58 protein-coding genes (2 of these 58 running past the window's edge) are annotated in these 54,845 nt (G+C 60.9%); 25 read left to right on the top strand and 33 right to left on the bottom strand.

All coding sequences use genetic code 11. The features are described 5' to 3' along the window. From AB4O35_RS04320 to AB4O35_RS04290, 7 genes are all read left to right on the top strand, one after another. Window positions 1-168, top strand: partial view of a LysR family transcriptional regulator gene (locus AB4O35_RS04320; protein ID WP_065874388.1) — the 3' portion only. The gene continues 696 nt to the left of window position 1, outside the view; only the last 168 of its 864 coding nucleotides appear in the window; the start codon falls outside the window, past its left edge; its stop codon occupies window positions 166-168. Between the two features lie 239 nt (window positions 169-407). Next, complete coding sequence (locus AB4O35_RS04315; protein ID WP_065874387.1) at window positions 408-1,472, top strand: putative 2-aminoethylphosphonate ABC transporter ATP-binding protein; 1,065 nt, start codon at window positions 408-410, stop codon at window positions 1,470-1,472. Window position 1,473: 1 nt separating this feature from the next. After that, window positions 1,474-3,186 (top strand): putative 2-aminoethylphosphonate ABC transporter permease subunit, encoded by a 1,713-nt coding sequence (locus AB4O35_RS04310; protein ID WP_065874386.1) that lies wholly within the window; start codon window positions 1,474-1,476, stop codon window positions 3,184-3,186. A gap of 22 nt (window positions 3,187-3,208) precedes the next feature. Beyond that, the gene (locus tag AB4O35_RS04305) at window positions 3,209-4,231 is read left to right on the top strand and encodes a putative 2-aminoethylphosphonate ABC transporter substrate-binding protein (RefSeq protein ID WP_049711073.1); all 1,023 of its coding nucleotides are present in this window, start codon (window positions 3,209-3,211) and stop codon (window positions 4,229-4,231) included. 125 nt (window positions 4,232-4,356) lie between these two features. Continuing rightward, complete coding sequence (locus AB4O35_RS04300; RefSeq protein WP_065874385.1) at window positions 4,357-5,490, top strand: TIGR03364 family FAD-dependent oxidoreductase; 1,134 nt, start codon at window positions 4,357-4,359, stop codon at window positions 5,488-5,490. After that, window positions 5,490-6,056 carry a phosphonate degradation HD-domain oxygenase gene (locus AB4O35_RS04295; RefSeq protein ID WP_065874384.1) on the top strand — a complete coding sequence of 189 codons (567 nt, stop codon included), beginning with the start codon at window positions 5,490-5,492 and terminating at the stop codon, window positions 6,054-6,056. Before AB4O35_RS04300 ends, AB4O35_RS04295 begins: the two co-directional genes overlap by 1 nt. Window positions 6,057-6,138: 82 nt before the next feature. Next, a complete protein-coding gene (locus AB4O35_RS04290) occupies window positions 6,139-6,729 on the top strand; it encodes a hypothetical protein (RefSeq protein ID WP_065874383.1) in 591 nt (196 codons plus the stop codon). Here the strand turns inward: AB4O35_RS04290 and AB4O35_RS04285 are convergent. Together AB4O35_RS04285 and AB4O35_RS04280 are read right to left on the bottom strand one after the other, a co-directional pair. Next, window positions 6,693-8,051: a DUF3482 domain-containing protein gene (locus tag AB4O35_RS04285; protein ID WP_065874382.1), complete on the bottom strand. Its 1,359-nt coding sequence runs from the start codon at window positions 8,049-8,051 to the stop codon at window positions 6,693-6,695. The genes AB4O35_RS04290 and AB4O35_RS04285 overlap by 37 nt on opposite strands. Beyond that, the gene (locus AB4O35_RS04280; protein ID WP_065891349.1) at window positions 8,044-9,423 is read right to left on the bottom strand and encodes a DUF2868 domain-containing protein; all 1,380 of its coding nucleotides are present in this window, start codon (window positions 9,421-9,423) and stop codon (window positions 8,044-8,046) included. The genes AB4O35_RS04285 and AB4O35_RS04280 overlap by 8 nt, the downstream gene beginning before the upstream one ends. A 69-nt stretch (window positions 9,424-9,492) precedes the next feature. On the opposite strand from AB4O35_RS04280, the gene AB4O35_RS04275 reads away from it, so the two are divergent. Next, window positions 9,493-10,005 carry a dihydrofolate reductase gene (locus tag AB4O35_RS04275; RefSeq protein ID WP_065871976.1) on the top strand — a complete coding sequence of 171 codons (513 nt, stop codon included), beginning with the start codon at window positions 9,493-9,495 and terminating at the stop codon, window positions 10,003-10,005. An 84-nt stretch (window positions 10,006-10,089) separates the two neighbouring features. On the opposite strand, the gene AB4O35_RS04270 is transcribed toward AB4O35_RS04275, so the two are convergent. Beyond that, entirely contained in the window at window positions 10,090-11,481 is a 1,392-nt protein-coding gene (locus AB4O35_RS04270) for an L-cystine transporter (RefSeq protein ID WP_065946123.1), read from the bottom strand. A gap of 242 nt (window positions 11,482-11,723) precedes the next feature. On the opposite strand from AB4O35_RS04270, the gene AB4O35_RS04265 reads away from it, so the two are divergent. Beyond that, on the top strand, window positions 11,724-12,782 hold the full coding sequence (locus AB4O35_RS04265) for an HAD family hydrolase (protein ID WP_065871974.1): 1,059 nt from the start codon (window positions 11,724-11,726) through the stop codon (window positions 12,780-12,782). A gap of 189 nt (window positions 12,783-12,971) precedes the next feature. Here AB4O35_RS04265 and ilvD read toward each other — a convergent pair whose 3' ends face one another. The 3 genes from ilvD to AB4O35_RS04250 all read right to left on the bottom strand — a co-directional run bounded on the left by ilvD (window position 12,972) and on the right by AB4O35_RS04250 (window position 17,628). Further along, window positions 12,972-14,813 (bottom strand): dihydroxy-acid dehydratase, encoded by a 1,842-nt coding sequence (ilvD, locus tag AB4O35_RS04260; protein ID WP_065871973.1) that lies wholly within the window; start codon window positions 14,811-14,813, stop codon window positions 12,972-12,974. A 210-nt stretch (window positions 14,814-15,023) separates the two neighbouring features. Next, window positions 15,024-16,184, bottom strand: a complete 1,161-nt coding sequence (locus AB4O35_RS04255) for an MFS transporter (protein WP_065891350.1) — start codon at window positions 16,182-16,184, stop codon at window positions 15,024-15,026. A 247-nt stretch (window positions 16,185-16,431) separates the two neighbouring features. Then, window positions 16,432-17,628 (bottom strand): class I SAM-dependent rRNA methyltransferase, encoded by a 1,197-nt coding sequence (locus AB4O35_RS04250; RefSeq protein ID WP_049711083.1) that lies wholly within the window; start codon window positions 17,626-17,628, stop codon window positions 16,432-16,434. A gap of 330 nt (window positions 17,629-17,958) precedes the next feature. Between AB4O35_RS04250 and AB4O35_RS04245 the strand changes: the two genes are divergently transcribed. Together AB4O35_RS04245 and mutM are read left to right on the top strand one after the other, a co-directional pair. After that, entirely contained in the window at window positions 17,959-18,771 is an 813-nt protein-coding gene (locus AB4O35_RS04245) for an HDOD domain-containing protein (RefSeq protein WP_175403042.1), read from the top strand. Window positions 18,772-18,792: 21 nt separating this feature from the next. Then, window positions 18,793-19,605: a bifunctional DNA-formamidopyrimidine glycosylase/DNA-(apurinic or apyrimidinic site) lyase gene (gene mutM, locus AB4O35_RS04240; protein ID WP_065946122.1), complete on the top strand. Its 813-nt coding sequence runs from the start codon at window positions 18,793-18,795 to the stop codon at window positions 19,603-19,605. Window positions 19,606-19,726: 121 nt separating this feature from the next. On the opposite strand, the gene AB4O35_RS04235 is transcribed toward mutM, so the two are convergent. From AB4O35_RS04235 to AB4O35_RS04215, 5 genes are all read right to left on the bottom strand, one after another. Continuing rightward, window positions 19,727-19,978, bottom strand: a complete 252-nt coding sequence (locus AB4O35_RS04235) for a YfhL family 4Fe-4S dicluster ferredoxin (RefSeq protein ID WP_003195146.1) — start codon at window positions 19,976-19,978, stop codon at window positions 19,727-19,729. Between the two features lie 102 nt (window positions 19,979-20,080). Continuing rightward, window positions 20,081-20,560, bottom strand: a complete 480-nt coding sequence (gene coaD, locus AB4O35_RS04230) for a pantetheine-phosphate adenylyltransferase (protein ID WP_049711086.1) — start codon at window positions 20,558-20,560, stop codon at window positions 20,081-20,083. 103 nt (window positions 20,561-20,663) lie between these two features. Next, entirely contained in the window at window positions 20,664-22,259 is a 1,596-nt protein-coding gene (locus tag AB4O35_RS04225) for a GMC family oxidoreductase (protein ID WP_065871969.1), read from the bottom strand. Between the two features lie 146 nt (window positions 22,260-22,405). Next, entirely contained in the window at window positions 22,406-22,951 is a 546-nt protein-coding gene (locus AB4O35_RS04220; protein ID WP_065871968.1) for a twin-arginine translocation pathway signal protein, read from the bottom strand. A 28-nt stretch (window positions 22,952-22,979) separates the two neighbouring features. Then, on the bottom strand, window positions 22,980-24,407 hold the full coding sequence (locus tag AB4O35_RS04215; protein WP_065946121.1) for a coniferyl aldehyde dehydrogenase: 1,428 nt from the start codon (window positions 24,405-24,407) through the stop codon (window positions 22,980-22,982). 146 nt (window positions 24,408-24,553) lie between these two features. Between AB4O35_RS04215 and AB4O35_RS04210 the strand changes: the two genes are divergently transcribed. Continuing rightward, window positions 24,554-25,225, top strand: coding sequence for a TetR/AcrR family transcriptional regulator (locus AB4O35_RS04210; RefSeq protein WP_065871966.1), 672 nt, complete (start codon window positions 24,554-24,556; stop codon window positions 25,223-25,225). 33 nt (window positions 25,226-25,258) lie between these two features. Then, window positions 25,259-26,113, top strand: coding sequence for a sulfurtransferase (locus AB4O35_RS04205; protein ID WP_065946120.1), 855 nt, complete (start codon window positions 25,259-25,261; stop codon window positions 26,111-26,113). 120 nt (window positions 26,114-26,233) lie between these two features. Here AB4O35_RS04205 and AB4O35_RS04200 read toward each other — a convergent pair whose 3' ends face one another. From AB4O35_RS04200 to AB4O35_RS04185, 4 genes are all read right to left on the bottom strand, one after another. Then, window positions 26,234-27,229, bottom strand: a complete 996-nt coding sequence (locus AB4O35_RS04200; protein WP_460149557.1) for a hydrolase — start codon at window positions 27,227-27,229, stop codon at window positions 26,234-26,236. 198 nt (window positions 27,230-27,427) lie between these two features. Beyond that, window positions 27,428-28,045 (bottom strand): 16S rRNA (guanine(966)-N(2))-methyltransferase RsmD, encoded by a 618-nt coding sequence (gene rsmD / locus AB4O35_RS04195; RefSeq protein ID WP_065880192.1) that lies wholly within the window; start codon window positions 28,043-28,045, stop codon window positions 27,428-27,430. Then, on the bottom strand, window positions 28,045-29,535 hold the full coding sequence (locus AB4O35_RS04190; RefSeq protein WP_065880191.1) for a M16 family metallopeptidase: 1,491 nt from the start codon (window positions 29,533-29,535) through the stop codon (window positions 28,045-28,047). Before AB4O35_RS04190 ends, rsmD begins: the two co-directional genes overlap by 1 nt. After that, on the bottom strand, window positions 29,528-30,883 hold the full coding sequence (locus AB4O35_RS04185; protein ID WP_065871961.1) for a M16 family metallopeptidase: 1,356 nt from the start codon (window positions 30,881-30,883) through the stop codon (window positions 29,528-29,530). Before AB4O35_RS04185 ends, AB4O35_RS04190 begins: the two co-directional genes overlap by 8 nt. 232 nt (window positions 30,884-31,115) lie before the next feature. Between AB4O35_RS04185 and ftsY the strand changes: the two genes are divergently transcribed. The 4 genes from ftsY (at window position 31,116) to rpoH (ending at window position 35,202) form a co-directional block, all read left to right on the top strand. Continuing rightward, window positions 31,116-32,528 carry a signal recognition particle-docking protein FtsY gene (ftsY, locus tag AB4O35_RS04180; RefSeq protein WP_065871960.1) on the top strand — a complete coding sequence of 471 codons (1,413 nt, stop codon included), beginning with the start codon at window positions 31,116-31,118 and terminating at the stop codon, window positions 32,526-32,528. Continuing rightward, window positions 32,525-33,196, top strand: coding sequence for a cell division ATP-binding protein FtsE (gene ftsE, locus AB4O35_RS04175; RefSeq protein WP_003213784.1), 672 nt, complete (start codon window positions 32,525-32,527; stop codon window positions 33,194-33,196). Before ftsY ends, ftsE begins: the two co-directional genes overlap by 4 nt. Beyond that, window positions 33,193-34,218, top strand: coding sequence for a permease-like cell division protein FtsX (ftsX, locus tag AB4O35_RS04170; RefSeq protein ID WP_065871959.1), 1,026 nt, complete (start codon window positions 33,193-33,195; stop codon window positions 34,216-34,218). Before ftsE ends, ftsX begins: the two co-directional genes overlap by 4 nt. A gap of 129 nt (window positions 34,219-34,347) precedes the next feature. Next, window positions 34,348-35,202, top strand: coding sequence for an RNA polymerase sigma factor RpoH (gene rpoH / locus AB4O35_RS04165; protein WP_003176698.1), 855 nt, complete (start codon window positions 34,348-34,350; stop codon window positions 35,200-35,202). Between the two features lie 192 nt (window positions 35,203-35,394). On the opposite strand, the gene mtgA is transcribed toward rpoH, so the two are convergent. Next, window positions 35,395-36,117: a monofunctional biosynthetic peptidoglycan transglycosylase gene (mtgA, locus tag AB4O35_RS04160; protein ID WP_065946118.1), complete on the bottom strand. Its 723-nt coding sequence runs from the start codon at window positions 36,115-36,117 to the stop codon at window positions 35,395-35,397. Between the two features lie 74 nt (window positions 36,118-36,191). On the opposite strand from mtgA, the gene AB4O35_RS04155 reads away from it, so the two are divergent. The 4 genes from AB4O35_RS04155 (at window position 36,192) to trmB (ending at window position 38,424) form a co-directional block, all read left to right on the top strand. Next, complete coding sequence (locus AB4O35_RS04155) at window positions 36,192-36,569, top strand: DUF423 domain-containing protein (RefSeq protein ID WP_065871957.1); 378 nt, start codon at window positions 36,192-36,194, stop codon at window positions 36,567-36,569. 71 nt (window positions 36,570-36,640) lie between these two features. Next, window positions 36,641-36,841: a sulfur carrier protein ThiS gene (gene thiS, locus AB4O35_RS04150; protein WP_175403039.1), complete on the top strand. Its 201-nt coding sequence runs from the start codon at window positions 36,641-36,643 to the stop codon at window positions 36,839-36,841. A 53-nt stretch (window positions 36,842-36,894) separates the two neighbouring features. Then, the gene (locus tag AB4O35_RS04145; protein WP_065871955.1) at window positions 36,895-37,689 is read left to right on the top strand and encodes a thiazole synthase; all 795 of its coding nucleotides are present in this window, start codon (window positions 36,895-36,897) and stop codon (window positions 37,687-37,689) included. A 9-nt stretch (window positions 37,690-37,698) separates the two neighbouring features. Further along, entirely contained in the window at window positions 37,699-38,424 is a 726-nt protein-coding gene (gene trmB, locus AB4O35_RS04140) for a tRNA (guanosine(46)-N7)-methyltransferase TrmB (protein ID WP_065891351.1), read from the top strand. 144 nt (window positions 38,425-38,568) lie between these two features. Here trmB and AB4O35_RS04135 read toward each other — a convergent pair whose 3' ends face one another. From AB4O35_RS04135 to AB4O35_RS04095, 9 genes are all read right to left on the bottom strand, one after another. Continuing rightward, window positions 38,569-38,892 (bottom strand): DUF3392 domain-containing protein, encoded by a 324-nt coding sequence (locus AB4O35_RS04135; RefSeq protein WP_010207241.1) that lies wholly within the window; start codon window positions 38,890-38,892, stop codon window positions 38,569-38,571. Between the two features lie 17 nt (window positions 38,893-38,909). Next, on the bottom strand, window positions 38,910-40,112 hold the full coding sequence (hemW, locus tag AB4O35_RS04130; RefSeq protein WP_065871953.1) for a radical SAM family heme chaperone HemW: 1,203 nt from the start codon (window positions 40,110-40,112) through the stop codon (window positions 38,910-38,912). Continuing rightward, window positions 40,109-40,705 (bottom strand): RdgB/HAM1 family non-canonical purine NTP pyrophosphatase, encoded by a 597-nt coding sequence (rdgB, locus tag AB4O35_RS04125; RefSeq protein WP_065871952.1) that lies wholly within the window; start codon window positions 40,703-40,705, stop codon window positions 40,109-40,111. The genes hemW and rdgB overlap by 4 nt, the downstream gene beginning before the upstream one ends. Continuing rightward, complete coding sequence (locus AB4O35_RS04120) at window positions 40,702-41,136, bottom strand: DUF4426 domain-containing protein (protein WP_065871951.1); 435 nt, start codon at window positions 41,134-41,136, stop codon at window positions 40,702-40,704. Before AB4O35_RS04120 ends, rdgB begins: the two co-directional genes overlap by 4 nt. Window positions 41,137-41,158: 22 nt before the next feature. Then, complete coding sequence (metW, locus tag AB4O35_RS04115) at window positions 41,159-41,779, bottom strand: methionine biosynthesis protein MetW (protein WP_057006516.1); 621 nt, start codon at window positions 41,777-41,779, stop codon at window positions 41,159-41,161. A gap of 7 nt (window positions 41,780-41,786) precedes the next feature. Beyond that, window positions 41,787-42,926, bottom strand: a complete 1,140-nt coding sequence (gene metX / locus AB4O35_RS04110; RefSeq protein ID WP_065871950.1) for a homoserine O-succinyltransferase MetX — start codon at window positions 42,924-42,926, stop codon at window positions 41,787-41,789. A 207-nt stretch (window positions 42,927-43,133) separates the two neighbouring features. Continuing rightward, entirely contained in the window at window positions 43,134-43,724 is a 591-nt protein-coding gene (locus tag AB4O35_RS04105; protein WP_065871949.1) for a YggT family protein, read from the bottom strand. A gap of 9 nt (window positions 43,725-43,733) precedes the next feature. Continuing rightward, window positions 43,734-44,552 carry a pyrroline-5-carboxylate reductase gene (proC, locus tag AB4O35_RS04100; RefSeq protein WP_065871948.1) on the bottom strand — a complete coding sequence of 273 codons (819 nt, stop codon included), beginning with the start codon at window positions 44,550-44,552 and terminating at the stop codon, window positions 43,734-43,736. Window positions 44,553-44,586: 34 nt separating this feature from the next. Further along, a complete protein-coding gene (locus tag AB4O35_RS04095; RefSeq protein WP_065871947.1) occupies window positions 44,587-45,273 on the bottom strand; it encodes a YggS family pyridoxal phosphate-dependent enzyme in 687 nt (228 codons plus the stop codon). Window positions 45,274-45,330: 57 nt separating this feature from the next. Between AB4O35_RS04095 and AB4O35_RS04090 the strand changes: the two genes are divergently transcribed. Further along, the gene (locus tag AB4O35_RS04090; RefSeq protein ID WP_065871946.1) at window positions 45,331-46,365 is read left to right on the top strand and encodes a type IV pilus twitching motility protein PilT; all 1,035 of its coding nucleotides are present in this window, start codon (window positions 45,331-45,333) and stop codon (window positions 46,363-46,365) included. Window positions 46,366-46,510: 145 nt separating this feature from the next. On the opposite strand, the gene AB4O35_RS04085 is transcribed toward AB4O35_RS04090, so the two are convergent. Continuing rightward, window positions 46,511-47,149, bottom strand: a complete 639-nt coding sequence (locus AB4O35_RS04085) for a C40 family peptidase (protein WP_065871945.1) — start codon at window positions 47,147-47,149, stop codon at window positions 46,511-46,513. Between the two features lie 250 nt (window positions 47,150-47,399). Between AB4O35_RS04085 and AB4O35_RS04080 the strand changes: the two genes are divergently transcribed. After that, window positions 47,400-47,828, top strand: a complete 429-nt coding sequence (locus tag AB4O35_RS04080) for an NINE protein (protein ID WP_065871944.1) — start codon at window positions 47,400-47,402, stop codon at window positions 47,826-47,828. 166 nt (window positions 47,829-47,994) lie between these two features. On the opposite strand, the gene AB4O35_RS04075 is transcribed toward AB4O35_RS04080, so the two are convergent. The 7 genes from AB4O35_RS04075 to gshB form a co-directional block, all read right to left on the bottom strand. Continuing rightward, window positions 47,995-49,266: a dihydroorotase gene (locus AB4O35_RS04075; protein ID WP_065871943.1), complete on the bottom strand. Its 1,272-nt coding sequence runs from the start codon at window positions 49,264-49,266 to the stop codon at window positions 47,995-47,997. Continuing rightward, window positions 49,263-50,267, bottom strand: coding sequence for an aspartate carbamoyltransferase catalytic subunit (locus AB4O35_RS04070; RefSeq protein WP_025857712.1), 1,005 nt, complete (start codon window positions 50,265-50,267; stop codon window positions 49,263-49,265). Before AB4O35_RS04070 ends, AB4O35_RS04075 begins: the two co-directional genes overlap by 4 nt. Window positions 50,268-50,291: 24 nt before the next feature. Then, window positions 50,292-50,798, bottom strand: coding sequence for a bifunctional pyr operon transcriptional regulator/uracil phosphoribosyltransferase PyrR (pyrR, locus tag AB4O35_RS04065; RefSeq protein ID WP_065871942.1), 507 nt, complete (start codon window positions 50,796-50,798; stop codon window positions 50,292-50,294). Between the two features lie 73 nt (window positions 50,799-50,871). Beyond that, window positions 50,872-51,309, bottom strand: coding sequence for a Holliday junction resolvase RuvX (ruvX, locus tag AB4O35_RS04060; protein ID WP_003176676.1), 438 nt, complete (start codon window positions 51,307-51,309; stop codon window positions 50,872-50,874). After that, entirely contained in the window at window positions 51,309-51,878 is a 570-nt protein-coding gene (locus AB4O35_RS04055; RefSeq protein ID WP_065871941.1) for a YqgE/AlgH family protein, read from the bottom strand. Before AB4O35_RS04055 ends, ruvX begins: the two co-directional genes overlap by 1 nt. A 67-nt stretch (window positions 51,879-51,945) precedes the next feature. Next, a complete protein-coding gene (locus AB4O35_RS04050) occupies window positions 51,946-52,851 on the bottom strand; it encodes an energy transducer TonB (RefSeq protein WP_065871940.1) in 906 nt (301 codons plus the stop codon). A 77-nt stretch (window positions 52,852-52,928) separates the two neighbouring features. Beyond that, a complete protein-coding gene (gene gshB / locus AB4O35_RS04045; protein WP_065871939.1) occupies window positions 52,929-53,882 on the bottom strand; it encodes a glutathione synthase in 954 nt (317 codons plus the stop codon). A gap of 239 nt (window positions 53,883-54,121) precedes the next feature. Between gshB and pilG the strand changes: the two genes are divergently transcribed. Continuing rightward, on the top strand, window positions 54,122-54,529 hold the full coding sequence (gene pilG / locus AB4O35_RS04040) for a twitching motility response regulator PilG (RefSeq protein WP_049711119.1): 408 nt from the start codon (window positions 54,122-54,124) through the stop codon (window positions 54,527-54,529). 46 nt (window positions 54,530-54,575) lie between these two features. Then, window positions 54,576-54,845: the 5' portion of a twitching motility response regulator PilH gene (gene pilH / locus AB4O35_RS04035; protein WP_014720320.1), read on the top strand. It continues 96 nt past the right edge of the window; 270 of the gene's 366 nt are visible here — the first part of the coding sequence; it begins with the start codon at window positions 54,576-54,578; its stop codon lies beyond the right edge, outside the window.

Here is a 54,845-nt window from a genome sequence, read left to right as displayed (position 1 = left end):
ATCAGCATCATTGCCCGCCAGGAAGTGCCGCATGATCCGCAGTTGCGGGTGTTGACCATCGAGAATGCGCCGCAGATCCCGGAGTATTTGTACTGCCTCAAGGAGCGCAAAGGCGCGCGGTTGCCGGCGGCGTTTCTGGGGTTGGCACAAGAGATGTCACCGATTTAAGGTTGTTTGGTGGCCTTTGAATCGCCATCGCAGGCAAGCCAGCTCCCACCGTTGAATGTGTTCACAGATCAACACTGTGGGAGCCGGGCTTGCCCGCGATGAGGCCTGCCCAGGCAGTCCATCTCCATTCGTCCTACCCAAATCCACGAATACCACTATCACTGCCTTTTGCCTTCCTGCCACACCAGCGACGCATTGCCTGCCTAGCATGGCCTTCATCAGTTTGATGAGGTGCCTCCATGAACACAGCCCTGACCCAACCCGGCGCGCCAATGAAGGTGCGCGGTATCCAGAAACGCTTCGGCGCTTTTACCGCGCTGGATAACGTCTCCCTGGACGTCGCCGCTGGCGAGCTGGTGTGCCTGCTGGGCCCGTCCGGCTGCGGCAAGACCACCTTGTTACGTTGCATCGCTGGCCTGGAGCGCCAGGACAGCGGCGAACTTTACCTGGGCAGCCGCGATGTTTCCCTGCTGCCACCCCAGGCGCGGGACTACGGCATTCTGTTCCAGTCCTACGCGCTGTTTCCCAACCTGACTGTCGAAGCGAATATCGGCTACGGCCTCGCCGGCAGCGGCCGCGATGAAGTGCGCAAGCGCGTCGGGCAGATGCTCGAACTGGTCGGCCTGGTCGGCAGTGAAAAGAAATACCCGGGCCAACTCTCCGGCGGCCAGCAGCAACGCGTTGCGCTCGCCCGGGCATTGGCGCCGGCGCCCTCATTGCTGTTGCTGGACGAACCGATGTCGGCCCTCGACGCCCGCGTGCGCGAACATCTGTGCACCGAGCTGCGCCAACTGCAACGCCGCCTGGGCATCACCACGCTGATGGTCACCCACAACCAGGACGAAGCCATGCTGATGGCCGACCGCATCGCGGTGATGAACAACGGCAAGGTCGAGCAATACGCCACGCCCCAGGAGATCTATGACCGCCCGGCCACCCCGTTCGTGGCGGAGTTTGTCGGCCAGGGCAACTGGCTGCCGTTCAGTCGCAACAGTGCCAGCCACGCGCAGGTCGGCGGGATGAACATGCGCTTGGCCGACGATGCTGGCATCGCCAAGTCCGGCCGTCTGTTTTGCCGCCCGGAAGCGATCAGCGTGAACCCGCCGGTGCACGAAGAAAACCTGTTCCCGGCCAAGGTCCGCGAGATCACCTTTCTCGGCAACCGCTGCCGCATGAGCTTTGAGCTGGAGCAATTGCCCGGCCATCCGCTGCTGGCCGAAGTGGCTCCGGAAGCCATGCCACGCCTGGGCGCTCAGCATATCTGGGTCGCCTTGCCGCCGCGCAGCCTGCAGGTGTTTGCCTGAGATGGCTGCTGTCATGACATTGCCTGAGCCGCGTCAGGTCTCCCGCGCCGAGCTGGGTGATCGTGTTTTTGTGGTCGGCGGCAAATTGCTTTGGCTGTGCCTGTTGGGTGTTGCCGTACTGCTGCCATTGCTGGCGATCTTCTGGCGCGGTTTCAGCAGCGAAGCCGGGCAGGGCGGCGGCCTGGTGGCGGCGCGGGAACTGCTCACCAGTGACAACTTCCACTGGCTGCTGGGCAATAGCTTGAAAGTTTCCCTCAGCGTCGGGGCCATCGTCGTACCGCTGGCCTACCTGTTTGCCTACGCATTGCAGCGTACGTTGATTCCCGGCAAGGCGATCTGGCGCGGCATGTCGCTGCTGCCACTGATGGCGCCGTCGATGTTGCCGGGCATTGCGCTGGTGTATCTGTTCGGCAACCAGGGCATGTTGCGCGGGCTGCTCTCGGACAATATCTACGGCTTCTGGGGCATTGTGCTGGGCGAGGTGATCTACACCTTCCCACATGCCTTGATGATTCTGCTGTCGGCGCTGTCCCTGGCGGATGCGCGGCTGTTTGATGCGGCCTCGAGCATGGGGGCCAGCCCGGCCCGGGCGTTCCGCAGCATTACCTGGCCGGCCACACGCCAGGCGGTGTTCGCTGCGTTCTGTCTGGTGTTCACCTTGACCATCACCGACTTCGGCGTGCCCGTCGTGGTCGGCGGCGATTATCAGGTGCTGGCCCTGGAAGCCTACAAGGCTGTGGTTGGCCAACAACAGTTCGGCCGCGGTGCGCTGATCGGCATGGTGTTGCTGCTGCCAGCACTGTTCAGCTTTGGTGTGGATGCCTGGCTACGCCGTCGCCACGGCGATTCCATGAGCGGTCGTGCTCAAGTCTTCCAACCGTTGCCATCGCGCCCAAGAGATGGCTGCTACCTGGCCATCGTGCTGCTGATCTGCGCCGTGTTGCTGCTGGTATTCGGCATGGCAGTGTATTCCTCGCTGGTGAAGTTCTGGCCGTACAACCTGTCGCTGTCGCTCAATCACTACCAGTTCGAAGATACCGCCGGCGGCGGCTGGCTGGCCTATCGCAACAGCCTGACCATGGCGCTGTGCACCGCGTTGATCGGCAGCGTGCTGATCTTCACGGGCGCGTATTTGATGGAAAAGACCAAGGGCCAGAAGGGCCTGAACCTGGCGCTGCGCATGCTCAGCTTTGTGCCGATGGCGGTGCCTGGGCTGGTGCTGGGCCTTGGCTACGTGTTCTTTTTCAACCTTAACGGCAACCCGCTGCATGTGTTCTACGGGACCATGACCCTGCTGGTGGTGTGCACCATTGCTCACTATTTGACCACCGCGCAAATGACCGCGACCACGGCGTTGCGCCAGCTCGACGCCGAATTCGAAGCCGCTGCGTTGTCGCTCAAGGCGCCGTTGTACCGCCATTACTTGAACGTCACGGTGCCGATCTGCCTGCCGGCGCTGCTGGACATCGTGCGCTACCTGTTTGTGTCGGCGATGACCACCGTGTCCGCCGCGATCTTCCTCTACAGCCCCGACACCATCCTTGCCGCCGTTGCCGTGTTGAACATGGACGACGCCGGCAACGTGGGCGGTGCGGCGGCCATGTCGACCCTGATCCTGTTCACGTCGGCCGGCGTCTCGCTGCTGCTGGCGTGGGCCTCACGTGGCGCGTTGCGCCGGTCCCAAGCCTGGCGCCAGACCGCGCCCGGCCAATAAACATCCCTGAAGGAGGTGCTCCATGTTCAAGCCCCTGGCGCTGGTCGCTGCCGTACTGACCGCATTCAGTCTGAATGCCTTCGCCAAAACCGAGCTGACGGTGTACACGGCCCTCGAAGCCGAGCAGTTGAAGACCTACAAAAAAGCCTTCGAACAGGCCAACCCGGACATTGAAATCAAGTGGGTGCGTGATTCCACCGGGATCATCACCGCCAAGCTGTTGGCCGAGAAAGACCGCCCGCAAGCCGATGTGGTCTGGGGCCTGGCCGCGTCGAGCCTGGCGATCCTCGATCAGCAGGGCATGCTGGATAACTACGCGCCCAAGGACCTGGACAAGATTGGCAAAAACTACCGCGACGCTGCCAACCCACCAGCCTGGGTCGGCATGGATGTGTGGGCCGCGACCATCTGCTTCAACACCGTCGAAGCCGAGAAACAGGGCCTGACCAAGCCGGTGAGCTGGCAGGACCTGACCAAGCCTGAATACAAGGGCAAGATCGTCATGCCCAACCCGGCCTCGTCCGGCACCGGTTTCCTGGACGTGAGCGCCTGGCTGCAAACCTTCGGCGAGAAACAGGGCTGGCAGTACATGGACGACCTGCACCAGAACATCGGCCAGTACGTTCACTCCGGTTCCAAGCCGTGCAAGTTGGCGGCGTCGGGTGAGTTCCCGATCGGGATTTCTTTCGAATACCCGGCCGTGCAGTTGAAGCGCCAAGGCGCGCCGCTGGACATTATCCTGCCCAAGGAAGGCCTGGGCTGGGACATTGAAGCCACCGCCGTGCTCAAGGGCTCTGCCCATGCCGACGCGGCGAAAAAACTCGCCGACTTCTCGGCCAGCCCTGCTGCCATGGACCTGTACAAGGACAACTTCGCCGTCCTTGCCCAGCCGGGAATTGCCAAGCCGCAGACTGAATTGCCGGCCGATTACGAGCAGCGCCTGATCAAGAACGACTTTGCCTGGGCCTCGAAAAACCGCGACAGCATTTTGGCTGAGTGGCGCAAGCGCTATGACGGCAAGTCGGAGAAGGTGGCGGGTCAGTAATATTTTCGTTTGGGCTGATGGCCTCTTCGCGGGCAAGCCCGCTCCCACATTTGAAGGTGTTCGCAAGTCAACGTGTGGGAGCTGGCTTGCCTGCGATAGCGGTCTCGAATTCAGGACATCATTCAATGACACACCACAGCGACCTGCTGATTATCGGTGCCGGCATCCTCGGCCTGTCTCACGCCTATGCTGCCGCCAAGCGCGGCCTCAAGGTCAAAGTCTTCGAACGTAGCGCCACACCATTGGGCGCCTCGGTGCGCAACTTCGGCCAAGCCCTGGTCACCGGCCAACCGCCGGGACCGATGCTCGACCTGGCGCGGGAAAGCCGAGACATCTGGGGGCATTGGGCCCAGGTAGCCGGGCTGCAACTCAAGCGCAACGGTTCGTACCTGTTCGCTCGCACCGAAGCCGAGGAGCATCTGCTGGAAGCGTTCTGCGCCGGTCGTGCAAAACAATACGGCTACAACGTCGAACTGCTGCAAGGTTCAGCAATGCGGGATCTGTACGGCGGCCAGTTCCGCCATCACCGCGCCGCGCTGCATGGCAAGGACGATCAGCAACTGTATTCCCGCGAAGCGATCCCGGCGCTGATCAACTACCTGGCGCAGGAACTGAACGTGGATTTTTACTTTTCCACCTTGGTGCGCGACGTCGAACCGGGCCAGTTGCACAGCACGGCGGGCAGCTTTCGTGGCGAGCAGATCATTGTCTGTTCCGGTCACGACTACCAAACCTTGCTGGCCGAAGCGATGGCCGAACTCAACCCGAGTATCTGCCGCCTGCAAATGCTGCGCGCGCGGCCAGCCGTGAATCTGAACCTGCAACACGCGTTGCTCACCGGCCTGAGTTGCGTGCACTACGGCGCATTCGCCGATCTGCCGGAAGCCGCGCCGGTACAGGCGCAGATCCTGCGTGAAGCACCGCACCTGCATGAACACGGGATTCACCTGCTGATCAGCCCGACGCCTCACGGCGAGCTGATCATCGGCGACTCCCATGACTACGGCAGCGATGCTTCGCCGTTCAATGCCGAGCAGGTCGATGACTGGATGATCGAACTGGCTGAGCAGACCCTGGGCTGCAAGATCCAGGTGCTGGAACGCTGGCAGGGTGTGTACGGCTCGCGGGGGCCGGCGCCGTTCTCGTTCCTGCGCGCGGCGCCTGGAGTGAGTGCGGCATTGATGCACACCGGTGTCGGCATGAGCGTGGGGCCGGCGATGGCCGAGCGAAATATCACTGCATTGTGGGGCGCGGCGTGATGAGCCCGGAGCAGGCGATAGCCGAAGTGTTCGGCCTGTACGAGGCGCACGGCACGGCGGATTACATCGGCGAGCCGGTGTCGCAGATCGAACACATGTCCCAGGCCGCGCAACTGGCCATGGCCGAAGGCTTTGATGACGAAGTGGTACTGGCGGCGTTTTTCCATGACATCGGCCATCTCTGCGGCAGGGGCGACGCGAACATGGGCGGTTATGGCGTGGTCAGCCATGAGCGGCTGGGGGCGGATTATCTGCGCCGTGCAGGGTTCAGCGAACGCATGACCAGGTTGGTGGAGTATCACGTGCAGGCCAAGCGCTACCTGACCTTCAGCCAGCCGGGCTATTACGCCCGCCTGAGCGACGCAAGCCGCCGTACGTTGGCTTACCAGGGCGGGGTGATGAACGCCGAAGAGGCCGTGGCTTTCGAACAGGATCCGCTGTGCGCGGTGAGCTTGCGTATGCGTTATTGGGATGAGCAGGCCAAGAAAATCCATGTGCCGGTGCTCGACCTTGAAGTGCTCAAGGCCAAGGCGCGCAAGTTACTGATGCCGCGTCGCGATTTCTGACAGTGTGCTGTGGTGTTGTTACCTGTGCCGGTCGATGGGGGTGATTTAAGTTCTTGTCTCATCCCTTTATTGAGACAGGCGTATGCGTTATTTAAAAGCGATCGCTCAGGACCGTAGCGGAAACTGCAGGGCCGATACGGTCATATTGCATTTTTATGAGAGCCATGAAGGCGGGCCGGATGAGTTAAGTCACGAGGCCTTGGCCGTTGATATGAACGCCGATGGTGTTATTGATATGCAGTGCGCGGGAGACATCAACCGTGATGGGCGGTGCAACATTCGGGATAAGCAATTACTGAAGGAGTTTGCGAATACGTTCTTGAAGCTTAACTGGTTTAACCAGGGTGAAAGTGCTCAACGGAGTTTGTCTGTGTATGTTGATCATTACGGTAAGACCAGCTCACCGAACGCCGTAAAACTGGAGTTTCACGATGTGCTGGGCGCTATCCGCAAGCAAAGCCTGGCTTACAGTGCAGCCGCTTATGACGCTGATGGGAATGGGGTGCTTGAGTCATTCACCAACAGTGATGTCGATAGAAATGGTGTCGCAGACAAAGCGGACAAAGAGTGGGTTCGGGCGCTTGCCACTTCTTTCCTGGCCATGCTGTGGTACGAGCAATTACCCCTTGGCGCAAATCAGAGCTGCGTGGCCAAGCTTTCTACCAGGTCCTGACGCTCGGCCTGACTGAGTTTGGCGTGGGGGTTAAGAGAAGACCATTGCGGATGCGCGCGAGCCTTGTGCAGCGCGTCAGGCAGCTTGCCTTCGCGCCAGGTTTTGTCCTGGGGCGTGTCGACCTTGATGCTGTGCATAGCCGCATGGCCGCGCAGGTTCAGGGCCTTGAGCAACTGGCGTTGGCGCAGGGCAAGCAAGCGCAGCACGGCGTCGTCGACGGTCAGCTCACGCTGGCCCTTGATCTTGCCCAACAGGCGGCTGCCGTAGCTACGTGCGGTTTGCAGTGCACCACCAGCAATTGCACCGGCCAGTGCGGCGGCGCCCAGCGTTAACCCTCCGACCAGTAAATCCACGCCTGCACCCGCCGCCGCGCCTGCGGCGATCCCGCCGCCGACGCGCACGCCGAGCTGCTTGAGGGTTTCCGGGTTGAACAGGTCATCGCCCCAGCGGCCATCCAGCAGCGGCAAGTCGCTGGCGGCGGCGTCCTGCGGGCGGAAGCCGAACAGCTTGAGCAGCGCTTCCACACACTTCTGCTCACGTTGACGCACGGCTTTGCGCAGGTCGCCGATGGCTTGCGGCTCATCTTCAGTCACCACGCTGCGTCGGCACGCTGCACAGTCGATCAACAGCTCGGCGATCAAGCGGGCAGCACTTTGCTGGCGGGCCTGACGCTGGGCCTCCTGATCAAGAATCAAGCGTTCCAATTGTGGCCGGGCGTTTTCCAGCAGCAGGGCGAGGCTTTCATACAGTCGCCGTTCGCCGTCTTCCGGTGGCGCGACGCTGTCGAAACGCACCAGCGCATGCAGACCGAGGCGGGCCAGGGCTTCACGCCAATCCGGCTCGCGGTGGTCGCTGCTGCTGACAAAGTTGAGCACCGGCAGCAACGGCTTGCCGCAACTGGCCAGTACTTGAAGCTCATCGCGGTACTTGGCCAGCACCGGCTCGCGGGCGTCGATCACATACAGGCCCGCGTCAGACGCCAACAGTTGGCGCAGCACCTTGGCCTCCTGTTCGAAACGCTGGCGGGCTTCGCTGCCCTCCAGGAAGCGCGCCAGCCGGGCCGGGCCGTCGAGGCGTTCGCCGGGGCGATCCAAGCGTTCCAAATAGTCGAGCAGGGCGATGGCATCTTCCAGGCCGGGCGTGTCGTACAGCTCCAGCAAGGCTTCGCCATCCACCGACAAGCGCGCCCCTTCGACATGCCGCGTGGTGCTGGGGCGATGGGAGACTTCGCCGAAGCCGACATCACGGGTCAGCGTACGCAGCAGCGAGGTCTTGCCGACATTGGTGTGGCCCACCACGGCGAGTTTCAGTGGCTTAGTCATGACCGGTCTCCAGCCAGTTCAGCGGCGCGCAGTCGGCGAAGGGCAGTTCAAGTTGTTGCAGTGCGGCGTGCCAATCGCCCAGGCGCTCGGCGTCCAGCGCCTGGCCGGGCGGTGCTTGCAGCAGCCAGACGCGGGTGGCGGTGGCGCTGCGCGCGAGTTCGGCGATCAGCGCGAGGCTGCCACGGTCCGGCGAGCGGCGCGGGTCGCAAGCGATGGCCAGGCGTGCAGGAGGGAAGCGCGTGAGCTGCTCCAGCAGCTTGTTGCGTGATTCGCGGCTGTCGAGAATGCCGGCGTTTTTCACGCTGGCGGGCAGTTTGGGCGGCCAAGTGTGCCGGTCGTCCAGTTCGATGGCGACCAGCAGCGCGCCTTCGCTTTCCAATTCACTGACACCCCCGCTGACGTGGTGCAGTTGTTCCGGCGCTGCGTCGTTGACCCCGAGGCGCTCACTGCTCGGCATGAGGCGTTCGCGCAGCTGGCTGTAGCCGGGCAGGTTGAGGTCCAGGCGCAGGGCGGCGCGCCCGCGTTTCCAGCGCCACAGGCACAGCAGGGCGAGGGCCAAGCGAGGCAGCAGGCCATAGACGAGCAGCACGCCCACCAGCCAGGCGGCCCAGGCTTGGCGGGCGCTTTCGATATTCAGCGCGGAATCGCCGCTGGCGCGGATCATATCGACGGTCGGCACGTTGAAACCCAGCATAGCCGGCAAGGTGCTGAGGGCCTGGGTGACGGCGACGAAGGTGTCGGCGCCAAGAATGGTGGTTTCCCACACGAAGCCGTAACGGCGGGTGGCAAGTAGCGTAAGAAGAATCACCATGGCGCTGAGCAACGCCAACAACCACAGGCTGTTGACCAGCACACCGACCGCCCAGCGATTGAGTTTCTGGCGCTGCAACAGCAGCAACAGCGCTGGTGCCAGCTGTGCAGCCTTGGCGTCACGCGCGAGCTTCTCGCTGAGCCACAGCCACAGGCGCCCAAGACTGGCGCTGTGTTCGCCGGCAAACAGCAGGCCCAGGGCCCAACTGATCAACAGGATGAGGTTCAAACCAAGCAGGCTGCCCAAGGCCCAGAACACATTCACCGGGGTCAGGCCGTTGCCCATTGCCGCAAAGGCCAGGCCGGCGCCACTGATCACGGCGACGATCACCAGCAGCACCAGCGCCAGTCGCGCACCTTGCAGCCAGCGCGTGAGCGCGGCGGTCAGGCCATCACGCTCGGCCAGGTGCAGGGCGCGCTGTTGAATGCGCGTCGGCAAGTCGCCACCGGCCGAGCGGGCCAGGCGGTTGGCTTCCAGGTCTTCCAGCGGGCCGGCGTGTTCTTCACGCAGGCGCACGGTTTCTGTCAGCCAGAGTTTTTGCAGGGGGTTCAGTGCAGTCACGCGCCGTCCTGTTGAGCAAGTGAACGTGGAGCATAACCGCTGGCCTGCGCCTCTGGTATTCTCGTCGCCATGAAAAAAACTCTCCCTTTAAGCCTGATCGCAGCCCTCGGTGAAAACCGCGTGATCGGCGTCGACAACAGCATGCCCTGGCACTTGCCGGGGGATTTCAAATATTTCAAAGCCACTACGCTCGGCAAGCCGATCATCATGGGGCGCAAGACCTGGGATTCTCTGGGCCGACCGCTGCCGGGGCGCTTGAATCTTGTGGTTAGCCGTCAGACCGATCTGGCGCTTGAAGGTGCGGAAGTTTTTCCGTCATTGGAGGCTGCGGTTGAACGCGCTGAGGCGTGGGCGCTGGAGCAGGGCGTGGATGAGCTGATGCTGATCGGTGGGGCGCAGTTGTATGCGCAGGGGCTGGAGCAGGCGGATCGGTTGTATTTGACGCGGGTGGCGTTGAGCCCGGAAGGGGACGCATGGTTTCCGGAGTTTGATGCGGACCAGTGGAAGCTGGTTTCAAATCTGGAGAACCCAGCTGAAGGCGATAAGCCAGCGTACAACTTCGAGGTCTGGGAAAAAATCTAACTTCTTGTAGTGAGCGGGCTTGCCCCGCGCTGGGTGGCGAAGCCGCCCCGCGCGGGGCAAGCCCGCTCACTACAGTTCTTGGCTTCAGGCCTGCGCTAATTCCGCATGCTCATCCGCATTCAACAATTCCTTATCCGTCTGGCCCATGATCTGGCTGGTAATTGCCCCCGCCGTCATCGAACCGTTCACGTTCAACGCCGTGCGGCCCATGTCGATCAGCGGCTCCACGGAAATCAGCAGCGCCACCAGTGACACCGGCAACCCCATGGCCGGCAGTACGATCAGCGCGGCAAATGTCGCCCCGCCGCCCACGCCTGCAACACCTGCCGAACTTAAGGTCACAATCGCCACCAGCGTCGCGATCCACAGCGGGTCCAGCGGGTTGATGCCCACGGTTGGCGCGACCATCACCGCCAACATCGCGGGATAAAGGCCCGCGCAACCGTTCTGGCCAATGGTCGCGCCAAACGAGGCGGCGAAACCGGCGATAGACTGCGGGATACCCAGGCGACGGGTCTGCGCTTCAATGCTCAGCGGGATCGACGCGGCGCTGGAGCGGCTGGTGAAGGCAAACGTCAATACCGGCCACACCTTGCGGAAAAAACGCAGCGGGTTGATCCCGGCTAAAGACAGCAGCAGGCCGTGCACCATAAACATCAGGCCCAGCGCCAAGTACGACACCACCACAAAACTGCCGAGCTTGATGATGTCTTGCAGGTTGGAGCCGGCGACCACTTTGGTCATCAGCGCCAATACGCCGTAGGGCGTCAGCTTCATGACCAGGCGCACCAGGCGCATCACCCAGGCTTGCAGGGTGTCGATGGCGTTGAGTACTTTTTGACCTTTTTCCACGTCATCCTTGAGCAGATGCAGCGCGGCAACGCCCAGGAAGGCCGCGAAAATCACCACGCTGATAATCGACGTCGGCTTGGCGCGCGCGAGGTCGGCGAACGGGTTGGCCGGCACGAACGACAGCAGCAATTGCGGGATATTCAGGTCGGCGACCTTGCCGGCGTAATCGCTCTGGATCACCTGCAGGCGTGCCATTTCCTGGGTGCCGGCCACCAGGCCTTCGGCGGTGAGGCCGAACAGGTTGGTGAGGCCAATACCGATCAGCGCGGCAATCGCGGTGGTGAACAGCAGCGTGCCGATGGTCAGGAAACTGATCTTGCCCAGGGACGAGGCATTGTGCAGACGCGCCACGGCGCTGAGGATCGAGGCGAACACCAGCGGGATCACGATCATTTGCAGCAGTTGCACGTAGCCGTTGCCGACCAGGTCAAACCAGCCGATGGACGCCTTGAGTACCGGATTACCATCGCCGTAGATCGTGTGCAGCACGGTGCCGAACACCACGCCGAGAACCAGGGCGAATAGAACCTTCTTGGCGAGGCTCCAGTGTGTGCGACGGGTTTGTGCCAGGCCCAGCAACAGGGCCACGAACACCAGTAAGTTGAGAATCAGGGGCAGATTCATTAGAGCTCCGTTGAGAAGGCAGCCAATCGCGTGAGCCTGCGATTGCGAACCGGGAAGCCTAACAGCTTGAAATATATTGATTTAATACCGATATGGAATGGTCAGTGTCGTTTTTGGAATAAGCATTTGCCGCTCAGGCGTATGAGTGTGACGGGATCAGGACGCGTACGGTCGTGCCCGAAGTGGGAACTGTCACAGGGATTTGTTAGCGTCGATGTCTTTCACTCAGGGAGACAACGCCTATGAAGTTCGTGCCGAAATTACTCGCCGCCGCATTCTGCCTCGGACTCGTCAGCCAGGCGTTCGCCGCCACCGAGCTGAAGCACTGGCCCGCGCCGGCGGCCAAGCAACTGAATGAAATGATCACTGCCAACGCCAACAAGGGTAATTTCGCGGTGTTCGACATGGACAACACCAGCTACCGCTACGACCTCGAAGAGTCCCTGCTGCCCTACATGGAAAACAAGGGCCTGATCACCCGTGAGAGCCTTGATCCATCGCTCAAACTGATGCCGTTCAAAGACACCGCCGACCATAAGGAAAGCCTGTTCAGTTACTACTATCGCCTTTGCGAAGTGGACGACATGGTCTGCTACCCGTGGGTCGCCCAAGTGTTTTCGGGTTTTACCCTCAAGGAGCTCAAGGTGCAGGTCGATGAGCTGATGGCCTCCGGCAAGCCCGTGCCCGTCAGCTATTTCGAAGGCGACGTGGTGAAAAAATCCGAGGTACAGCCGCCGAAAGTCTTCACCGGCCAGGCCGAGCTGTACAACAAACTGATGGAAAACGGCATCGAGGTGTATGTGATGACCGCGGCTTCGGAAGAGCTGGTGCGCATGGTCGCCGCCGATCCGAAGTACGGCTACAACGTCAAACCCGAGAACGTCATCGGCGTGACCACCTTGCTCAAGGATCGCAAGACCGGCGAGCTGACCACCGCGCGCAAACAGATCAGCGCCGGTAAATATGACGAGAAGGCCAACCTCGGCCTGGAACTGACCCCCTACCTGTGGACCCCGGCCACCTGGATGGCCGGTAAGCACGCGGCGATCCTCACCTATATCGATGAGTGGAAAAAACCGGTGATCGTCGGCGGCGATACCCCGACCAGCGACGGCTACATGCTGTTTCACGATGTGGACGTAGCCAAAGGCGGCATCCACCTGTGGATCAACCGCAAGGACAAGTACATGACGCAGCTTAACGGCATGATCGCCAAGCACGCAGCGGCGCAGGCCAAGGAAGGGCTGCCGGTGACGGCGGACAAGAACTGGGTGATTGTGAAGCCTGAGGATATTCAGTAAGCGTTTTCAGTCGAAGTGCGGTCAGTGTGGGAGCTGGCTTGCCTGCGATGGCATCGCCCGGTGTATCAGGTACACCGCAGTGTCTGCATCGCAGGCAAGCCAGCTCCCACATTTGATCTCCGGTAGATTGGAGATTCGGCCAGGCAAAAAAATGCCCCGCACATGGCGGGGCATTTGTATGCGCGAGGCTTACAGGCCGTCGAGCATCGCTTTGTTACGCACAGCGCCCTTGTCGGCACTGGTCGCCAACAACGCATACGCCTTCAACGCCGTGGTGACTTTGCGCGGACGCTTCTCCACCGGTTTCCAGCCTTTCTTGTCCTGCTCGACCCGGCGTGCCGCCAGTTCTTCATCGCTGATCAACAGGTTGATCGAACGGTTCGGAATGTCGATCAGCACCTTGTCGCCGTCCTGCACCAGGCCGATCGCGCCACCGGCAGCGGCTTCTGGCGAAGCGTGGCCGATGGAAAGGCCCGACGTGCCGCCGGAGAAACGACCGTCGGTCAGCAGCGCGCAGGCTTTGCCCAGGCCTTTGGATTTCAAGTAGGAGGTCGGGTACAGCATCTCCTGCATACCCGGGCCGCCTTTCGGGCCTTCGTAGCGGATGATCACGATGTCGCCTTCCTTCACTTCGTCGGCGAGGATGCCGCGAACCGAGCTGTCCTGGCTTTCGTAGATCTTGGCGCGGCCTTCGAAGACGTGGATGGATTCATCCACACCGGCGGTTTTCACCACGCAGCCATCGAGGGCGATGTTGCCGTACAGCACGGCCAGGCCGCCTTCCTGGGAGTAGGCGTGCTCGACACTGCGGATGCAGCCGTTCTCACGGTCGTCATCCAGGGTGTCCCAACGGGTCGACTGGCTGAACGCGGTTTGCGTCGGGATGCCCGCCGGGCCTGCCTTGAAGAAGTGATGCACCGCTTCATCGTCAGTCTGGGTGATGTCCCACTTGGCGATGCCTTCGGCGAGCGTCTTGCTGTGCACGGTTGGCAGGTCGGTGTGCAGCAGGCCGCCACGGGCCAGGGAGCCAAGGATCGAGAAGATCCCGCCGGCGCGGTGCACGTCTTCCATGTGGTACTTCTGGATGTTCGGCGCGACTTTGCACAGCTGCGGCACGTGACGGGACAGACGGTCGATGTCGCGCAGGTCGAAATCGATCTCGGCTTCCTGGGCCGCGGCCAGCAAATGCAGGATGGTATTGGTGGAACCGCCCATGGCGATGTCCAGGGTCATGGCGTTTTCGAACGCCTTGAAGTTCGCGATATTGCGCGGCAACACCGATTCATCGTTCTCGGTGTAGTAACGCTTGCACAGCTCGACGATGGTGCGGCCGGCCTGCAGGAACAGCTGCTCGCGGTCGCTGTGAGTGGCCAGTGTCGAGCCGTTGCCCGGCAAGGCCAGGCCCAGGGCTTCCACCAAGCAGTTCATCGAGTTGGCGGTGAACATGCCGGAGCACGAACCGCACGTTGGGCAAGCGCTGCGCTCGTATTCCGCAACCTTCTCGTCAGAAGCGCTGGAATCGGCGGCGATCACCATGGCGTCGACCAGGTCGAGGCCGTGGGACGCGAGTTTGGTCTTGCCGGCTTCCATCGGCCCGCCGGAGACGAAGATCACCGGGATGTTCAGGCGCAGGGCGGCCATCAACATGCCAGGGGTGATCTTGTCGCAGTTGGAGATGCACACGATGGCGTCGGCGCAGTGGGCGTTGACCATGTATTCCACGGAGTCGGCGATGATCTCGCGGCTCGGCAGGGAATACAGCATGCCGTCGTGGCCCATGGCGATGCCGTCATCCACGGCGATGGTGTTGAATTCCTTGGCTACGCCGCCAGCGCGCTCGATCTCGCGGGCGACCAGTTGGCCCAAGTCCTTGAGGTGGACGTGGCCGGGTACGAACTGAGTGAACGAGTTGGCAATCGCGATGATCGGCTTCTTGAAGTCGTCATCTTTCATTCCCGTGGCACGCCACAGTGCGCGCGCGCCGGCCATGTTGCGGCCATGGGTGGATGTTTTCGAGCGGTAATCAGGCATTGGAGCACTCCGGGCGGCTAATCGGTATCAAAGGGGAGTGAGCTTCTATTGACGTCTGGAACACCCGAAAAATGGCACTGGTGTCCGGAAGTTGCCGCAAACGTGACGGGATCGCCGTGCGCATTGGCCTTGAGCTCATAAACCCGCCGGGGGATGACTGGCGATGAATAGGCCGATTCTACACCGCTGGCGGCTGGAGGGAATGGCCGTCTACCCGCAGGAGCGCGCATTTGTCATCCAACCCCACAGGCTGAAGACAATGAAGCTCACGCCGATGGTCAACAACAAATGAGTCCCGGTTTGCGCCAGCGCAGCGCTGCTGGCGGCTGCGGTCAGGAACATGATGCTGTTCCCCGCCGATGCCGCCGTCCCTGCGCTGCTGGAAAACAGCAGCATCGCCGCTGAAATCGCCGCGGGCCGAACCAGCGTCACGGCCAGTGCGCTGATCAGCATGGGGATCAACAGGCTCACGGTGTTGATGGCATCAAGGCTGACGATCAGCGTCAGCAGCACCCCCGCGATAAGTAACAATCCGAGACCGATATTGATTTGCCGGGCCAATGGAATGTGTTTTTGCAGATAGGAGGCCGCCACGCCACCGAGCAAATAGGCCACGCCGTACACCATCAGCACCAGCGCGTACTGGTATTCGGAGAGCTTCAACGCATCCATGAAAATCAGCGGTGTCACGCTGATCAGGGCGAAGTAGCAGGCAAACACCAGCGCTGCGATCCACCAGTAGCGCAGGAAGTCGCGATGACGTGCGACGGCTTTCAGCGTGCCGAAGATCGATACAGGCGCGCGGTGCGGGCTGGCGGACTTGGACGGCAGGATGCAGAACGCGTGGATCAACATGCCCAGCGCCATCAGCGCAAAGCCGTAGAAGCTGCCTTGCCAGTCGAAGGTGGTTTGCAGCCATGAGCCGATCAGCGGTGACAGCGCGACAAATGAGCCGCTGAGGGTCATGTAATAGAGTCGTACGCGAGCGCGGTCTTGTTCGTCGAACAGGTCTTCTACCAGTGCGTGGCCGAGTACGAAGAAGCCACAACCCATTGCCTGGACGCTGCGAAACAGCAGGAAGGTCAGGTAGTCCGGCGCCAGCGCGCAACCGATAGCACCCAGGATAGAAAGGGTGATGCAGCCGATCAGGACTTCCTTGCGGCCCCATTTATCCGATAACGGGCCGGCGACCAATTGAGAGATCGAAAAGACCAGTGTGAACAGGCTGATGGACAGTGCGACGTCTGCGGTAGGTGTGTCGAACCTGGCGGCCAGGGCGGGGAATGAGGGCAGCAGGATATTGATCGGGAAGAAGCTGATCAGGGAAATGCAGGTGATCAGGATGAAGCGGGAGCGCATGGAGCCAGACATTGTTTTTGTTTTCCGGAGTAACACCAGAAACCGATACTAGTCTGCGAAAAATGGAATTCAATTAAAACTATTGTGGGAGGCCTCTTGGATCCACGTGGTTTGCGGCGGTAGGAAAAATCCTTCTGGCACAACACAAAAAAATGTGGGAGCTGGCTTGCCTGCGATAGCGGTGTAACAGATTAAAAATCTGTAACTGATACACCGCTATCGCGGGCAAGCCCGCTCCCACCTTTGATCTGCGTGTTACTTAGCTATTGGGCAACAACCGGCACGTAATGCTTTTGATATACCGCGTCTCGACAATCGCCGGGTGCACCGGATGATCCGGACCCTGGCCACCACGCTCTAGCATCTGGATATTGCGATCCAGGTGGCGGGCGCTGGTCAGCAGGATGTTTTGCAGGTCGTCTTCCGGCAGGTGCATGGAGCACGACGCGCTGACCAGGATGCCGTCCTTGCTGAGCAGGCGCATGGCTTGCTCGTTGAGGCGGCGGTAGGCGCCTTCGCCGTTTTTCATGTCTTTTTTGCGTTTGATGAAGGCCGGTGGGTCAGCGACGATCACGTCGAAGCGTTCTTCGCTGGCTTTCAGCTCTTTGAGGGCTTCGAAGACGTCGCCTTCAATGCAGGTCATCTTCTCGGCAACGCCGTTCAGTGCCGCGTTGCGCTCCACGCCGTCGAGGGCGAAGGCGGAGGCGTCGACGCAGAACACTTCACTGGCGCCGAAAGCTGCTGCTTGCACGCCCCAGCCGCCGATGTAGCTGTAAAGGTCGAGTACACGCTTGCCTTTGGCATACGGGGCCAGGCGGGCGCGGTTCATGCGGTGGTCGTAGAACCAGCCGGTTTTCTGGCCCTGGATGACCGGGGCTTCGAATTTCACGCCGTTTTCTTCCAGGGCGACCCATTCAGGTACCAGGCCGAACACGGTTTCGACGTAGCGGTTGAGGCCTTCGGCGTCGCGCGCGGCGGAGTCGTTCTTGAACAGGATGCCGCTCGGCTTGAGCACTTGGGTCAGCGCAGCGATCACGTCTTCCTTATGCGCTTCCATGGTCGCCGAAGCGATCTGCACCACCAGGATGTCGCCGAAACGGTCGACTACCAGGCCCGGCAGCAGGTCGGAATCGCCGTAGACCAGGCGGTAGAACGGCTTGTCGAACAGGCGATCACGCAGTGACAGCGCCACGTTGATCCGGTGCACCAGCAGCGACTTGTCCAAAGGCAGCTTGATGTCGCGCGACAGCAGGCGGGCGCAGATCAGGTTGTTCGGGCTCATGGCCACGATGCCCAGGGTCTTGCCGCCGGCTGCTTCCAGGATAGCCTGGTCGCCTGCCTGGAAGCCGTGAAGTGGGGTGGCCGCCACGTCGATTTCGTTGCTGTAGACCCACAGGTGGCCGTTGCGCAAACGGCGATCAGCGTTGGGTTTGAGGCGCAGGCTTGGCAGGGACATGACGTCGCTCCGGAAAAAAGAGCGGGAGTATACCGTGTTGCACAGGACTCTGTGACGCCGCCGGACATGTGGGCTGTGATGCCCCTGTGGGAGCCGGGCTTGCCCGCGATGCAGGCGACTCGGTATGTCTGTTACTGCGAGGAGATGCTATCGCAGGCAAGCCAGCTCCCACATAACCCGGTTCCCACATTGAATCGGGTTTCAGTTCGGGTTTTTGAGGTGTCGGTCAAGTCTTCATAGGGGTTAGAATCCCCGCCTAGCCCGGAGTATGTACTTATGTCCCAAGAGCTTTCCGCCGAACAGATCCAGCAGACCTTGCAAGGCATCAGCGTGCCGCCTCAACCGCAGATCATGGTGGATTTGCAGATGGAGCAGTACATGCCCGACCCGGACCTGGAGGTGATCGCGCGGTTGATCTCCCAGGACCCGGGCCTGTCCGGTGCGCTGCTGAAGATTGTCAATTCGTCCTATTACGGCCTCAGCAACAAGATCGCCTCGATCCAGCGCGCAGTGAACCTGTTGGGCAGCCGTTCGATCATCAACCTGATCAACGCCTTGTCGATCAAAGGCGAAATGAGCGACGACACCATCGTCACCCTCAACCGCTTCTGGGACACCGCCCAGGATGTGGCCATGACTTGCCTCACTCTGGCCAAGCGCACCGGGTCGCAAGCCGTAGACGAGGCATATGCCTTGGGCCTGTTCCACGATTGCGGCGTGCCGCTGATGCTCAAGCGCTTCCCCAACTATATGACGGTGCTGGAACAGGCATACGCCAACGCCGGCCCCGACTCCCGCGTAGTCGACACCGAGAACAACGCGTTCAACACCAACCATGCGGTGGTGGGCTACTACACTGCCAAGTCCTGGCGCCTGCCGGAACATGTAACCGATGCCATCGCCAACCACCACAATGCCCTGGCGATTTTCAGCGATGAGTCGTCGCGCAATTCCCAACTGAAAAACCTGCTGGCGATCCTGAAAATGGCCGAGCACGTCTGCTCGTCCTACCGCGTGCTGGGCAACCAGGCGGTCGACCATGAGTGGAATACCATCGGCCACCTGGTGCTGGACTACGTGGGGCTGTCGGACTACGACTTCGAGAGCATGAAGTTGTCGATCCGCGAGCTGGGCGCGCACTGACCCTTCCTTCACGAGGTACACATGCCCGAGTTACCAGAAGTCGAAACCACCCGGCGCGGCATTGCACCGCACTTGGAAGGCCAGCGCGTCAGCCGTGTGGTGGTGCGTGAACGGCGCCTGCGCTGGCCGATCCCGGAAGACCTTGATGTGCGCCTGTCCGGGCAGCGCATCGTGCTGGTGGAGCGGCGGGCCAAGTACCTGTTGATCAATGCCGAAGTGGGCACCCTGATCAGCCATCTGGGCATGTCGGGCAACCTGCGCCTGGTGGAAGTCGGCATGCCGGCCGCCAAGCATGAGCATGTGGATATCGAGCTCGACTCCGGCCTGGCCCTGCGTTACACCGACCCGCGGCGTTTCGGCGCGATGCTGTGGAGCCAGGACCCGCACAACCATGAGCTGTTGATTCGCCTGGGGCCAGAGCCGCTGACGGACCTGTTTGATGGCGATCGCTTGTTTCAACTGTCCCGTGGACGGTCGATGGCGGTGAAGCCGTTCATCATGGACAACGCGGTGGTGGTGGGCGTGGGCAATATTTACGCGACGGAAGCGCTGTTTGCAGCGGGGATCGATCCGCGTCGCGAGGCGGGCGGCATTTCGCGAGCGCGTTATTTGAAGCTGGCGATTGAGATCAAGCGCATCCTGGCCGCCGCTATCGAGCGCGGTGGTACGACGCTGCGGGACTTTATCGGCGGTGATGGGCAGCCGGGGTATTTCCAACAGGAGCTGTTCGTTTATGGCCGCGGCGGCGAGGCGTGCAAGGTCTGCGGGACTGAGTTGCGCAATGTGGTGCTGGGGCAGCGGGCGAGTGTGTTTTGCCCTAAGTGTCAGCGCTGAACCTGTGTGATGGCTGAAATCGCCATCTCAGGCCTGTCTGCTCCCACATTTGAATGTGTTCACACATCCAATGTGGGAGCTGGCTTGCCTGCGATGAGGCCCTTCCAGGCCCTGAAAAAGCTCAAGCCTTACCGGTAATCTTCCGGTACTTCTCCATCAACTGCTCTTCCGTCTCCGGATGGGCTTCATCCAGCGGAATGCAATCTACCGGGCACACTTGCTGGCACTGAGGTTCGTCATAGTGGCCGACGCACTGGGTGCACAGGTTAGGGTCGATCACGTAGATCTCTTCGCCTTGGGAAATCGCGGCGTTCGGGCACTCGGGTTCGCAGACGTCGCAGTTGATGCAATCGTCGGTGATGATCAGGGACATGGAAACTCCTGCCAGGGCTGTCAGCCAAGGCATCTGAAAACTAATGCGCGCAATTGTGCCGCATTGGCGCCCGCAGTGCGAGCAGGCGCCGATTCAGCGGTCTTATTTCTTGAAGCGCAGTGTCAGCGCATCGGCCACGGCCGGGTGCACGAACTTGGTGATATCGCCGCCCAAAGCGGCAATTTCACGGACCAACGTCGAGGAAATGAACGAATAACGTTCCGACGGTGTGAGGAACAGGCTTTCCACGTCCGGCGCCAATTGGCGGTTCATGTTAGCCAGCTGGAATTCATATTCGAAGTCCGACACCGCGCGCAGGCCACGCAGGAACACATTGGCGTTCTGCTCTTTGGCGAAGTGCGCCAGCAGTGTGGCAAAGCCCACCACTTCCACGTTGGGCAGGTGTTTGGTGACCTCACGCGCCAGCTCCACGCGCTGTTCCAGGGGAAACAGCGGGTTTTTCTTGGGGCTGGCCGCGACCGCGATGATCACATGGTCGAACAAGCGTGAGGCGCGTTCGACCAGATCGCCATGGCCTTTGGTAATCGGGTCGAAGGTACCTGGGTACAACACTCGGTTCATCGCGTCGTCCTGGCGGAGTCCGTTGGGGAACCGGATGGTATCGCAGCCATCCCGGTCGGCCAAGTCGACTTATGTAGATACATGCCGCTTATCGCGCGTTTTTTCATGCTGTTTTCAGACGTTCGGCCAAAGCCGTCGCCAGTTGCGCGGTCAAACCGTACACCGATAATTGTGGATTGGCCCCAATACTGGTGGGGAATAGCGAGCCATCGTGGATCGACAGGTTGCGCAGTTGGTGATGACGACCGAGGCTGTCGGCCACGGCGTTTTTCGGGTCTTCACCCATGGCACAACCGCCCATCACATGGGCGCTGCCCAGGCAGGTGCGGTGCAGTTCCAGGTTGAGGCCGTCGATCAGGCTGCGCGCTTCGGCCAGGGTTTTCACGTAGCGCGCGTCGTGGTGCAGCGGCTTGACTGACTTGGCGCCCGCCGCGAACTGGATCTCGGCCATGCTGTGGAACGCGCGGCGCAGGCCGTCCCAGGCGTAATCCGAGACCTGATAGTCGAGCACTGGCGTACCGTCGCCGCGCAATTCCACGCTGCCGCCCGGGCTGTCGGGGTGGAAGCCGTCGCGCAGTAACGCCAGCATCGCGTGGGTGTTGGGCAATTGGCTCATATCCAGAGCGTTCTGGGTGCCATAGCCGCCGAGTAGGGTGCTCGCCAACGCGGGGTGTAAGGGTGGCGCCTCTAGCTTGTAGGACATTTTGCCGGTGGTGCCGTCCTGCCATTGGAAATGGTCGGAATAGATCGACTGGGGGGCGCCATAGAACGGGTTGATCACCTCATCGAATAGACCCGCGGAGAAATTCACCAGATGCAGGAAGGTGCGCTTGCCCAACCGCGAATGCGGGTCCGGAGCACTTGAGCGCATCAGCAGTGCCGGGCTGTTGATACCACCGCCCGAGAGTACGTAATGCTTGGCTTTTACCGTGATCTTACGTCCGGTCGGCGCCACGCACAGGTCGTCCAGGGCTACGCATTCCAGGCTGTTGATGGTGTCGCCGTTGTAGACGAGGCGTTCGGCGCGTGCCAGGTAAAGCAGCTCGCCGCCCTTTTCCAGGGTGGAGGGAATAGTGGTCACCAGCATCGACTGCTTGGCGTTGACCGGGCAGCCCATGCCGCAATAGCCCAGGTTGAAGCAGCCACGCACATTGCGCGGGATCACGTGCCAGCTGTAGCCGAGCTTTTCGCAACCTTTGCGGATCACATCATTGTTCGGGTTGGGCGGCAGGGCCCAGGGCGCGATGCCCAGGCGTTGTTCCATCTTTTCAAACCAGGGCGCCATCTCGGCGCTGCTGTGACCCTTCACCGCATATTCGCTGGCCCAATGGGCGAGGGTGGCGTCCGGGGTGCGAAAGCTCGACGTCCAGTTGATCAAGGTGGTGCCACCCACCGCCCGACCCTGCAGGATGGTAATCGCGCCGTCCTTGCTCATGCGGCCGATGCCCTCTTGGTACAGGCTGGTGTAGGCCTCGTCCTCGAGCAGCTTGAAATCGCTGCTGGTCTTGAGCGGGCCTTCTTCGATCAGCAGCACTTTGTAGCCAGCAGCGCTGAGGATTTCGGCGGTGGTGCCGCCACCTGCGCCGCTGCCGATGATCGCCACATCGGCTTCCAGGGTCAGGTCGCTGTCGAGGGCGGCGCCGTTATGGGTTTTCCAGCCACGGGCCATGCCGTCGCGGAACAAATCAGGTACGGGCATAAAAGTGCACTCTTATTTTTGTACGGAGTTGCGGTCAATGTGGGAGCTGGCTTGCCTGCGATGGCGGTCTGTCTGGCAGTGCATTTATGGCTGATCCACCGCTATCGCAGGCAAGCCAGCTCCCACATTTGATTGGGTTATCAAGGCTAAATCTTCGGCGGGCCCGGATAGCCGCAATGCGCCCAGGACGCCGGCTGGAAGTACCAGGCCATGATCACCAGCTTGAGCAGCGAGCCTTGGCCCATGCGCAGCAGGTTCAGGTAGCTGTTTTCCCAGCGGTGCAAAAAGTTGCGGATCTGTTCGCCGCTGGCGTTTTCCCAACTGCCCCAGATCCCGGTCAACGGCCCACGGGTAATGCCCATGCCCAGCACGTCGAACAGTTGCTGGGTGAGCTTGAACATCTCCGGCGACAGGCGCTGCAGGCTGAAGTCGAGCTTCTTAAGCGTGTCTTCAATCCCGCGGGCGACTTCCTGGGCGCTGGCGACGCCTTCGAGCAGCACTGGGATAACCGCGCGCAAGAAGGGCAAGTCACTGCTGCGCAACATGGCAAAGCCGCTGGCCGGCGTGCTGCTGGAGCAACCGCTGAGGCTGGCGCCGAGCCCGGCGGTGGCCAGGAAGGCGCTGGCACACAAGCCGATTTTCAAGACGCCGCGCCGTGAAAGCGCAGGTGAATCAGTCAGGCTAGGGTTCATTGTTATTGTTATCCCGTGGGTGGCGGTATCAGCGAACGAACAGCTTCTGGATCAACTTCTGGATTGATTTGCCGTAGGGCGGGTAGATCAACTTCGCCGCGTTCAGGCGTTGTTTCACCAACACACCCTTGGCTTTGCTGAAGGTAAGAAAACCTTCGTGACCGTGGTAATGCCCCATGCCCGAGGGGCCGATGCCGCCGAACGGCATATCGTCCTGGGCCACGTGCAGCAAGGTGTCGTTCAGGCACACGCCACCGGAATGGGTTTCGTGGAGCACGCGGTTTTGCTCGCCCTTGTTGTAGCCGAAGTAATACAGGGCCAGTGGGCGAGGGCGCTGGTTGATGTAGGCAAAGGCTTGGTCGATGCCGCGATACGGCACGATCGGCAGCACCGGGCCGAAGATTTCGTCCTGCATCACGGTCATATCATCGCTGACATTCAGCAGCAGGCTGTGAGCCATGCGCCGCGCCTGGCCCTGGTCGTACAGCGGGATCAGGGTGGCGCCCTTGTCGGTGGCGTCTTTCACGTAAGCGTTGAGCCGGGCCAGTTGTCGCTCGTTGATGATGGCGGTGTAGTCCGGGTTGTCGGCCAGGGTCGGATATAACCCGCGAATGGCCTGGGTGTAGGCCTCGACGAAACCCTCGACACGATCTTCCGGCACCAGCACGTAGTCGGGCGCCACGCAGGTCTGGCCGGCGTTCAACGCTTTACCGAAGGCAATGCGCTCGGCAGCGTCCTTGAGCGGTACATCAGCGGACACGATGGCTGGCGACTTGCCGCCCAACTCGAGTGTGATCGGCGTGAGGTGTTCGGCCGCTGCACGCATTACATGCTTGCCGATGCTGGTGGCACCGGTAAACAACAGGTGGTCGAAGGGCAGCTTGGAAAACGCCATGCCTACTTCGGCTTCACCCAGCACCACGCACACCAAATCTTCCGGGAAGACCTTTGCCAGCAGCGCCTTGAGCAGTTCGCCGGTCGCGGGGGTAGATTCGCTGAGCTTGAGCATCACCCGGTTGCCCGCCGCCAACGCGCCGACCAGCGGACCGATGGCCAAGTACAGCGGGTAATTCCAGGGCACGATCACGCCGATAACGCCCAAGGGCTGGTAGATAACTTTGGCCGAAGCCGGTTGGAAGGCAATGCCTACAGCTCGCCGGGACGGTTTCATCCAGCCCTTCAGGTGTTTGCTGGCATAGTGAATGCCATGCAGGCTGGGCATCAGTTCGGCGAACAGGGTTTCGTCGGCGCTGCGGTGGCTGAAGTCCTGGCTGATCGCGTTGATCAACGCCTGGCGCTCGGCGCTGAGCAAATCACGCAGCGCCTTCAGCCATTGTTGGCGCTGTGCGGCCGGTGGCATCGGGTTGGCGGCGTAGGCGCAGCGTTGCGCATCGAACAGGGTCTGGAGTTGATCCAGCGCCTGGGAATCTTGCAAGTAGGCAACGTTGGCAGACATGGCGGCGTTCCCGATTGTTATAGGTCTGCCTGGGTTTTTAGAGTCATTACTCTAAATTGTCAAATAACATTGCATCCACATGCAGATTTATCCTGGCAAGGATAGGCCGTAAGATGCCCCATCACGTGTACAGAAGCTGATCCCCTATGGCACCACGAGTAAAGACCAGCGAGCGCATTGTGCAAACCAGCCTGGAGCTTTTTAACCAGCAGGGCGAGCGCAGTGTGAGCACCAACCACATCGCCGCCCATATGGAGATTTCGCCGGGCAACCTGTACTACCACTTCCCCAACAAGCAGGCGATCATCGCCGTACTGTTTCGCGAATACGAAGCCCTGGTGGACAGTTTCTTGCGCCCGCCTCAAGGTCGCGCCATGGCCGTGGCGGATAAGCGCTTCTACCTGCAAGCCGTATTGGCCGGCATGTGGCGTTATCGTTTCCTGCACCGCGACCTCGAACACCTGTTGGAAAGCGATCCAGAACTGGCCACTGGCTATCGGCGTTTTTCCCAGCGCTGCCTGATCCAGGGCGGCGCGATTTACCAGGGGTTTGTCGATGCCGGCATCCTGAATATGGACCCGGTGCAAACCGAGGCGCTGACCCTCAATGCGTGGATTATCCTGACCTCCTGGGTGCGTTTTTTGTGCACGACCAACGAAAATTCCGCCCACTTGAGCGCCGAGGCCATCAAGCGCGGGGTGTATCAGGTGTTGGTGTTGGAGGCTGGGTTTGTCACGCCCCAGGCGAAAGAGGCCGTGGACGCCTTATTCAAAGAGTTTTACGTGCCGTTGAATCAGGCATTGGAAGAAGTGAAGTAGGACCTTTCTCGAATCTATTCATAGGAGGCCGTCATGCCGCTTGCCCAACTGATCAGCCCCCAGCAACTGGCCGAGCGCCAGAAGGCTGGCGGGTTGGTGATCCTGGATTGCCGCTTTGCCCTGGAAGACCCGGACTACGGGCGCTGCAGCTACGCCGAAGGTCATATCGAGGGCGCGCAGTATGCTGACTTGGAACGGCATCTGAGCGGGCCAGTAACCAAGGGCGTGACCGGGCGTCATCCGCTGCCGGTGGCGGAGACGTTCGCTCGGCAATTACGGGCCTGGGGCATCAGCGCTGACACCGATGTGGTGCTGTATGACGACGGTCATGGCGCCTACGCCGCGCGGGCATGGTGGCTGTTGGTTTGGTTGGGCAAGCGTGATGGCGTGTTTATTCTGGATGGCGGCCTCAAGGCATGGCATGCCGCGGGTTTCCCGTTGAGCCTTGATGCGCCGGTCGTTGAAGCTGGGACTTTCGCGGGGACGCCGGACAATCGCCTGCTGCTCGATGCCGAACACCTGCAAAAACGCCTGGGCCAGCCGGGATTGACGCTGATCGATGCGCGCGCTCAACCGCGTTTTCGCGGCGAAGTGGAGCCTATCGATCCGATTGCCGGGCACATCCCTGGCGCGCAATGCGCGGCGTTTAACGAAAACCTGGGCAGCGACGGTCGCTTCCTGCCGGCAGATCAGCTTAAGCAGCGCTTTGCTGCCCAGCTCCAGGGGCGCTCGCCGGATGAACTCGTGGCGTATTGCGGTTCAGGGGTGACGGCGTGCCATAACTTGTTTGCGCTGAGCCTGGCGGGTTACCCGTTGGGTAAGTTGTATGCGGGGTCTTGGAGTGAGTGGATTACGGATCCGGAGCGGGCGATTGCTACCGGCGACTGAGCCTGTTGGGATGTAACCCAATCAAAATGTGGGAGCTGGCTTGCCTGCGATGAGGGAGTGTCAGTCACCGGTGGGTTGGCTGACCCACCGCTATCGCAGGCAAGCCCGCTCCCACATTTTTTAACTGTGTTGTGTTAGGAGCCATTGGGGGATGCGGCGCTCAAGGTAGTAGCTTGGTCGTTTGAGCGAACCCTCCACAAACCCCACATGCCCACCCTTGGCCGTCAGCTCAAACTCAGTGCAGTCCGACAGTTCGCCGGCCTCTGGCAGGCTATGGGCAAACACAAACGGATCATCCGCCGCCTGGATAATCAGGGTCGGCGTGCGGATGCCGCCCAGGTAATAACGACTCGATGCGCGGCAGTAATAATCCTCTGCACTCAGATAGCCGTGCAGCGGCGCGGTGACGCGGCCATCGAAGTCCCAGAATGTGCGCATCTTCTCCAGTGAGCCCAGGGCTTCCAGGGTTTTAAGCCCGTCAGCCCGACCATCCTGTAGAAAACGGCTTTGCTTGACGCGGATATACGCGAGCATTTCACGCATGAAGTGCTTTTGATAAATCCGCGAAAAGCCCAGGCCGATCCGGTCTGCACATTGGTCCAGGCGAAACGGCACCGACACCGCCGCCGCGCCTTGCAGCCCCGACGCCTTTCCGGTTTCGCCCAAATGCTTGAGCAGCACATTGCCGCCCAGGGAATAACCCACCGCGTACAACGGCGCCAAAGGCCGCTTGGCGCGCAGATGAGCAATCGCTGCCGCCAGGTCTTCGCTGGCGCCAGAGTGGTAACTGCGTGCCAGCAGGTTCGGCTCACCCGAGCAACCGCGCCAGTTCAGCGCCACGCTGGCCCAGCCTTGAGCGGCGAGGGCTTTTTGCAAGCCCGCTACGTAGGGTGAGTTGGACGAACCGGTCAGCCCGTGCAGCACCAGCACCAGAGGTACTTGCGTGTCATGAGGCCCGTGCCAGTCGAGGTCGAGGAAGTCGCCGTCGTCCAGCCACAGGCGTTCGCGTTGGCGTTCGATATGAGTGGTGGGGCGGCACAGCGGCCCCCACAGCGTTTGCAAGTGTGGGTTGCCGAGGCCGAAGGCGGGGGTGAACGGGTCGGCGGAAGGGGTCATGACACTCTCTGCGGCAGGCACATTTAACGGTGGCGAGCGAGCTTGCTCGCGTTGGGCTGCGCAGCAGCCCCATCAAGAACACCTCGGTTCTTCAGTCAGAACTCAGTTGCAGGTATTAGGGCTGCTGGGCAGCACAACGGGAGCAAACTCCCTCGCCACAACAAGCCCTTTCACCCCAATTGAATCCAACCAGAAAGATCAGGCGGCGGTTTCGACCACACGGTGCCACAACGCGTAATACACCCGGCCGGACTTCTGCTCCCGGTGCAGGCGCCACGCGCCCGGCAAGCCCAGCGTCGACGGCGCAGTCTCACTTTCAGTGTAGATCCACGCATCCGGCGCCAGCCATTGGCGTTCTTCCAGCAGCGCACACACGGTCGGCAGCAGGTTCTGGTTGAACGGCGGGTCGAGAAACACCACGTCGTACTCGCTGGCGGCTTGGGTTTCCAGGTAGCGCAGCGCGTCGGCGGTTTGCACCTGGCCGTTGGTGCAACGCAGGGTGCCCAAGTGTTCCTTGAGGCTGGAGACGGCCACATTGCTGGCGTCCAGCGCCTGCGCCTGGGCGGCACCACGGGACAGCGCCTCCAGGAACAGCGCGCCGCTGCCCGCGAACGGGTCCAGCACCTTGGCTCCCGCGATGTAAGGCGCGAGCCAGTTGAACAGGGTTTCGCGCACGCGATCCGGCGTCGGGCGCAGGCCTACGACGTCGGGGAAGCTCAGCTTGCGGCTGCCCCATTCGCCGCCAATGATGCGCAGCTGGCCCACACCGTTATGCACGTTGTGGACAGGTTTTTTCGGGCGAGATGAACTGGCCATTAATGCTCCGGAACCCCGAGCGGCTGCTCGGCGGGTTTATCAGTGGGGGGCGGTAGTGGCTTTTGCGCAATCGTCGGGCCGGCGGTCACGATGACCATCTTGTCGGCGCTCAAGTGTTTATTCATTGCAGCCTTGACCTGTTCTACGGTCAGGGCCTGGGATTGTTTCATGAAATCTTCCAGATAGCTCAGCGGCAGGTTGTAGAAACCCATAGCGCCCAGCTGCCCGACGATATCGGCGTTGCTCGCGGTAGACAGCGGGAAGCTGCCAGCCAGCTCACGCTTGGCGTCATCCAGTTCTTTTTGCGTCGGGCCGGTCTTGAGGTAGTCGGCCACCACATCCTCAACCAGGCGCAGGGTGCCGCCGCTCATTTCGGCGCGGGTCTGCAGATTGATCATGAACGGTCCGCGCACCTGCATCGGCGAGAAACCAGAGTACACGCCGTAGGTCAGGCCGCGCTTTTCACGCACTTCACTCATCAAGCGAGTGCCGAAACCGCCGCCGCCGAGGATCTGGTTGCCCAAGGACAAGGCTGCGTAGTCCGGGTCGGCGCGGTCGATACCCAGTTGCGCGAACAGCAGGTGCGTCTGCTTGGACGGGAACTCGATACGGGTCAGGCCGGGCTTGGGCTCGGTCGGCTGGGCGATTTTTGCCAGGGCTGGGCCTTTGGGCAGCGATGAGGAAATCTTGGCCGTCATGGCTTCAGCTTCGGCGCGGGTCAGGTCACCCACCACCGCAATCACCGCGTTGCCCGCTGCATAAGCCTTGGCGTGGAACGCCTGCAACTGCGCCAGGGTAATCTTCGGCACGCTTTGCGGCGTGCCTTCGCTCGGGTGAGCGTAAGGGTGGTCACCGTACAAGCGCTTGAACAGCTCGAGGCTCGCCAGCTTGCCAGGGTTTTGCTTCTGGTACTCAAAGCCGGCCAGGATCTGGTTCTTGATCCGCGCCAGGGAGTCGGCCGGGAAGGTGGGCTTGCCGATCACTTGATCAAACAGGGTCAAGGCGGCGTCGCGTTTATCGCTGTCGCTCAGGCTGCGCAGGGAAACCAGCGCCATGTCGCGAAATGCGCCATTGCCAAAGTCCGCGCCCAGGCCTTCAAAGTCGCGGGCAATCTGGCTCACGTCCTTGCCCGGCACGCCTTCGTTGAGCATGGCGTTGGTCATCAGCGCCAGGCCAGGCACGTCGCCGTCCTGGCTGCTGCCAGCGGCGAACAGGATGCGCACGTCGAACATCGGCAGTTCGTGGGCTTCGACGAACAGCACCTTGGCGCCTTCGGCGGTATTCCAGGTTTGCACGTCGAGCTTGCGGTTGGTCGGCGCCTTGCCGTCCAGTTCCGCCAGGGATTGCAGTGTGTTGCCCGATTGGGCTTTTTCCAGCGCCGGGCTCGCAACCGATTCAGTCGGGCGCAGGAAGTACACGGCGCCGGCGGCGATCAAGGTGACAGCGATCAGGCCTGGAAAGATCAGGCGGCTGTTTTTGCGATCACTCATGAGCGGTCTCCTGGGGCAGGACATGGGCGACGCTGAGACGTTCGCGGGTGAAATAGGTGCGCGCGGCTTTCTGGATATCTTCCGGGGTCACGCTTTGCAGGTCGGCGAGTTCGCTGTCCATCAGCTTCCAGGACAGGCCGACGGTTTCCAGCGAGCCGATGGCCGTAGCCTGGCTGGTGATGGAATCACGCTGGTAGACCAGGCCGGCAATGACCTGGGCGCGTATGCGTTCCAGTTCTTCGGCGGTCGGTGGTTTGGCTTTCAGCTCTTCCAGCAGGCGCCACAGGCCGGCTTCGGCTTGGGCCACGGTTTTCTTTTTCTGCTGGTTGGGGGTGGCGGTCAGCATGAACAGGGTGTCGCCACGGGTGTAGGCGTCGTAGTTGGTGGAGGCAGCGGAGACCAGTTCCTCGCCACGTTCCAACTGTTCCGAGATGCGTGCGCTGTAGCCGCCGTCCAGCAAGGCCGAGATCAGGCGCAGGGCCTGGACCGAGCGTTTGTCTTCGGCGGTGGCCAGGCCAGGCACGTTGAAGCCCAGGATCACGCTCGGCAGTTGGGTCTGCACGTGCATCGTCAGCAGGCGCTCGCCGGGCTCGGCCAGCTCCATCGGGATCTTGGCCGGTGGCACGTCACGCTTGGGGATCGGGCCGAAGTAACGTTGGGCCAGGGTTTTCACTTCGTCCGGGGTCACATCACCGACCACAACCAGGGTGGCGTTGTTCGGTACATACCAGGATTGGTACCAGTGGCGCAGCTCTTCGACCTTCATGCGGTCCAGGTCGGCCATCCAGCCGATGGTCGGCGTGTGATAACCGCTGGCCGGGAAGGCCATGGCCTTGAAGCGCTCATAGGCCTTGGACATCGGATTATCATCGGTGCGCAGGCGGCGCTCTTCCTTGATCACCTCGATCTCGCGGCTGAACTCGTCGGCCGGCAAGCGCAGGCTGGCCATGCGATCGGCTTCCAGTTCAAAGGCCACGCCCAGGCGGTCGCGGGCCAGCACTTGGTAATAAGCGGTGTAGTCGTCACTGGTGAACGCGTTTTCTTCGGCGCCGAGGTCGCGCAGGATCAGCGACGCTTCGCCGGGGCCCACTTTGGCGCTGCCCTTGAACATCATGTGCTCCAGGGCGTGAGACAAACCGGTCTGCCCCGGGGTTTCATAGCTCGAACCAACCTTGTACCAAACCTGGGAAACCACCACCGGAGCGCGATGGTCTTCGCGCACGACCACCTTGAGGCCGTTGTCGAGGGTGAATTCATGGGTGGGTTGTGGATCGGCAGCCAAGGCTGAAAGAGGCAGACAAACTGTACCGAACAGCAGGCCTGCGGCGCGGCGGGCTAGAGCATTCATTCGTTTTTAAACCTGTTGGGCTGCCCGCTTGGTCTTAGCGTCGGCGGGCGAGGAGGTGCTAGGATACTGATCCGACTAAGGGACGGCCACTGCGGCGGTCCTGTTGAGGCCCTATTTAGGCCTTACAAAATGTTGCGCATGAACGAGCTGGCTAAAAAACAGTCTGTTACGCATCGAATTTTATTTACCGAAGCGCCCCTTGGCGCGTCGCTACCTTGAGATAGCCGTCTCCATGTTTGGTTCCAACGACGACAAGAAGACCCCAGCTGCGGCTGGCGAGAAGAAAGGCCTGTTCGGATGGCTGCGCAAAAAGCCGCAGGAAACCGTCGCTGAACAGCCGCAGGTTCACGCTGAACCGATCCCAGACCCTATAGTAGAAGCCGAACCGGTCGCTGAAACGCCAGCGCCGGTGGTGTTGCCGATGGCTGAGCCGGTGTTGCAGCCGCTGGCAGAGGTTGAGCCAGAGCAAGAGCACAAGCCGTGGCCTGAGTTGCCGGTGGCCGAAGAGCCTGTGGCGTTGGTTGAAGATGTGCAGGCCGAGCATGTGGCACCGCCGATTCCGGCCGTGGTTGAGCCGGTTGACGTTGTGGTCGAAGCGCCGCCCGTCGTTGAAGCGCCTGCGCCAGTGGTCGTCGAACCCGCGCCTGTTGCCGTTGCCGTTGCCGCGCCTGCCGCCGTCGAGCCCGAGCCTGTCGCCGCCACTGCAGAAACCAGCAAAGCTGGCTTCTTCACCCGCCTCAAACAAGGCCTGAGCAAAACCAGCGCCAGCATCGGCGAAGGCATGGCCAGCCTGTTCCTCGGCAAAAAAGTCATTGATGACGAACTGCTGGAAGACATCGAAACCCGTCTGCTCACCGCCGACGTGGGCGTCGAAGCCACCGCCGTGATCATCCAGAGCCTGACCCAGAAAGTCGCGCGCAAGCAGCTGACCGACGCCGACGCGCTGTACAAATCCCTGCAGGCCGAGCTGGCCGCCATGCTCAAGCCGGTGGAAGCGCCGCTGGTGATCACCCCGAACAAGCCGTTCGTGATCCTGGTCGTGGGCGTCAACGGCGCCGGCAAGACCACCACCATTGGTAAATTGGCCAAGAAACTGCAGTCGGAAGGCAAGAAGGTCATGCTGGCCGCGGGCGATACCTTCCGTGCTGCCGCGGTGGAGCAATTGCAGGTTTGGGGCGAGCGCAACAAGATCCCGGTCATCGCCCAGCATACCGGCGCCGATTCCGCCTCGGTGATCTTCGATGCCGTGCAAGCCGCCAAGGCGCGCAATATCGACGTGCTGATCGCCGATACCGCCGGTCGCCTGCACACCAAAGACAATTTGATGGAAGAGCTGAAGAAAGTGCGCCGCGTGATCGGCAAGCTCGATGCAGACGCGCCGCACGAAGTGCTGCTGGTGCTCGACGCTGGTACCGGCCAGAACGCCATCAGCCAAGCCAAACAATTCAACCAGACGGTGCAACTGACCGGCCTGGCATTGACTAAGCTCGACGGCACGGCCAAGGGCGGTGTGATCTTCGCCCTGGCCAAACAGTTCGGGTTGCCGATTCGTTACATCGGCGTCGGTGAAGGCATCGACGACCTGCGCACCTTTGAAGCCGAACCCTTTGTACAGGCACTGTTTGCCGAGCGGGAGCGTTCATGATTCGATTCGAACAGGTCGGTAAACGCTATGCCAACGGGCATGTCGGCTTGCATGAGCTGAGCTTTCGAGTGCGTCGTGGCGAATTCTTGTTTGTCACCGGCCATTCCGGTGCAGGCAAAAGTACCTTGCTGCGCCTGCTGCTGGCCATGGAGCGCCCAACCACCGGCAAACTGCTGCTGGCGGGCCAGGATCTGGCCACTATCAGCAATGCGCAGATTCCTTTCCTGCGCCGCCAGATCGGCGTGGTGTTCCAGAACCACCAGTTGCTGTTCGACCGCACCGTATTCAATAACATCGCGCTGCCGTTGCAGATACTCGGGCTGTCCAAGGCCGAGATCGTCAAGCGCGTGGATTCGGCCCTGGAGCGTGTGGCGCTGTCGGACAAGACAGACCTCTACCCCGGCGACCTGTCCACCGGCCAGCAACAGCGTGTCGGCATCGCCCGCGCCATTGTGCATCGCCCGGCCTTGCTGCTGGCGGATGAGCCCACCGGTAACCTCGACCCGCGACTGGCGGCGGAGATCATGGGGGTATTCGAAGACATTAACCGCCTGGGCACCAGCGTGCTGATCGCCAGCCACGACCTGGCGCTGATCGCGCGCATGCGCCATCGCATGCTCACCCTGCAGCGCGGCCGCCTGATTGGTGACGGGGAGGCCGGCGTATGAGTGCAACACGCAGCCCTAAAGTCTCCGAGCGCGTGGCGCCGAAACCGGCAGACCCGCAACCGCAGAAGAAGAAAAAACACGACGACGACGACGGCCCGGACTTCAGCACCTTGCTGCGTGCCTGGATCGAAAGTCATCGCGCCAGCCTGCTCGACAGCCTGCGTCGCCTGGGCAAGCAGCCGATCGGCAGCTTTTTCACCTGCCTGGTGATGGCTGTGGCGTTGAGCCTGCCGATGGGTTTGTCGTTGCTGCTCAATAATGTGGAGCGACTGGGCGGTTCCTGGCAGCGCGCGGCGCAGATTTCCCTGTACTTGAACATCGACGCCAGCGCCAAAGACGGCGAGTCCTTGCGCGATGACATCAAGAATATGCCCGGCGTGGCGGAGGCTGAGTACATCAGCCGTGATCAGGCCCTTGAAGAGTTCCAGCAGCAATCCGGCCTGGGCGAGGCGCTCAAGGAGCTGCCGCAGAACCCGCTGCCGGGCGTGGTTCTGGTAACGCCGAATGAAGTCGATAAGCCAGCGCTGGAAGCCCTGCGACAAAAACTCGCAGAGATGCCCAAGGTGCAACAGGCGCAACTTGATCTAGTCTGGGTTGAGCGGCTGGCGGCTATCCTGAAGCTGGGCGACCGGTTTGTGTTCGGTTTGACGGTGCTGTTGGTCTCTGCATTACTTTTGGTGATAGGTAATACCATTCGTCTTCATATTGAAAACCGTCGCACCGAGATAGAAGTGATTAAACTGGTCGGCGGCACGGACAGCTATGTGCGTCGTCCTTTTCTGTACATGGGCGCGCTTTATGGCTTCGGTGCCGGGATTTTGTCCTGGGGCGTACTGGCTTTTGGCCTTGACTGGCTGAACGACGCAGTTGTCGGGCTTGCCGGACTTTATGGCAGTGATTTCGCCTTGGCCGGTGTGCCGGTCGCCGATGGTCTGAGCCTCTTGCTTGGCGCAGTATTGTTGGGGTATATCGGTGCCTGGATTGCGGTTGCACGGCATTTACGTGAGCTGGCACCGAAGTAGTTAATGTCAGATTAATGTGGTTTCGTTTGTATTGACCGTATCAGTGGTTTAGGGAACTTGTCCTACGGTTCCCGGTCAATTTTCGCAGTGCTGAACTGCACGAGTTATGTGAGTCGGAGGTTTTTTCGTATGACCACTTCTTTGCAACCTGCTTATGCCTTGGTGCCGGGTGCGAACCTGGAAGCCTATGTGCACACGGTGAACAGCATTCCATTGCTGACGCCCGAGCAGGAGCGTGAACTGGCCGAGAGTCTCTACTATGAGCAGGATTTGGGGGCGGCTCGGCAGATGGTGCTCGCCCACCTGCGTTTTGTCGTACATATCGCCCGTAGCTATAGCGGCTACGGCCTGGCCCAGGCTGACCTGATCCAGGAAGGCAATGTTGGCCTGATGAAGGCTGTAAAGCGCTTCAACCCTGAGATGGGTGTGCGTCTGGTGTCGTTTGCTGTGCACTGGATCAAGGCGGAAATTCACGAGTTCATCCTGCGCAACTGGCGCATCGTGAAAGTCGCGACCACCAAGGCCCAGCGCAAGCTGTTCTTCAACCTGCGCAGCCAGAAAAAGCGTTTGGCGTGGTTGAACAACGAGGAAGTCCACCGCGTGGCCGAAAGCCTCGGCGTGGAACCTCGTGAAGTGCGCGAGATGGAAAGCCGCCTGACCGGCCATGACATGGCCTTCGACCCGGCCGCCGAAGCGGACGACGACAGCGCTTTCCAATCGCCGGCCAATTACCTGGAAGACCACCGGTACGACCCGGCGCGTCAACTGGAGGATGCGGACTGGAGCGACAATTCCAACCACAACCTGCACGAAGCGTTGGAAGTGCTGGACGACCGCAGCCGTGACATCCTCTACCAGCGCTGGCTGGCAGAAGAAAAAGCCACGCTGCACGACCTGGCACAGAAGTATAACGTGTCGGCCGAGCGGATTCGTCAGCTTGAGAAAAGCGCGATGAATAAGCTAAAGTTGTCGATCGCCGCCTAAAACGCTGCGAAAAGCCAAAAAAATGCCCCGATCGAAAGATCGGGGCATTTTTGTATGTATTAGAAAACCTGAAGCTCAACGCGGTTCACTGTGGGAGCTGGCTTGCCTGCGATAGCGGTGTGTCAGTTTCCAAAGGGTTATCTGGCAGGCCCTTATCGCAGGCAAGCCAGCTCCCACAGGAACCGTGTGGTGTCAGTCGGACCAGGGGGCTTTGCGCGAGTTATTCAACTCAACCAGATAACCCTCCCCACCCAGCTGGCTCATCTGCTGCCGAATCCACGCCGCGCGCCTTGCCACATACGCCGTCGGGTGGCTGGCACTCCAGACCCGAGGGTTAGGCAGTACAGCGGCCAAATAGCTGGCCTGCTGCCGCGAAAGGCCCTTGGCACTTACCCCAAAGTGATGCCGCGCTGCCGCTTCTGCACCAAACACTCCCTCATCCCACTCAACGCTGTTGAGGTACACCTCAAGAATCCGCTGCTTGGGCCACAACACCTCGATCAGCCCGGTAAACCACGCCTCCAGGCCTTTGCGCAAATAACTGCGGCCGGCCCACAGGAACAGGTTTTTCGACACCTGCTGGCTCAACGTGCTGGCGCCGCGTATCGAACCACCGCGCTCGTTGTGCTGGATCGCCGCCTGGATTGCGCCGAAATCAAAGCCCCAGTGCTGCGGGAAACGCTGGTCTTCACCGGCCATCACCGCCATTTTGAGGTCATCGGAGATCTCGTCCCACGGCACCCAGCTGCGCTGCAGGTCGATGGGCTCGCCGTCAAGCCAGGATTCGACCTTGCGCTCCACCATCAGCGCAGTGAAGGGCGGCGGGACGAAGCGAAACAGCAGCACCAACAGCACACTGCCGATGGCGAACCATTTGACGACGTTGAGAAAGCGTTTGAAGAGGACACGCAGCATAGAGATGGCTTGGCCGAACCCGTTGAGCGGGCCATTATACAGACCCTGCCCGATGAGTCTGACTGGAGTTCCTCATGCTGCGTAGCTTTCTGATGCTGGCTGCCTTTTTCGGCTTCACCGGTGTCGCCCTTGGCGCCTTCGCCGCCCACGGCCTGAAGAATCGTCTGAGCGCCGAATACCTGGCGATCTTCCATACCGGCGTGACCTACCAACTGGTGCACACCCTGGCCCTGTTTGGCGTGGCACTGTTGGCTGCGCACATTCCGGGTCGGCTGGTCACCTGGGCGGGCATCTCCTTTGTCATCGGCATCCTGCTGTTCTCCGGCAGCCTGTATGTGCTGACGATGACCGGTATCAGCAAGCTCGGCATCATCACGCCATTTGGTGGCCTGGCTTTTCTGCTCGGCTGGTTCTTCCTTGGTTTGGCTGCCTGGCGTTTGCAGGCGATCTGACCGAGGGACTTGGGCCCGCTACGTCAATCGGGCTAGAATGCTGGCCCCTAAAAACGATGGCGGCCCCTGGCATGCGCATTCAGTTGAACGGCGAATTCCTTGAACTGCCCGACGGTGAAACCGTTGCGGCCCTGCTGACCCGTCTGGACCTGACCGGGCGTCGCGTCGCAGTGGAACTCAACCTGGATATCGTCCCGCGTAGCCAGCACGCCGAGACCGCGCTCACCGACGGTGACCAGGTCGAAGTGGTCCACGCCATCGGCGGCGGCTAGTCGCGCAGCTTGCTGAATTCTGCAGAACCTCACCCCCATTTCGAGGATTTCCCATGAGCATCGTTCGTAGCGACAAGCCCTTCGTCCTGGCCGGTCGTACCTACCAGTCCCGCCTGTTAGTGGGTACCGGCAAGTACCGCGACATGGAAGAAACCCGTCTGGCCATCGAAGCCTCGGGCGCCGAGATCGTCACCTTCGCCGTGCGCCGCACCAACCTCGGCCAGATAGAAGGCGAGCCGAACCTGCTCGAAGTCCTCTCGCCGGATCGCTACACCTTCTTGCCGAACACCGCCGGGTGCTATGACGCCATCGAAGCCGTGCGCACCTGCCGCCTGGCCCGTGAGCTGCTCGACGGCCATAATCTGGTGAAGCTGGAAGTGCTGGCCGACCAGAAAACCCTGTTTCCCAACGTGATCGAGACCCTCAAGGCTGCTGAAACGCTGGTCAAGGAAGGCTTCGACGTGATGGTCTACACCAGCGATGACCCGATCATCGCGCGCCAACTGGCCGAAATCGGTTGTATCGCCGTAATGCCGCTGGCCGGTCTGATCGGTTCCGGCCTGGGTATCTGCAATCCGTACAACCTGCAGATCATCCTCGAAGAAGCCAATATTCCCGTACTGGTGGACGCGGGCGTAGGCACTGCCTCCGACGCTACCATCGCCATGGAACTGGGCTGCGACGCGGTGCTGATGAACTCAGCCATCGCCCATGCCCAACAGCCAATCATGATGGCCGAAGCCATGAAACACGCCATCGTCGCGGGCCGCCTGGCGTACCTCGCCGGTCGCATGCCAAAAAAACTCTACGCCAGCGCCTCCTCGCCGCTGGATGGTCTGATCAAGTAAGAGCCATTGATGACTGAATCAAACGAAACGCCGAACACTCTGGACGAAGCCGACGAGTCCAAGCATCGCCGCATCAAGAGTTTTGTGATGCGCGCCGGTCGCATGACCGAAGGCCAGCAAAAGGGCCTGGAGCAAGGCACGCCATTGTTTGTGCTGCCCCTGGCCGACGCGCCGGTGGATTACGACCAGGTATTCGGCCGTTCGGCCCCGCGTTCCCTGGAAATCGGCTTCGGCATGGGCCACTCCCTGCTGGAAATGGCCGCAGCCTCGCCAGAACAGGATTTCATCGGTGTTGAAGTGCACCGCCCGGGTGTTGGCGCGCTGCTCAACGGCGTGTTGACCCAAGGGTTGACCAACCTGCGGGTCTACGACTGCGACGCGATCGAAGTGCTCAACCGCTGCATCGCCGACAACAGCCTTGATCGCCTGATGCTGTTCTTCCCTGATCCTTGGCATAAATCCCGTCACCACAAGCGTCGTATCGTCCAGGCGTCCTTCGCGGAGCTGGTGCGCAGCAAGCTCAAAGTCGGCGGCATCTTGCACATGGCCACCGACTGGGAACCTTACGCGGAATACATGCTGGAAGTCATGAGCGTGGCCCCTGGCTACCGCAACCTGGCCGAAGACGGCAAATGCGTGCCACGCCCGGCTGAACGCCCGATCACCAAGTTCGAACGTCGCGGCGAGCGATTGGGGCATGGGGTTTGGGATTTGAAGTTCGAGAAGGTTGACTGACAGGCCACTAGCTTGGAATGCAGTCAAAAATGTGGGAGCGGGCTTGCTCGCGAATGCGGTGTGTCAGTCACTGAAAATGTCGACTGATCCACCGTATTCGCGAGCAAGCCCGCTCCCACATTTGCTTTTGTGTTGTAGCTGAGGTCAGCGACGGTCGGCAACCACGCCAATCAACACCAGCACCACCACCAACACCGGTGCCAGGCTGTAGTTATTGAACTGGCTCAACCCTCGCACAATCCACGGCGTGGCATAGATCAACGCCGCGCCGCTGCCGATCATGCACAGCAGCGCCATCAACGGTACGCGCAATGCGCCGGCGACGCTGCCCAGGCGGGCTTCTACCCAGCCTTTGATATCAGCGCCAAACAACACCAGCAAACAGCCGACAAGGGCCAAGGATATTTCCGACAGGTTGCTGCGGCTCCAGCGGGATACGGTGGCGAGCAGGTCGAGTACCAAATCCATTCGATTTCCTTAGAGCGTCAGCTCAAAAACTTCTGCAGCAGGTCATTGAGAAAGAGTTGCCCGCGGTCGGTCGCCGCCAGGCGTGACGGTTCGACCTGCATTAAGCCGCTTTGTTCTGCATCCGTGCGTGCTTCATCCAGGCTTGCCAGATCAAGGCCGGTGCGTTCGGCATAGAGTCTTGATTCCACGCCTTCAGTCAGCCGCAAAGCGTTCATCAGGAACTCAAACGGCAGTTCCTCGTTAGTCAGCTCTTTCGCCCCAGCCTGAAAGCTTTTAGCCGGGTTGAGATAGTCCTTCGGCGCTCGCGTCTTCCAGGTGCGCACGATGCGCCCATCCGGATGGCTGAGTTTGCCGTGGGCGCCGGCGCCGATGCCGATAAAGTCACCGAAGCTCCAGTAGTTCAGGTTATGCCGCGCCGGGCGACCTGGCTGGGCATAGGCCGAGACTTCGTATTGCGCGTAACCGTGTTCAGCAAGCAGCGCCTGGCCCGCTTCCTGAATATCCCACAGCGTATCGTCTTCCGGCAGCGCGGGCGGCTGGTTCCAGAATACGGTGTTGGGCTCCAGGGTCAGTTGGTACCACGACAAGTGCGTGGGTTTGAGCGCGATGGCTTGGCGCAAATCGCTCAACGCGTCGTCCAGGGACTGATCGGGCAAACCGTGCATCAAGTCCAGGTTGAAGTTATCAAACCCGGCCAGGCGCGCCATGCCCGCTGCACGCACGGCTTCATCACCATTGTGGATACGTCCCAAGGCCTGGAGCTTTTCCTGCTGGAAACTCTGGATGCCGATGGACAGGCGATTGATCCCCAGCTTGCGATAAGCCACGAACTTCTCTTGCTCGAACGTCCCTGGGTTGGCTTCCAGGGTGATCTCTATATCGCTGGCAAACGGGATGCGCGCTTTCACGCCCTCAAGCAAGCGGCCCAGCGCTGCGGCGCTGAACAGGCTGGGCGTACCACCACCAAAGAAGATCGAACTCAGTTCGCGACCGTAAACCGCATGCAGGTCCTGATCGAGATCGGCCAGCAAGGCGTCCACATACTCTTCTTCCGGCAGCACCTTGCTGGCGGTGTGGGAGTTGAAGTCGCAATAGGGGCATTTGCGCACGCACCACGGGATGTGGATATACAGCGCCAGGGGCGGCAGCACAGGCAGGGCCGCCCGGGGTGTTTGCGCGCCGCCGTGGATCAGCGGCTGCGCGGAGGTGTTCTGGGTCATTTCAGGCTCAGGCGTTGGCGCAGCAAATCCATTGCGCGAGCACGGTGGCTGATCTGGTTCTTGTCGGCAGGGCTCAACTCGGCGCTCGAGACATTACGTTCCGGCACCCAGAACAGTGGGTCATAGCCAAAACCATGCTCGCCGCTGGCCGCATGCAGAATGCGCCCGTGCCACAGGCCTTCGCACAGGATCGGCAATGGATCATCGGCATGTCGCACCAGGGCCAGCACACACACGAACTGCGCGCCGCGCATCGCGTCCGGTACATCCTTGAGGGCGTCGAGCAGCTTGGCGTTGTTGGCCGCGTCGCCTTTGCCGTCGGCGTAGCGTGCCGAGTAAATGCCGGGGGCGCCGCCGAGGAAGTCCACCGCCAGGCCCGAGTCATCCGCCAGCGCCGGCAGGCCGGAAATACGTGCCGCATTGCGTGCCTTGAGGATAGCGTTCTCGACGAACGACAGGCCGGTCTCTTCCGGCTCCACCTGGCTGAACTCGCCAATCGAGCGCAATTGCACGGATTCGCCGAGCATTGCCTGGAGTTCTTTAAGCTTGCCGGCGTTGTGGCTGGCGAGTACGAGTTGGGTTAGGTTCATCATTGCGCCGGAAACAGTTCCTGGTTGAATTGGAAGCTATGGGCTTTGCCACCGGTTTCAACATTGATGGTAAACGTCTTGTATTCGCGCTGCGTCACGGAGTAAGGCGCGAGGTAATTAATCCCGCCTTTTTCTTCGATTTGCTTGAACGTCAGTATCTCGCTCTTACCGCCCAAATCCTTGATGGTGCCCGTCACTTGCGCCGCCACCGGGGTTACGCCCTTGATCACGGTGACGTTGATCAAACCCTTCTCCTTGCTGCGCACCACGCCGATCTTCTGGGCGGTTTCCGGCTGCAGGAAGCTGGAAGTGAAGGTGTTGTAGTGGACAGTGATATCGCCGAAGTCTTTCTTGCGATTTGCGTCGATAGCGTCCGCGGCCATGGCGCTGGCACCCAGGCAAGCGGTCAATAGAAAAACAGCCAAACGACTCATGAACGTCCCTCTTGAAAGATGATTAGACGGCAATTTTGTGGTCGGTCAGGCCAGGACTACTGACCCGGTAAATACCAATTTCACCCAACAGATTGGGCCATAGCTTACTCGCCCAACCGTGGCGATGCTGTTGATCGACGGCAAGGCGGTTGATCACCTTGGCTTCACGCTCGCTACACAAGGCTTCGAAGTCTTCGAAAGTGCAGAAGTGGATGTTCGGCGTGTTGTACCAGGTGTAGGGCAGGAAGTCCGATACCGGCATGCGGCCCTTGGTGGCCAGGTACCAGCGGCAGCGCCAGTGACCGAAGTTGGGAAAGGTGATGATGCATTGGCGGCCGACGCGTAGCATTTCGTCAAGGATGCGATCCGGGTAGTGCACCGCCTGTAGCGCCTGGGTCATCACCACGATGTCGAAACTGTTGCTGGCAAAGTTGCCCAGGCCCTTGTCCAGGTCCTGTTCGATCACGTTGATGCCCTTGGCCACGCACTGGGCGATGTTGTCAGGGTCGTTTTCCAGGCCGTAGCCGGTGACTTGCTTGTGGTCGCGCAGCCAACTCAGCAGTTCGCCATCGCCACAGCCCAGGTCGAGCACGCGGCTGCCGGCGGGGATCCAGTCTTGGATGATGTCCAGGTCGGCTCTCATGGCGTTCTCACAAAGTTATGCGGTTCATGTAATTGCTGAAGGCCTGCAAGTAGCGTGGGATCGGGATCAGGAAGGCGTCGTGGCCTTGCGGAGCATCGATCTCCAGGTAGCAGACGTCTTTGCGCGCAGCCATCAGCGCATCCACCAGCTCACGCGAGCGCGCCGGCGAGAAGCGCCAGTCGGTGGTGAAGGACATCACGCAAAACTTGGCCGTGGCGCCTTCGAAGGTTTTTGCCAGGTCGTCGTCGTGGTTGGCGGCCGGGTCGAAGTAGTCCAGGGCCTTGGTCATCAGCAAGTACGTGTTGGCGTCGAAACGTCCCGAGAATTCCTCGCCTTGATAACGCAGGTAGCTTTCCACCTGGAACTCAACACTGTGGAAGTCGTAGTTGAGCTTTTCGCTCTTGAGGCCACGGCCGAATTTTTCACCCATGGAATCATCGGACAGGTAGGTGATGTGCCCGACCATGCGCGCCAGCATCAAGCCGCGCTTGGGAATCACACCCGCTTCCTGGAACGAACCACCGTGGAACTCGGGGTCGGTGAGGATGGCCTGGCGCGCCACTTCGTTGAAGGCGATGTTCTGCGCCGACAACTTGGGCGCCGAAGCGATAGCCAGGCAATGGCGCACGCGATCCGGGTAAGTGATGGTCCATTGCAGCGCCTGCATGCCACCCAGGCTACCGCCGATCACAGCTGCCCATTGATTGATACCCAACAGGTCGGCAAGGCGCGCCTGGCTGTGCACCCAGTCTTCCACGGTCAGCACCGGGAAGTCGGCGCCGAACGGCTTGCCGGTTTCCGGGTTGATACTGCTGGGGCCGGTGGAGCCGTTGCAGCCGCCGAGGTTATTCAGGCTGACAACAAAGAATCTGTTGGTGTCGATGGGTTTGCCAGGGCCGATGCAACTGTCCCACCAGCCAGGCTTGCGCTCGTCGACGGAGTGGAAACCGGCTGCATGATGATGGCCGGACAAGGCGTGGCAGATCAGCACGGCATTGCTCGCCGTGGCGTTCAGTTGGCCGTAGGTTTCGTAGATCAGGTCATAGGCAGGCAGCGAACGGCCGCAGGCCAGGGCCAGCGGTTCGCTGAAGTGCGCCACTTGGGGCACGACCAGTCCAACAGAATCTGGGGGAAAGGCAGTTGGCATCGACCCTGCTCTCGTTTAAATGAGGCGTAAGTCTAAAGACCGCTGCACCTAGCGGCAAGCAAAGGCCTGCACGGATTGAATTCGATACCCAGATACAAAATGTGGGAGCTGGCTTGCCTGCGATAGCGGTGTGCCAGTCGACCAATCCGTTGACTGATACACCGCTATCGCTGGCAAGCCAGCTCCCACACGTTGCTGCGCCAAGTGTTAGATCAGCACTCGCAGGATGTCCGGCATTGAGGTCATGGCCGCCAGGTTGTTGATCACCAGCATATCCAGCAACTTGAGCACCATGAACGCCAGGATCGGCGAGATATCCAGGCCGCCCAGGTTCGGCAGCAGCTTGCGGAACGGCGCCAGGGCCGGCTCGCAGATCTGGTTCACCAGCTCAGCGCCAGGGTTATGGCTGCCCGGAGCAACCCAGGACAGGATCACGCTGATGATCAGGGCAAAGAAGAAGATCTTCAGGAACAGCGCGGTCACGCCGATGATTGCCCAGACCAGCAACTGGACGAAATTGCCGGTGGTGCCGTAGGTCAGCAGCAGGGTCAGCGCCATCAAGGCCAACTGCACCAGGATCGCCAGTACCAGCGATGACATGTCCAGGCCGAACAGGCTCGGGATGATCCGGCGCAATGGCTTGAGCAGCGGCTGGGTGGCCTTGACGATGAACTGGCAGAGCGGGTTGTAGAAGTTCGCGCGCACCAGTTGCAGCACGAAGCGCATCAATACGATCAGCAAGTACAGACTGCCGATGGTTTGCAGCACGTAGACGGCTGCGGTGTTCAAACCAATCATGTTGGCTCCTTATTTGCCAAGTTGTTCGGCGAGTTCGGCCGAGCGGTGCGCAGCGGCGCCCAATGCTTTTTCAACCAGGGCTTCAAAGCCCCCGGCCTGGAACGACTCGATGGCTGCCTGTGTGGTGCCGCCAGGGGAGGTCACGCGACGGCGCAACTCGGCCGCGTCCACGTCGCTGGCCACCGCCATATGTGCGGCGCCCAGGGCGGTCTGTTCAGCCAGTTGCTCGGCAACGTCCTTGGACAGGCCCAGTTTCACGCCGGCGGCGGTCATGGCTTCGATCAATAGGAAGAAATACGCCGGGCCGCTGCCGGACACAGCGGTGACCGCGTCCAGTTGCTGCTCCTGTTCCAGCCACAGGGCGATGCCCACGGCGGACAGCAGCTCCTGGGCCTGGTCACGCTGGGCAGCGCTGACTTCGGCGGTGGCATACAGGCCGCTCACGCCTTTGCGCAGCAGCGAAGGGGTGTTGGGCATGCAACGCACGATCGGCTGGGCGCCGAGCCATTGCTTCAGGCTGGCGCAGTTGATCCCGGCGGCGATGGACACCACCAGTTGCTGCGGCTGCAGGCTCGGGCGCAGGCTTTCGCACACGGCCTTCATGGCTTGCGGCTTGACTGCCAGCACGATCACATCGACGCCCTGGATGGCCTCGGCGTTGTCGGCAAAGGTTTCAATGCCGTGCTCGGCGCTGACGCGGGCACGGGTCTCGGCGCCCGGGTCGCTGGCGCGAATTTGCGCGCTGCCCAGGCCTTGGGCCCGTAGGCCACCGATCAGGCTGGCCGCCATGTTGCCGGCGCCGATAAAAGCTATACGCGTGTCTGTCATGACAGGTCCTTGGTTAAATAGAAGTCAGCCATTTTCAAGGCTGGCCGTAGTCGCGGGCGCCAAACAGGGCGGTACCGATCCGCACCCAGGTGGCGCCTTGGGCAATGGCCGACTCGAGGTCGTGGCTCATGCCCATGGAAAGTGTGTCCAACGGCAGATTCAAACGGGCTTGCAGCTCGCGTACGGTGGCGAACGCCGCATCTTGGGCCGCCCGATCTTCAGTCGGCTCGGGGATCGCCATCAAGCCACGCAGTTTCAGGCGCGGCAGGGCGCTGATCGCATTGGCCAGGGCCGGCAGGTCGGCGGGTGTACAGCCGGACTTGCTGGCTTCGCCACTGACGTTGACCTGAATGCAGATATTCAGCGGCGGCAGGTTGGCCGGGCGCTGTTCGGACAAACGTTGAGCAATTTTCAAACGGTCCACGGAATGCACCCAAGCGAAGTTCTCGGCGATCGCACGAGTCTTGTTCGATTGAATGGGGCCGATGAAGTGCCAACTCAAGGGCAGGTCGGTCAATTCCGCCTGTTTTCCCAACGCTTCCTGTAGATAGTTTTCGCCAAAATCGCGCATCCCGGCGGCATAGGCTTCGCGCACTGCGAGTGCGGGTTTGGTCTTGCTCACGGCCAGCAGGTGGATGCTGCTTGCGTCACGTTGCACGGCGTCGGCTGCGGCGCGGATGCGCTGGCTAACCAGGCCGATGTTGTCTGCTATCGTCGACATTCAAGATGCGCCCGTGGATATGGAGTCCGCGGCATTCTACTGGAAATGGAAAGCCCTATGGATATCACTGAATTACTCACGGCCAGCGTGCGCCGTGGCGCCTCCGACCTGCATTTGTCGGCTGGCCTGGCGCCGATGTTGCGGGTGGATGGCGAGGTGTGGCCGCTGGATTGGCCGGTGCTCTCACCTACGCAAGTTGCGGACTTATTGAGCCCCTTACTGAATCAGCACCAACAAAAGGATTTCGAAACATCTCTTGAAACGGATTTTGCTTTCGAGCTACCCGACGTGGCGCGGTTCCGGGCGAATGTGTTCCAGCAGGATCGTGGCATGGGCGCCGTGTTTCGCACCATCCCCTCTGAGGTGCAGAGCCTGGAAAGCCTTGGCCTGGGAGATGTATTTCAGCGTATCGCCCAGCTACCACGCGGCTTGGTGTTGGTGACTGGCCCCACTGGCTCGGGCAAGTCCACAACCTTGGCGGCGATGATCGATTTTCTCAATCAGCATCGGCGTCAGCACATCCTTACGCTCGAAGATCCGATCGAGTTTATCCACACACCGAAAACGGCGTTGATCAACCAACGCCAGGTGCACCGCGACACCCATAGCTTTTCCACCGCACTGCGCTCGGCGCTGCGGGAAGATCCTGACGTGATCCTGGTGGGTGAACTGCGCGACCTGGAAACCATCCGCCTGGCGCTGACGGCGGCGGAGACCGGGCACCTGGTGTTTGGCACATTGCACACCAGCTCGGCGGCGAAGACCGTAGACCGGCTGGTGGATGTGTTCCCGGCCGGGGAAAAAGCCATGGTCCGCGCGATGCTGTCGGAGTCGTTGCAGGCGGTGGTGTCTCAAGTGCTGGTGAAGAAGATGGGCGGCGGGCGGGTGGCGGCTCACGAGATCATGCTGGGCACGCCGGCGATTCGGAATTTGATCCGCGAGGACAAGGTGGCGCAGATGGTCTCGGCGATCCAGACGGGTGGAGCGTTGGGGATGAAGACGCTGGATATGAGTTTGAAGGCGTTGGTCGGGGAGGGCGTGATCAGCAGGGAGGAAGCGCGGGAGAAGGCGAGGGTGCCTGCAGATATCTAGAGAGCAGTGAGATCAGTGTGGGAGCTGGCTTGCCTGCGATAGCGCACTGTCAGACGATATTTTTGCGACTGACACACCGTTATCCCAGGCAAGCCAGCTCCCACATTTGGCTGCATTCCAAATGGGGAGTCTGGTGGCATTGAACTTAGCGCTGAACGATCCGCAAGTTGTTCTGCTCTTTCGGCAGAACCCGCTTGGCAATCACGTAGTTCTTATCCCAGAACGGCTTTTTCAGCGTGTCGATGCTCACCGATTTGCCACGGCGCGGTGCGTGGATAAAACGGTCATTGCCCAGGTAGATGGCAACGTGGTTCACCTGGCGGCTCTTCAGTTTGAAGAACAACAGGTCACCCGGTTTCAGGTCCTTGCGATCAACCTTCTGCCCGTGGCCGGCGGCCATGGCATTGGACGTGCGCGGCAAGTCCACCGCTGCAACATCATTAAACGCATATTTCACCAAACCACTGCAGTCGAACCCTTTACTTGGGCTGCTACCGCCCCAACGATAAGGAGTACCGAGCACGTTGACGGCGCGGCTGAGGACGGTGCTGCTCTGCTTGGTGTTGACGCCTACCAGGCCCGGTACTGCTTTGCCGTTGTGGGCCTTGCTCAGTTGAGTCGGGCGGTTGACAGTCAGCTTTACCGACTTGGTAGTACCTGGCGTGCTGTGGACTTTAGGGGTGAAACCGTTAACGTTAGGAAGTCGTTGCTCACGATTGGTGGCGTGGGCGGCCAGTGGCATTAATAGGCAAATGGTTAGCCATGTCTTGAAAAATGGTCGCATTAGGCGTGGCTCTTATGGGTTTGCGCGCAACTTTATAACAGGTTTTAGTGTCGTTCTCAGGCCGTTTGTCGACTGAACCTTGACGTCAAAATCAGGAAAAACGCGACGATTCGCCGCAATTGTCCTACACAAGGCAGGTGGCATAAGGCTTTCAGGGCAGGGAAGATACCATTTGCCGTACGTCGGGCGCCTGTAAAAAAGTCACAAAGAAAGTGAAAATTTTTTTCTATCGAGGCAAAAGAGGTACGCGATGAACACCTATCAACAGATTGGCCAGCAACAAGACACCCACAGCAAGGTGATCGGTTACCTGTTGTGGATTTTCGGTTTTACCGGCGCGCATCGCTTCTATTACGGCAAGCCGGTGACCGGCACGATCTGGTTTTTCACCTTGGGCTTGCTGGGGATTGGCTGGCTGATCGACCTGTTCCTGATCCCGGCCATGGACCGTGAAGCGGACCTGCGTTTTACCGCCGGGCCTATCGAATACAACGTGGCCTGGATCCTGTTGGCGTTCCTGGGCGTATTTGGCGTGCACCGTATGTATCAGGGCAAATGGATCTCCGGCCTGATCTACCTGCTGACCGGCGGTTTGTTCCTGGTGGGCGTGCTGTATGACTTCTGGACGCTGAATACGCAGATTTCGATTCGGAATGCGGAGCGCAATAACGGGCGTTGAGTCTGCACACAATCAAATGTGGACGCCTACTTGTGTGGGAGCTGGCTTGCCTGCGATGCAGGCACCTCGGTCTTTCAATCAAACCGAGGTGATGCTATCGCAGCGGTGCGGCGATCCGACAAGCCAGCTCCCACATGGACCGTGCCCACATTAGAGGTGTGGTCTATCAGGCCTGGTAGCTGATGCGGCCGTCCACCAAGGTGTAGCGCACCGTCGCCGGCAGGCTATGCCCGATGAACGGGCAATTCTCACCTTTGGACAGCCAGTGCTCCCCAGCTACCGTGGAGCTGGCCGGGTCAAACAACACCAAGTCCGCCGCCGAACCTACCGCCAACTTACCCGCCGGCAAGCGCAATGCCTCGGCCGGGCCGGCGCTCAGTCGTGTGAGCAATGTCGGCAAGTCCAGCAAACCCTCTTCCACCAGCGTCATCGCCAACGGCAGCAACAGCTCAACGCTGCTGATACCCGGCTCTGTCGCGCCGAACGGTGCCAGCTTGGCATCGCGCTCGTGGGGCTGGTGGTGGCTTGAAATCGCCGAGATCACACCCGACTTCACCGCCGCGCGCAAACCCTCACGGTCGGCACGGGTGCGCAGCGGCGGTTGCACGTGGTACAGGCTGGAGAAGTCGATCAGCGCCTCATCGGTCAAAATCAGCTGATATAACGCCACATCCGCCGTCACCGGCAAGCCACGGGCCTGGGCCTGGGCGATCAGGGCGACACCGCGTGCGCTGGTCAATTGGCTGAAGTGCGCGCGCACGCCGCTTTGTTCCACCAGCAGCAGGTCACGGGCCAGGGCCACGGTTTCGGCGGTTTCCGGAATGCCCGGCAAACCGAGGAAGCTGGCCACGGCGCCTTCATGGGCCAGGCCGCCTTCGGCCAGGTCGCGATCCTGGGAGTGGAAGATCACCGTCAGGTCGAAGGTGGCTGCGTACTCCAGGGCGCGGCACAGGGTGCGGGTACTGCGAAAGCTCTCCAAACCGTTGCCAAAGGCTACGCAACCGGCGTCGCGCAGGGCGATCAGCTCGGCGAGTTGTTCGCCGTCCAGGCCTTTGCTCAGGGCGCCAATGGGGAACACTTTGCAATTGCCGGCTTCGCGGGCGCGGTCGAGGATCAGTTCGGTCACCGCCGAGGTGTCCAGGACTGGCTTGGTATGCGGCGGGCAGCACAGGCTGGTCACGCCACCGGCCGCAGCGGCGCGGGTTTCGCTGATGATGTTGCCCTTGCGACTGTAACCCGGCTCGCGCAGGGCGACGTTCAGGTCCACCAGGCCAGGCGCGGCCACCAGGCCTTTGGCGTCGATGGTTTCAACCGCGCTGAAGCCAGTAGGGGCAGCGCCAATGGCGATGATCTTGCCGGCTTCCAGATGCAGATCGGTAACTTGATCCAGGCCACTGGCTGGATCGATGACTCGGGCGCCGAGAATGCTGAGCTTCACTGGGCGTTCTCCTGCTCGAATTGACGTTGCGCGGTTTGTCCGCTCATGGCCATGGACAACACCGCCATGCGCACGGCGATGCCGTAGGTCACCTGGTTAAGGATCACCGACTGGTTGCCGTCGGCCACCGCCGACTCAATCTCCACCCCGCGGTTGATCGGGCCCGGGTGCATCACGATGGCATCCGGCTTGGCACCGGCCAGGCGCGCGGTGGTCAGGCCGAACAGGCGGTAGAACTCACCTTCGCTTGGCAGCAGGCCGCCGGCCATGCGCTCGCGTTGCAGGCGCAGCATGATCACCACGTCCACGTCCTTGAGGCCTTCGGTCATGTCGGTGTAGACCTTCACGCCATACTGCTCGATACCGATCGGCAGCAGGGTTTTCGGTGCAATCACGCGGATGTCCGGGCAACCCAGGGTCTTCAGGGCCAGCATGTTCGAGCGCGCCACCCGCGAGTGCAGGATGTCGCCGACGATGGCCACCGAGAGGTTTTCAAAGCTGCCCTTGTGCCGACGGATGGTGAGCATGTCGAGCATGCCCTGGGTCGGGTGGGCGTGACGGCCGTCGCCGCCGTTGATGATCGCTACCTGCGGGCACACGTGCTCGGCGATGAAGTGCGCAGCGCCGGAATCGCCGTGGCGCACCACGAACATGTCGGCGGCCATGGCTTCCAGGTTGCGCAGGGTGTCGAGCAGGGTTTCGCCCTTGCTCGCCGACGAGGTCGACACGTTCAGCGTGATTACGTCGGCCGACAGTCGCTGGGCGGCCAGCTCAAAGGTGGTACGGGTGCGCGTGGAGTTCTCGAAGAACACATTGCAGATGGTCTTGCCGCGCAGCAGCGGGACCTTCTTCACCGCGCGGCCGCCGACTTCGAGGAACGAGTCGGCGGTGTCGAGGATTTCGGTGAGCAGTTCGCGGGGCAAACCGTCGAGGGACAAGAAATGTTGCAACTGGCCCTGAGCATTGAGCTGCAGCGGGCGCTTGGCATCTAGAGGCGTCATCGCGGGGACTCTGTACAAGGCGGTTTAAAGGGCAAGGTCTTGCAGTTCGAGTTCGAGCGGCGTGGGACCGGACAATTTTACCCGCTGGTGGGCTTCCAGCGACAGTGTGGCGCCGACCACATCCGGGCTGATCGGCAATTCGCCGGCTTCCAGGTCCAGCAGGCACACCAGGGTCACGCTGGCCGGGCGGCCGTAGTCGAACAGTTCGTTCAGGGCGGCGCGAATGGTGCGGCCGCTCATCAGCACGTCATCGATCAACACCAGATGCTGGCCTTCGATCTCGAAGGGCAGGGCCGAGGGGCGCACTTGCGGGTGCAGGCCGTTCTGGCTGAAGTCATCGCGGTAGAAGGACACGTCCAGGGTGCCCAGGGGCGAATCGCTGCCGAGCGCCTCCAGCAGTGCCTGAGCCACCCACACACCGCCCGTGCGAATGCCGATGAAACGCGGTTCGCTGATGGCGCGGTGTTGCAGATGGGCCGTGAGGCTTTTGGCCATCTGGCTGATCAGTTCGGCGGGGTTCGGCAAGCTCATGGTGGCTCCTTCAAGGCCTTGGCGGGGGCAAGGTCCGGGCGTAAACGTAAAAAGACGCGGCAAGCCGCGTCAGTCAGGATTCAAATAAAGCAGTGTTTTCGTCCAGCCAACCCTGCAACAGCAGGGCGGCGGCAATGGCGTCCACGGGGTTGTCGCGGTAGCTGCCTTTCTGCCCGCCACGGTCGCGTCGCTCGCCCTTGGCTTCAAAAGTGGTCAGGCGCTCGTCGTGGGTATAGAAGGGGATGTTGTAGCGGCCATTGAGGCGGCGTGCGAACTTTTCGGCGCGCAGGCACATGTCGCTGGGCGTGCCATCCATATTCAAAGGCAAGCCGACCACCACGGCGTCGGGCTTCCACTCTTTAATGAGGGCCTCGACCTGGTTCCAGTCCGGGATACCGTTCTGGGCCTTGAGGGTGCACAGCTCGCGGGCCTGCCCGGTAATCACCTGGCCGACGGCTACGCCGATCTGCTTGGTGCCGTAGTCAAAGCCGAGGATCAGACGCAAGGCCATCAGGCGTGCCCCGCCTGGCTGGTCAGCAGGCTGAGGTTGACCCGCAGCTTCGCCGCCGCGGCTTCCAGGCGCAGTTCGCTGGGGGTGTTGAAGAGGATGTCGGCGTCAAAGGGGCAGGTCAGCCAGGCATTGCTCGCCAACTCAGCTTCCAGTTGCCCGGCTTCCCAGCCCGCATAGCCCAGGGTGATCACGCTTTGCTCGGGGCCAGCGCCGTCAGCGATGGCGAACAACACGTCCTGAGAGGTCGACAGCGACACGCCTTCCAGATCGACCGTGGCCTGGAACTTCGGCCCGGTGGGGTGCAGTACAAAACCGCGATCGGTCTGCACCGGCCCGCCGATGTAGATCGGCACGTCCTGGCAACGGGCCGGCGGGTCGACGTCTGGTCGCAGTTGTTCGAGGATATCCGCCAGGTTCAGCTCTTGCGGGCGGTTTACCACGAGTCCCATAGCACCATTGGCCGTGTGCTCGACAATGTAGGTCAAGGTTTGCGCAAAGTTCGGGTCGGCCATATGGGGCATGGCGATCAGGAATTGGTGCTTGAGGTAGGTCGGGCTGACATTTTTCATGTCCGCTAGTGTGGCGTTGGAGGGGCGAACTGACAAGGTGGGGATGTGCCGCATCCGGCAATTGTCATCAATTGCTGGAAAGCCGATCGCCCTTGGCGAACTTCCAGGTGCGGATGATTTCCAGGCGGTCGACGTCGTTCAAATCCCCGCTGAACGGGGCAAACGGTGCCGCCAGGCGCACGATGCGCTGGGCAGCCTGGTCCAGCAATGGCTGGCCGGAGGACTCCAGAACCTGCACTTCATATAGCGTGCCGTCACGGTTGATTGAAACCAATAGTCGCAAATTGCCGTAAATCTGCTGGCGTCGGGCTTCTTCGGGGTAGTTGAGGTTGCCGATGCGCTCGACCTTCTTGCGCCACTCGTCCTTATACCAGGCACCTTTGTCGCGCATGGTCGAGGCGGCGTTTAGCCGGTAGATGCGCGGGCGCTTGGCGTACAGCTGCTGTTCGTTGGCCAGTTCGGCTTCGAGGCTGGAGATTTCGTCGGACAGTGTCGAGCTGTCGAAGGTCGGTGCTGGCTTTACGGGCTCGGGCGTGGGTTCGGTCTTGGCCTTTTCGCGCTGGGTCGGGGCTTTTTGCGGTTTGGGTGCGACAGTAGTCACCGCAGGCTTGGGTGCGGCTTGCTTGACCTCGGGCTTAGGCGTCGGCGGCGGGGTGACTTTATTCACCTTGTTGTCCTGGAACGGCGCCACTTCGGTGGTCTTGGGCACGGCTTTCTTGTCCAGGGTGCCGCTGCCTTGCTGGTTGTCCTGGGCGAGAAAGTCGGCCTTCTCGGGCTTCTTTTCGCTCTTGAACGTGGCGAGGGTGATTTCCAGGGTTTTGCTGATCTGCTTGGGTTCGACCATCGTGAACCCCACGCCGAGGATCAGGGCCAGGTGAATCAAGGCCGCCAGGAACAGGGTAAATCCGAGCCGATCAGCCGGGCGCACGCCGCTATGGGAGAGTTCGGGGGGCAGTTCGGACGGGAGTGTCATGACAAAAAAACCAACATCGCGCGTTTCACAGGTGGCGCATGATAACGCAATGTTGGTATGTGTCCGGCTGTTCTATGTCACTTGGCTTGTAGCTTGTGCTCAATGGCGGCCATCAGCATTTCGCCGATGTTCGTGCCAAATGCATTGTCGATCTCGCGGATACAGGTCGGGCTGGTGACGTTGATTTCAGTCAGGTTCTCACCGATCACGTCCAGGCCGACAAACAGCAAGCCCTTTTCACGCAGCGTTGGACCGACTTGGGAGGCGATCCAACGGTCCTTGTCCGACAAAGGCCGTGCTTCGCCGCGCCCACCGGCCGCCAGGTTGCCACGGGTTTCGCCGGCTGCCGGGATACGCGCCAGGCAGTAATCCACCGGCTCGCCGTCGATCATCAGGATGCGCTTGTCGCCGTCCTTGATCGCCGGCAGGTAGGCCTGGCCCATGATCTGCTGGGTGCCAAGGGCGGTCAGGGTTTCCAGGATCACCGACAGGTTCGGGTCGCCCGCGCGGTGACGGAAGATCGAGGTGCCACCCATGCCGTCCAACGGCTTGAGAATCACATCGCCATGTTTGGCGGCAAATTCACGCAGCACATCGGCGCGGCGGCTGACCACGGTCGGCGGCGTGCACTGCGGGAACAGCGTGGCGAACAGCTTTTCATTGCAGTCGCGTAGGCTCTGCGGCTTGTTGACGATCAGTACGCCAGCGCGTTCGGCCTGCTCCAGCAGGTAGGTGGAGTACACGAATTCCATGTCGAACGGCGGGTCCTTGCGCATCAGGATCACGTCCAGATCGCTCAACGGGCTGTCGATTTCATCTTGCAGCTCGAACCACTTCTGCGGGTTGGCAAACACCTGCAGCGGGCGCATGCGTGCGCGGGCTTCGCCGTCGCCCTGGTAAAGATCGCGCTGCTCCATATAGAACAACGTCCAACCGCGGGCCTGGGCGGCCAGGAGCATGGCCAGCGAGCTGTCCTTTTTATAGGAAATGCTGGCGATAGGGTCCATGACAATGCCGACGCGAACGCTCATGGGGGATTTCCTCTAGCAAATAAGGGCACACAAAAGTGGCGTCAGAGTGGCGCTGCGGCTGTTGTGGGTCAAGGAAAAACCACCCGGCCGGTTGCTCGATAGATTGCGCCCGGAGACTGTGCTAAAAAGACTGCCACAGCGCAGCAGCCCTTGAATTCCAAGGCTTGCGGCGTTCATCCTGTGCAACATCAGGCAGTACACACCGAAAACCGATTCGCTGTGGCGATGGCAGAGCAGATATGGAACAGCAATCCAACGCCTTGAGAGTGATGGTGATCGACGATTCGAAGACGATCCGCCGCACCGCCGAGACCCTGTTGAAGAACGTGGGGTGCGATGTCATCACGGCCATCGACGGTTTTGATGCCCTGGCCCGGATTGTTGATCATCACCCGCACATTATTTTTGTCGACATCATGATGCCGCGCCTGGATGGCTATCAGACGTGCGCGCTGGTGAAGAACAACCCGGCGTTCAAGTCGATCCCGGTGATCATGTTGTCCTCCAAGGACGGCCTGTTCGACAAGGCCAAGGGCCGTACCGTGGGTGTCGATCAGTTTTTGACCAAACCTTTCAGCAAGGAAGAACTGCTGGGCGCAATCAAGGCCTACGTGCCTGCCTTCGCCGCAGTAGAACAAGCACACTGACACCGCCTCACAAGGGCCGGTGTCCACCTATGTAGTGGGGAAAACCATGGCACGTGTTCTGATCGTCGACGATTCGCCGACCGAAATGTACAAACTCACCGGCATGCTGGAAAAGCATGGCCACCAGGTCCTCAAGGCTGAAAACGGTGCGGACGGCGTGGCTCTGGCCCGCCAGGAAAAACCCGACGCCGTGCTGATGGACATCGTGATGCCGGGCCTCAATGGCTTCCAGGCCACGCGCCAGCTGTCCAAGGAGCCGGAAACCAACGGCATCCCGATCATCATCATCACCACCAAGGACCAGGAAACCGACAAG

This window comes from Pseudomonas sp. H1_A03 (assembly GCF_054685145.1).
The sequence above is the reverse complement of the archived record's forward strand: the minus strand, read 5'-3'. Positions and strand labels throughout refer to the sequence as shown.

Excerpts from the sequence above, each read along its gene's own strand:
- AB4O35_RS04315 (WP_065874387.1), top strand. The coding sequence starts at position 408 with ATGAACACAGCCCTGACCCAACCCGGCGCGCCAATGAAGGTGCGCGGT.
- AB4O35_RS04310 (WP_065874386.1), top strand. The coding sequence starts at position 1,474 with ATGGCTGCTGTCATGACATTGCCTGAGCCGCGTCAGGTCTCCCGCGCC.
- AB4O35_RS04305 (WP_049711073.1), top strand. The coding sequence starts at position 3,209 with ATGTTCAAGCCCCTGGCGCTGGTCGCTGCCGTACTGACCGCATTCAGT.
- AB4O35_RS04300 (WP_065874385.1), top strand. The coding sequence starts at position 4,357 with ATGACACACCACAGCGACCTGCTGATTATCGGTGCCGGCATCCTCGGC.
- AB4O35_RS04295 (WP_065874384.1), top strand. The coding sequence starts at position 5,490 with ATGAGCCCGGAGCAGGCGATAGCCGAAGTGTTCGGCCTGTACGAGGCG.
- AB4O35_RS04290 (WP_065874383.1), top strand. The coding sequence starts at position 6,139 with ATGCGTTATTTAAAAGCGATCGCTCAGGACCGTAGCGGAAACTGCAGG.
- AB4O35_RS04285 (WP_065874382.1), bottom strand. The coding sequence starts at position 8,051 with ATGACTAAGCCACTGAAACTCGCCGTGGTGGGCCACACCAATGTCGGC.
- AB4O35_RS04275 (WP_065871976.1), top strand. The coding sequence starts at position 9,493 with ATGAAAAAAACTCTCCCTTTAAGCCTGATCGCAGCCCTCGGTGAAAAC.
- AB4O35_RS04270 (WP_065946123.1), bottom strand. The coding sequence starts at position 11,481 with ATGAATCTGCCCCTGATTCTCAACTTACTGGTGTTCGTGGCCCTGTTG.
- AB4O35_RS04265 (WP_065871974.1), top strand. The coding sequence starts at position 11,724 with ATGAAGTTCGTGCCGAAATTACTCGCCGCCGCATTCTGCCTCGGACTC.
- ilvD (WP_065871973.1), bottom strand. The coding sequence starts at position 14,813 with ATGCCTGATTACCGCTCGAAAACATCCACCCATGGCCGCAACATGGCC.
- AB4O35_RS04255 (WP_065891350.1), bottom strand. The coding sequence starts at position 16,184 with ATGTCTGGCTCCATGCGCTCCCGCTTCATCCTGATCACCTGCATTTCC.
- AB4O35_RS04250 (WP_049711083.1), bottom strand. The coding sequence starts at position 17,628 with ATGTCCCTGCCAAGCCTGCGCCTCAAACCCAACGCTGATCGCCGTTTG.
- mutM (WP_065946122.1), top strand. The coding sequence starts at position 18,793 with ATGCCCGAGTTACCAGAAGTCGAAACCACCCGGCGCGGCATTGCACCG.
- AB4O35_RS04235 (WP_003195146.1), bottom strand. The coding sequence starts at position 19,978 with ATGTCCCTGATCATCACCGACGATTGCATCAACTGCGACGTCTGCGAA.
- coaD (WP_049711086.1), bottom strand. The coding sequence starts at position 20,560 with ATGAACCGAGTGTTGTACCCAGGTACCTTCGACCCGATTACCAAAGGC.
- AB4O35_RS04225 (WP_065871969.1), bottom strand. The coding sequence starts at position 22,259 with ATGCCCGTACCTGATTTGTTCCGCGACGGCATGGCCCGTGGCTGGAAA.
- AB4O35_RS04220 (WP_065871968.1), bottom strand. The coding sequence starts at position 22,951 with ATGAACCCTAGCCTGACTGATTCACCTGCGCTTTCACGGCGCGGCGTC.
- AB4O35_RS04215 (WP_065946121.1), bottom strand. The coding sequence starts at position 24,407 with ATGTCTGCCAACGTTGCCTACTTGCAAGATTCCCAGGCGCTGGATCAA.
- AB4O35_RS04210 (WP_065871966.1), top strand. The coding sequence starts at position 24,554 with ATGGCACCACGAGTAAAGACCAGCGAGCGCATTGTGCAAACCAGCCTG.
- AB4O35_RS04205 (WP_065946120.1), top strand. The coding sequence starts at position 25,259 with ATGCCGCTTGCCCAACTGATCAGCCCCCAGCAACTGGCCGAGCGCCAG.
- AB4O35_RS04200 (WP_460149557.1), bottom strand. The coding sequence starts at position 27,229 with ATGACCCCTTCCGCCGACCCGTTCACCCCCGCCTTCGGCCTCGGCAAC.
- rsmD (WP_065880192.1), bottom strand. The coding sequence starts at position 28,045 with ATGGCCAGTTCATCTCGCCCGAAAAAACCTGTCCACAACGTGCATAAC.
- AB4O35_RS04190 (WP_065880191.1), bottom strand. The coding sequence starts at position 29,535 with ATGAGTGATCGCAAAAACAGCCGCCTGATCTTTCCAGGCCTGATCGCT.
- AB4O35_RS04185 (WP_065871961.1), bottom strand. The coding sequence starts at position 30,883 with ATGAATGCTCTAGCCCGCCGCGCCGCAGGCCTGCTGTTCGGTACAGTT.
- ftsY (WP_065871960.1), top strand. The coding sequence starts at position 31,116 with ATGTTTGGTTCCAACGACGACAAGAAGACCCCAGCTGCGGCTGGCGAG.
- ftsE (WP_003213784.1), top strand. The coding sequence starts at position 32,525 with ATGATTCGATTCGAACAGGTCGGTAAACGCTATGCCAACGGGCATGTC.
- ftsX (WP_065871959.1), top strand. The coding sequence starts at position 33,193 with ATGAGTGCAACACGCAGCCCTAAAGTCTCCGAGCGCGTGGCGCCGAAA.
- rpoH (WP_003176698.1), top strand. The coding sequence starts at position 34,348 with ATGACCACTTCTTTGCAACCTGCTTATGCCTTGGTGCCGGGTGCGAAC.
- mtgA (WP_065946118.1), bottom strand. The coding sequence starts at position 36,117 with ATGCTGCGTGTCCTCTTCAAACGCTTTCTCAACGTCGTCAAATGGTTC.
- AB4O35_RS04155 (WP_065871957.1), top strand. The coding sequence starts at position 36,192 with ATGCTGCGTAGCTTTCTGATGCTGGCTGCCTTTTTCGGCTTCACCGGT.
- thiS (WP_175403039.1), top strand. The coding sequence starts at position 36,641 with ATGCGCATTCAGTTGAACGGCGAATTCCTTGAACTGCCCGACGGTGAA.
- AB4O35_RS04145 (WP_065871955.1), top strand. The coding sequence starts at position 36,895 with ATGAGCATCGTTCGTAGCGACAAGCCCTTCGTCCTGGCCGGTCGTACC.
- trmB (WP_065891351.1), top strand. The coding sequence starts at position 37,699 with ATGACTGAATCAAACGAAACGCCGAACACTCTGGACGAAGCCGACGAG.
- AB4O35_RS04135 (WP_010207241.1), bottom strand. The coding sequence starts at position 38,892 with ATGGATTTGGTACTCGACCTGCTCGCCACCGTATCCCGCTGGAGCCGC.
- hemW (WP_065871953.1), bottom strand. The coding sequence starts at position 40,112 with ATGACCCAGAACACCTCCGCGCAGCCGCTGATCCACGGCGGCGCGCAA.
- rdgB (WP_065871952.1), bottom strand. The coding sequence starts at position 40,705 with ATGATGAACCTAACCCAACTCGTACTCGCCAGCCACAACGCCGGCAAG.
- AB4O35_RS04120 (WP_065871951.1), bottom strand. The coding sequence starts at position 41,136 with ATGAGTCGTTTGGCTGTTTTTCTATTGACCGCTTGCCTGGGTGCCAGC.
- metW (WP_057006516.1), bottom strand. The coding sequence starts at position 41,779 with ATGAGAGCCGACCTGGACATCATCCAAGACTGGATCCCCGCCGGCAGC.
- metX (WP_065871950.1), bottom strand. The coding sequence starts at position 42,926 with ATGCCAACTGCCTTTCCCCCAGATTCTGTTGGACTGGTCGTGCCCCAA.
- AB4O35_RS04105 (WP_065871949.1), bottom strand. The coding sequence starts at position 43,724 with ATGATTGGTTTGAACACCGCAGCCGTCTACGTGCTGCAAACCATCGGC.
- proC (WP_065871948.1), bottom strand. The coding sequence starts at position 44,552 with ATGACAGACACGCGTATAGCTTTTATCGGCGCCGGCAACATGGCGGCC.
- AB4O35_RS04095 (WP_065871947.1), bottom strand. The coding sequence starts at position 45,273 with ATGTCGACGATAGCAGACAACATCGGCCTGGTTAGCCAGCGCATCCGC.
- AB4O35_RS04090 (WP_065871946.1), top strand. The coding sequence starts at position 45,331 with ATGGATATCACTGAATTACTCACGGCCAGCGTGCGCCGTGGCGCCTCC.
- AB4O35_RS04085 (WP_065871945.1), bottom strand. The coding sequence starts at position 47,149 with ATGCGACCATTTTTCAAGACATGGCTAACCATTTGCCTATTAATGCCA.
- AB4O35_RS04080 (WP_065871944.1), top strand. The coding sequence starts at position 47,400 with ATGAACACCTATCAACAGATTGGCCAGCAACAAGACACCCACAGCAAG.
- AB4O35_RS04070 (WP_025857712.1), bottom strand. The coding sequence starts at position 50,267 with ATGACGCCTCTAGATGCCAAGCGCCCGCTGCAGCTCAATGCTCAGGGC.
- pyrR (WP_065871942.1), bottom strand. The coding sequence starts at position 50,798 with ATGAGCTTGCCGAACCCCGCCGAACTGATCAGCCAGATGGCCAAAAGC.
- ruvX (WP_003176676.1), bottom strand. The coding sequence starts at position 51,309 with ATGGCCTTGCGTCTGATCCTCGGCTTTGACTACGGCACCAAGCAGATC.
- AB4O35_RS04055 (WP_065871941.1), bottom strand. The coding sequence starts at position 51,878 with ATGAAAAATGTCAGCCCGACCTACCTCAAGCACCAATTCCTGATCGCC.
- AB4O35_RS04050 (WP_065871940.1), bottom strand. The coding sequence starts at position 52,851 with ATGACACTCCCGTCCGAACTGCCCCCCGAACTCTCCCATAGCGGCGTG.
- gshB (WP_065871939.1), bottom strand. The coding sequence starts at position 53,882 with ATGAGCGTTCGCGTCGGCATTGTCATGGACCCTATCGCCAGCATTTCC.
- pilG (WP_049711119.1), top strand. The coding sequence starts at position 54,122 with ATGGAACAGCAATCCAACGCCTTGAGAGTGATGGTGATCGACGATTCG.